The organism is Streptomyces sp. SAS_281, assembly GCF_052542855.1.
Genome location: NZ_JBMNDO010000040.1, coordinates 1 through 55810, shown reverse-complemented (window position 1 = coordinate 55810; position 55810 = coordinate 1). Strand labels below are relative to the sequence as shown.

Sequence of the window (55810 nt, the reverse complement as noted above, 5' to 3'; positions counted from 1 at the left end):
CACGGCGGCCACGACGCGGGCGGCGGAGTGCACCAGCAGCACGGTGACCGCCGTGTTCACCGCCACCACCAGGAGACTCACCAGCCACACCCCACCCACCGAGGCCAGCCGCAGCGCCGGTTCCACCTGCCACTGGCTCGCCCCCACCAGCCCCCAGGGGCCGCCGAGCGCCTCCCAGGACCGCACCAGCTCGATCATCAGCCAGCCGCACGGCACCACGACCACCGCCGCGACCGCCGCCCGCCCGCTCACCGGACCCCGCAGCAGCCGGTGCGCCAGCAGCCCCCACGGCGCCCACAGCAGACCGAGCAGCGCCGCGAGGATCACGATGAACACGTGCAGGCTGGGCATCAGCCAGTGGTGCACGGCGACCATGTACCCCGTGCCGCCCAGCCACGCGTCGCGCGCCGCCCCGCGCCCCGTCCCGGCGGAGCGGACCAGCAACAGCAACGGGACCAGGCAGACATAGGCGAACCACCACAGCGAGGGTGCGGGGAAGGCGAGCGCCGGCAGCGCACCGGCCACCAGCGCGGCGGCCGCGCGCCCCGGGGTCCGGTCGAGCACGCGCGCACCCCGTTCGCGCCACCCGGTCCGCGCACCCATGCCGCACCTCCTCGCCCCGCCCGCCGGCAGGTCCGTCCGCCATCCGGTCCCGGTCTTCTGCCCAGTGTGCGGCAGCGGACGCGGCCCGGCCGTCAGCAGGGGACGACGGCCACCGGGCCCATCGCGTGCGTGAGGGTCGTGTGCGCCACCGGCGACAGCCCGAGGCCCAGCGACTCACCGCCGCGCCGCCGTCCGACGACGGTCAGCGACGCCGTCGCGGACGCGGTGACCAGCGTGCGTGTCGCGGAGCCGTTGACCGGCTCCTTCATGACCTCGACCTGCGGGTACGCTGCCCGCCGGCCGGCCGTCAGTTCCGCCAGTGACCGCTCGGCCGCGTCCGCCGCCGCGTCCCGGTCGAAGACCGGCCCGCCGGACAGCATGGACGAGAACATCGTCCAGCCGTGCACGATCCGCAGCCGCGCGCCCGGGTGCGCCGCCGCCGTCCCGAAGGCGAAGTCCAGCACTCCCTCGCTGCTCTCGTCGGCTGCCACCCCGGCGACGATGTCCGGGAAGACCTCGCCCCCGCCCTCGCCGGCCGGCTCCTCGTCGTCCCGGCCGCCGTGCACGATCACCACGGGGCACTTGGCCATGGACGCCGTCGCCAGGCTGTTGGACCCGAGCATCAGGGACCGGAACCCGCCGAGACCCCGCGAACCGAGCACCAGCAGCGAGGCGTCCCGGCTCAGCGAGACCAGCGCCGCCGACGGGAAGTCGAGCGGTGCGAGTGTCGTGGGCCGCAGCCCCGGAGCGACCTGGGCCACCCGGTGCACGGCCGAGGCCAGCAGCTCGCCCGCCTCCCGCTCCTGCGCCTCCTGGCCGGTGCGCCGGGCCAGCTGCCTGACGTGCACGATGAGCAGCGGCAGCCCGCGTACCACCGCCTCACGGGCCGCCCAGTCCAGCGCGTCCAAGCTGTGCGAGGAGCCGTCGACCGCCGCGATCACGGGAAGCTCGGTGCCGCTCATGGGTTCCTCTCCGCCGTCCGGACCTGTCTCGTACGCTACGGCGGCGCGGGCGCCCGTGCCGAGGCGGAGGCGGCCGTCCGGGCCCCGGCACGGCATGACCCCGCACGTTGTTTGTCCCTATCGGCCGGTCCGGCTGCGCCTATGCTCGCGGTATGGAGCAGAGCGAAGTGGTGAAGCGCGTGGTCGGCATCCTCACCGAGGCGGGGGAGATGCGCCGGCTGCTGGAGGAGAACCCGGACCGCGACGACGCCGAGACCGACTCGACCGTGGTGACCGCCCTACTCAACGAGACCATGCCCCGGATCGCCATCCCCGAGGACGCCACCGTCGAGGACGTCGTGGTGGTCGTCGGACGCGAGGTCGGCGGTGCGGTGGAACAGCTCGTCGGGGCCTTCACCCTGGCGTTCGCCATGCTGGCCCAGGTCCACGACTCCGGGCAGACGGACGTCACCTCGGCGGACGTGCTCCAGGACCTCGCCCTGCGCGCCGAGCAGTTCGGCGCCGAGGGCCCCGGCGACACGGAGATCTGAACACGGCGCCGCCCCCGGCGCGGCCGGGGGCGGCGGACGTACGGCGGACGTCAGCCCGCGGACTCACCCGCGTGCGGGCTCAGCGCGTCGGTACCGACGAGGAAGAAGATCACCACGCCCAGGACGATCCGGTAGATCACGAACGGCATGAAGCTCTTCGTCGTGATGAACTTCATGAACCAGGCGATGACCGCGTACCCCACTCCGAACGCGATGACCGTCGCGAAGATCGTCGGGCCCCAGGAGACGTGTCCCTCGCCCGCGTCCTTCAGCTCGAAGACGCCCGAGGCGAGGACCGCCGGGACCGCCAGCAGGAACGAGTAGCGCGCCGCAGCCTCCCGGGTGTAGCCCATCAGGAGACCGCCGCTGATCGTGGCGCCGGACCGCGAGACGCCGGGGACGAGGGCCAGCGCCTGGCAGCAGCCGTAGATGAGCCCGTCCTTGACGCCCAGTTCGCGCAGGGTCTTGCGCTGCTTGCCGGCCCGGTGCCTGCCGCCCTTCTCGTCGCGGGCGGCCATCCGGTCCGCGACGCCGAGGACGACGCCCATCACGATCAGGGTGGTCGCGATCAGCCGCAGATCGCGGAAGGGGCCCTCGATCTGGTCCTGGAACGCCAGGCCCAGCACGCCGATCGGGATGGAGCCGACGATGACCAGCCAGCCCATCTTGGCGTCGTGGTCGCCGCGCATCGAACGGTCCGTCAGCGACCGGAACCACGCCGAGACGATCCGGGCGATGTCCTTGCGGAAGTAGATGAGGACCGCGGCCTCCGTGCCGATCTGGGTGATCGCGGTGAAGGCCGCGCCCGGGTCCTGCCAGTCGGCGAACGCCGCGGTGAGCCGCAGGTGCGCGCTGGAGGAGATCGGCAGGAACTCGGTCAGTCCCTGGACGAGGCCGAGGACGAACGATTCGAACCAGCTCATGGGGCTTGGGCCATCCCGGGATACTCGTGCACCGGCCGCCGGCGTCGGGCGCCCGGCGGGTGCGGTTTGCGGTCATGCGAGGACAGGGCCCGGCCGGGCCCTGTCTCGTCTGTCGGTCGCGGGCAGCGTATCGCCCCCGGGTGAACACCCGGCGACAACCCCCGCGCGCCCCGCCCCGTCGCCCTCAGCCGCCCAGGCGGTGGCGGCGGCGCCAGGCGACCACGGCCGCTCCGGCCCCCGTCAGCACGATGAAGCCCATCGCCGCCAGGAACGCGGGCGAGGTGGGCGACGACGCCTCGCTCCCCGCCACCACGTACGCGGCGGTGTTCGGGATCGAGCCCAGGCCCGTCGCCACCAGGAACGGCGGGTAGCCCATGCGCGAGACGGCGGCGCAGTAGTTGGCCGCGGCGAACGGCACCCCGGGGAAGAGCCGCAGCGCCAGCATCGAGCGGAAGCCGTGCCGGCTCAGCTGTCCGTCCGCCGCCCGCAGCCAGCGCCCCCGCACCAGGGTGCGCAGCGCGTCCTGCCCCAGGACCCGGCCGAGCATGAAGGAGACCCCCGCGCCCAGGACCGTGCCGCCGATCGCCGCCCCGAGGCCCGCCTGGACCCCGAACAGGGCACCCGCCGCGAGGTTCAGCAGCGGACGCGGCACGAACGCCACCGTGCAGACGCCGTACGCGAGTCCGAAGAGCACCGCCGCCGTGGAACCGCCGCTCAGCTCCCCGAGTCTCCCGGAGGTCAGCAGCTGCTGCGGTTCGAGCAGCAGCATGGCCGTCGCGGCGGCCGCCAGGACGGCGACGAGCAGCGAGAGCCGGGACCACGGCGACAGCAGCACCCGCGTGCAGCGCACGGCGAGGCCAGGGGCGGGGCGGGTGTCGGGGACGACGTCGAGCATTCGGGGAGAGTAACCGACAAAGGTGTGTGATCGCCGTAATGCACCCTCGCCGGCCGCCCGGCGACCCGCGCCCAATCCCCGTACGGCCCGCCGTAATTCGCTCGACGGGCGGGCGGCCCGTCGGAGATGATCGGCGCATGTCCCGGTACGCCTTCCCCGCAGCGCCGTCCGCAGTCGCGGACGCGCCGAAGGCTGCCGTGCGCACCCTCGCAGCAGTTGTCGCCGCAGCGGTCACCGCTGCCGCAGCGCCCCTCGGCGGCGCCCGAAGCTGACCCTCCCCCGACCGTCCGGCGGACCCCGAGAGGGGAGGGTCGGCCGGGCCCCGGGGTCCTCACGTCACGCTTCGCATCCCAAGGAATGAACCCATGTCCAAGACGGCATACGTGCGCACCAAGCCGCACCTCAACATCGGCACCATGGGCCACGTCGACCACGGCAAGACGACCCTGACCGCCGCCATCACCAAGGTCCTCAGCGACCGCGGCACCGGCACCTTCGTCCCCTTCGACCGCATCGACCGCGCGCCCGAGGAGGCGCAGCGCGGCATCACCATCAACATCGCGCACGTCGAGTACGAGACCGGCACCCGGCACTACGCGCACGTCGACATGCCCGGCCACGCCGACTACATCAAGAACATGGTCACCGGGGCCGCCCAGCTCGACGGGGCGATCCTCGTCGTCTCCGCGGTCGACGGGATCATGCCGCAGACCGCCGAGCACGTCCTGCTCGCCCGCCAGGTGGGCGTCGACCACATCGTGGTGGCGCTCAACAAGGCGGACGCCGGTGACCCCGAGCTCACCGACCTGGTCGAGCTGGAGGTCCGCGAGCTGCTGTCCGCGCACGGCTACGGCGGCGACACGGTGCCCGTCGTGCGGGTGTCGGGGTTGCGGGCGCTGGAGGGCGACCCGCGCTGGACGGGGGCCGTGGAGGCGCTGCTCGACGCCGTCGACACCTACGTACCGATGCCGGTGCGCTACACCGACGCGCCGTTCCTGCTGCCGGTGGAGAACGTCCTGACCATCACCGGCCGGGGCACGGTCGTCACCGGTGCCGTGGAGCGCGGTACGGTCCGCGTCGGCGACCGGGTGTCGGTGCTCGGCCCGGACATCGAGACGGTCGTCACCGGTCTGGAGACCTTCGGGAAGCCGATGGAGTCCGCCGAGGCCGGCGACAACGTCGCGCTGCTGCTGCGCGGCGTCGAGCGCGACCGGGTGCGCCGCGGCCACGTCGTCGCGGCGCCGGGCAGCGTCACCCCGAGCCGGCGCTTCACCGCGCGGGTGTACGTCCTGTCGGGGCGCGAGGGCGGCCGCACCACCCCGGTCACCACCGGGTACCGGCCGCAGTTCTACATCCGCACGGCCGACGTGGTCGGCGACGTGGACCTCGGCGAGGCGGCGGTCGCGCGGCCCGGGGACACGGTCACCATGACCGTCGAGCTGGGCCGGGACGTCCCGTTGGAGGCGGGCCTCGGCTTCGCCGTCCGCGAGGGCGGCCGCACGGTCGGCGCGGGCACCGTCACGGAGCTGCTCTGAGCGGCACGAGGAGCGTGGGGCCGCCGCCCCGGACACCGGGGGCGGCGGCCCCACCGCACAATGGGGGAGTGAACGAGTCGATACCCGTCGTCCGGGACGTGGACCACGGCACCGCGCGCCTTCTCCCCGACGTGGACCGGGAGCGGGCCTGGCTGCTCACGGTCGACGGCGCCCCGCAGTCCTACGTCGACCTCGACGCACCCGAGCACCTGGAGTTCGAGTACGCCCGCCGGCTCGGCCACGTCGTGGACTGCGCGGCGGACCCGGGCGAGCCGCTGGACGTCCTGCACCTGGGCGGCGGCGGCCTCACCCTGCCCCGGTACGTCGCGGCGACCCGCCCCGGTTCCCGGCAGGACGTGGTGGACGCGGACCGAGGGCTGCTCGGTCTCGTCGCCGAGCACCTGCCGCTGCCACCGGGCTGCGGCATCACCGTGCACGCGGCGGACGCCCGCTCCCGCCTGGAGGGGACCGCCCCCGGCTCGGTGGACCTGCTGATCGCGGACGTCTTCGGCGGCTCCCGGGTCCCCGCCCACCTCACCTCGGTCCCGTACGCCGAAGCGGCGGCGCGGGTGCTGCGGCCGGACGGGATCTACGCCGCGAACCTGGCCGACGGGCCGCCGTTCGGCTTCCTGCGGTCGCAGCTGGCCACCTTCGGGGCGGTCTTCGGCGAGCTGGCGCTGATCGCGGAGCCGGGCGTGCTGCGCGGCCGCCGCTTCGGCAACGCGGTCCTCGTCGCCTCCCGCTTCCCGTTCGACACGGCGGCCCTGGCCCGCCGGTGCGCGGCGGACGCGTTCGCGGCGCGGGTGGAGCACGGGGAGTCGCTGGCCGCGTTCGTCAACGGGGCCCGGCCGGTCGGGGACGAGGACGCGGTGGCGTCACCCGAGCCGCCCGACGGCGCCTTCAGCGTCGGCTGAGGTGGGCGGCACGAGCGGGGCGGCGGCCACCTCGACCGACTCGGTCCGGCGGGTCAGGTTGCGTACGTCCGGAACGAACAGCACCAGCCCCGTGACGAGCACGACCAGGCCCGCGCACCCCCACAGCGCCTGACTGCGTCCGACCAGGGACTCGACCGGTCCGGCGAGGGCGGTGGCGACCGGCACCATGGCCACCGAGCCGAACCAGTCGTACGCCGAGACGCGCGACAGCTTCTCCTCCGGGATCTCCTGGTGCATGGCCGTCATCCAGGAGACGCCGAACACCTCGATCGCCGTACCGCTGACGAACATCACCAGGCAGAGCCAGGTGGCCGACAGCGGCACCGCGAGCCCGGCCGACGGGAGGGCCAGCGGGAAGACGCAGAGGGTTCCGGCCAGCAGCAGCCGGCGGGGTTTCCACCGCATCATCAGCAGCGCCCCGGCCAGGTTGCCGACGCCGAACGCGGCGAGCGCGAACCCCCAGGGCCGGGCGCCGCCCAGCTCGTCGCGGGCGACCAGCGGCCCGTAGACCGCCTCGGCGGCTCCGACGGCGGCGACCACCACGGAGAACTGGGCGACGATGGACCAGAGCCACGGGCGGCCCGTGAACTCCTTCCAGCCGTCCCGCAGGTCCGCGAGCAGCCCGCCCCCGGGCTCGCGTGCCGGGATGTGGCTGACGTCGAGGAAGGCGCGCAGGCCTCCCGCGACCGCGAAGGCGGCGGCGTCCACGGCGAGCACCCAGCCGGGGTCCATCGCCGCGATCATGGCGCCGCCGAGTGCCGCGCCGCCGATCGCGGCGCCCTGGGTGGACATTCGGAAGAGCGCGAAGGCGCGGCTCGCCTGCTCGCCGCTGACGCTCGACATCAGCATGCCCTCGGCGGCCGGGCTGAAGAACGCCTGCCCGGTGCCGCAGAGCGCGGTGAGCAGCATCATCTGCCACAGCTTCGGGTCGCCGGACAGGACGAGCAGGGCGAAGAGGCCCTGTGAGACGCAGTTGAGGGTGTTGGCCGCGACCATCACCCGGTGGCGCGGCATCCGGTCGGCCATCGCCCCGCCGATGAGCAGGAACAGCACCAGCGGCACGGTCCTGGCGGCGGCGACGAGACCGACGTCACCCCCGTCGCCGCCCGTCTGGAGAACCGCGAACGCCGCCGCGATCAGCGCGCCGTGGGTACCCAGGGCGGTGATGATCGAGGCGGCGGTCAGCAGCCGGTAGTTGCGGCCCGCCGGGACGGGTCGGGCGGAGCGGGGGGCGGGGGCGGCTGCGTCGGTCACCCAGGGACTATCGCGGCCGCCGCCCCGTTGCGCAAATGAGTTCCCGGACCGGGGTCAGGAAGCGTCCTCGGAGTCGACCACCGGCACGAGGCGCACGGTGCTGAGGATCTTCTCGATCGTCGCGTTCGGCAGTTCGTCGTCCACGTCCGCGGCGGCGTACAGCACCCACGAGGAGAACGCGCCCTTGCTGTTCTTGAAGGTGAAGGCGTACGTCTTGCCGTCGCTGCTGCACTTCGAGCGCTTGGTGACGTTGGGCGCGGTCGCGGTGACCAGGCTCCCGGTCAGCCCCGACTTGGTGGTGTACTGCTTGGCCTTGCTGATCTTGATGCTCTTCTTCGGCATGTGCTGCGCGAACGCGGCCCAGGCCCAGGTGCCCGCCTCGTTACGGGCGTTCACGTCGGCGTCCGTGGCGCCCTCCGCACCCCGGGTGCCGGCGCCGGCCAGGCTGTACTTGTCCTCCGTGCCGTCCTTGTCGGCGTCGTCCGTGCACCACTTCTCCTTGAGGTCCGCCGGCCCGGTGAAGCCGATGAGCGGCAGGCCGTCGTTCTTCTTCTCGTCCTCGAAGAAGGACAGCACGCCGGGCGGGGACACCTCCCAGTCGCCCGGAACGTCGAACTGGGTGCCCCACTTGGGGTTCGTCACGACCTTCCAGCCCGCGATCTGCGGCTTGGCGTCCTCGCCGCCGCGCGGGTTGGCCTCGGGCGAGGACGCGGACCCGGACGGCTTGGCGGGCGCGGACGACTTCTTGCCGTCGGCGACGTTCTTGCCGTCCTTGTCGTCGTCCTTGTTCAGCACGATGACGCCGGTGACCGCGGCGGCCACCACGACCGCGGTCGCCGCGACGATGGCGATGACCGTGGTCTTCTTCTTGTCGTTGCCCGGCTGCGGGTCACCGGGAGGACCGGGCACCGCGTACTGCGGAACCGTCGGCTGCTGGTACGGGTTGGGCTGGCCGTACCCCCCCTGCCCGCCCTGCTGCGGGTAGCCGTAACCGGGCTGCTGGCCCGACGGCTGGCCCTGCTGCTGATATCCCGGTTGCTGATAGGGATTCGGCTGCTGGTACCCCGGCTGCTGGTACGGGTTCTGGTTCTGGTCCTGCGGGTTCTGCTCGCCCCCGGGCGGCTGCTGTCCTGGCCACATGGCGAGTAACGATAGAGGGGCCCCGCCCGGCGTGCCACGTCCGCCCCCGTGTGCGAACGGTGAAGGAGCGGCGGCGGCCCGGCAGGCGAGTGTCCGCAGAGGCATGGCCAAAGATGTCTACCCATGAGTAACATCCCGTCCATGAGCGCTGAACAGATGACCGCGGGCGAGATGCTCGCCGCGACGGTTCCGATGGTCCGGACCCTCGACCTCGAATTCCTGGAGACCACCGCCGAACGCGCGGTGGTCCGCATGCCGGACCGGGCCGACTACCACAACCACGTCGGCGGACCGCATGCCGGAGCGATGTTCACGCTGGCCGAGTCGGCGAGCGGCGCCATCGTCATCGCCGCCTTCGGCGACCAGCTCTCCCGGGCCGTGCCGCTCGCGGTCAGCGCCGAGATCGCCTACAAGAAGCTGGCCATGGGCGAGGTCACCGCGACCGCCGTCCTCGGTCGCCCCGCCGCCGAGGTCGTCGCCGAACTCGACGCGGGCGAGCGTCCCGAATTCCCGGTGACCGTGGAGATCCGGCGCGGGGACGGCGCCGTGACCGGTGAGATGACCGTCGTCTGGACGCTGCGCCCGAACGCCTGACCCCGGCACGCGCGCGTACGGAAGGGCCGCCCGGCACCGGCGGCCCTTCTCGCTGTCCGCCTCCGTGAAGCTGAGGGTAGGCTTCCCGCGGTGCGCCGATGAGTGTCCGGCGGGCGACAGGACATCACACGTAAGGAAACGGCGTTGCACATCCAGGAGTGGCTGGAGACCGTCCCCGCGATCAGCGTCTACATCCTGGTGGGCGCCGTCATCGGGCTGGAGAGCCTGGGCATTCCGCTGCCCGGCGAGATCGTTCTGATCAGCGCCGCTCTGCTGGCCGCGAGCCACGACGGCATCAACCCCTGGATCCTGGGCGCCTGCGCCACGGCCGGCGCCGTGATCGGGGACTCGATCGGCTACGCCATCGGCCGCAAGGGCGGACGGCCGCTGCTGGCCTGGCTCGGCGGGAAGTTCCCCAAGCACTTCGGTGAGAGTCAGATCGGCCTGGCCGAGCGCTCCTTCCAGAAGTGGGGCATGTGGGCCGTGTTCTTCGGCCGCTTCGTCGCCCTGCTGCGCATCTTCGCCGGTCCGCTGGCCGGTGTGCTGCACATGCCGTACTGGAAGTTCCTCATCGCCAACGTGCTCGGCGGGATCGCCTGGGCCGGCGGCACCACGGCCGTCATCTACTCGGTGGGCGTGGTCGCCGAGGCATGGCTCAAGCGGTTCTCCTACCTGGGCCTGGCCATCGCGGTCCTGATCGGCCTCGCCTCCATGCTGGTCCTCAAGAACCGCGCCAAGAAGGCCGCCGCCGCGCACTCCGCCGCGGCCGCGGAGCCGGAACCGGGGACCGTGCCGGTCGCGGACTGAGCCGGCGGCCCCTCAGTCCTCGCAGGCTTCGCGGTGGGCCTTGGCCAGCTCCACGTAACCCACCGCGTTGAAGCGGACGCCTTCCAGCTCCTCCTCGGTCAGCGGTCGCTTCACCTTCGCCGGGACGCCCGCGACCAGCGAACCCGGCGGTACGCGCATGCCCTGCGGTACGAGGGCCTGCGCCGCGACCAGTGAACCCGCGCCGATGTGCGCGCCGTTGAGGACGGTGGCCCCCATGCCGATGAGGACGTCGTCCTCGACGGTGCAGCCGTGCAGGACGGCGTTGTGCCCGACCGAGACCCGCTCGCCGACCGTCACCGCGAAGCCGGGGTCGACGTGGACGCTGCAGTTGTCCTGGATGTTGGAGTCCGCGCCGATCACGATGGGCCCGCAGTCCGCGCGCAGCACCGCCTGGTACCAGAGGCTGGAGCCCGCCGCCATGGTGATGTCGCCGATCGCCACCGACGTCGGCGCGGTGAACGCCTCCGCGTCGATGACCGGCTCCTTGCCGCCGATGCCCATGATCATCGCCTGCTCCGCCATCGCCCGTTCCTCCGTGTTCCGGCGCCGTCGGCCGCCGGGGAAACCGTATGCGACGCGTGGCCGCGCGCCCCTGTTGGGGTGAAGATCACAGGCCGGTCCCGCCGCCCCTCCGGTGGGCTCGGCTTACGGTGAGCGCGTGCCGAAGAACCGGAATCCGCTCGCTCCCCTGACCGCCTGGCGGCGGCGCGCCCTGTCGGGGGCCGTCCACCGCTGCTGGCGCTGGGCGCGCGAGGCGGGGGCGGTGACCGCCGAACACCCCGGCGGGCTGCGGTTCGCCCGCATCGGCGAGGGCACGCGGCTGGCGTTCCCGCAGGGCACGGTCTTCGGGGAGCCGTGGATCCGGCTCGGCGACCACTGCATCATCGGCGAACAGGTCACGCTGACCGCGGGCCTGATGCCCGACCTGGACCTCGGGCCCGACCCGATCCTCACCCTGGGCGACGGTGTCGTGCTGGGGCGGGGCAGCCATGTCGTCGCCGACACGACGGTGACCATAGGCGCGGACACGTACTGCGGTCCGTACGTCTACATCACCTCGACCAACCACAGCTACGACGACCCGCACCAGCCGGTCGGCAAGCAGTGGCCCCGGATGGAGCCCGTCTCCATCGGCCCGGGCTGCTGGATCGGCACCGGCGCGGTGATCCTGCCCGGCGCCCGCCTCGGCCGCAACGTCGTCGTGGCCGCCGGGGCGGTGGTCCGCGGCGAGGTGCCCGACCGGGCGGTGGTGGCCGGAGCGCCCGCCCGTGTCGTCCGCAGCTGGGACCAGAAGAAGGGCTGGCAGCCGCCCCTGCGGACACCGGCCCCGGTTCCGATCCCCGAGGGCGTCACCCCGGAACAACTGCTGGCCGTGGCCCAGCTCGACGAGGGCTGACCGCCCGGCTACCCCGTCGCGAGCAGCACCGTGCCCACCAGGGCGAGCCCCGCGCCCGCCGCCTGCACACCCCGCAGCCGCTCCTTCAGGAATCCGCGCGCGGCCAGGGCCGTCACCACCGGGTAGAGCGAGGCCAGCACGGCGGCGACGGTGACCGGTCCGTGCTGGGCGGCCATCGAGTACGTGCCGTTGGCCGCGACGTCCGCGAGGCCGACGAAGGCAAGCGCCGGCAGTGCGGCCCGGACCGCCGACGCGCCGCCGTCCTCGGGCAGCGCCCGGCCGCCCCGCCGCACCGAGACGTACAGCGCCCCGCCGCCCACCACCACGTTGGTGACACGCTGGACGAGCAGGGCGAGGAACAGCCCGGTCACCGTGGTCGACGCCTCGGCGATCAGTGACATCACGGCCCCGAAGCCGAAGGCCGCCACCAGCGTCAGCAGGATCGCCCGCCGTTGCACCGGAGCGCCGCGCAACTGCGGGCCGCCCGCCATCACGATGCCCGCGACGGCGACCGCGACGCCGGCGCCCTGGAGGAGATCCGGACGCTCCCCGGCGATCAGCCCGATGCCCACCGGTACGGCGACTCCGAGCGAGCCGAGTGGGGAGACCACGCCCATCGGGCCGAGCGCGAGCGCCTGGTAGAAGCAGAGCATCGCCACCGGCCCGACGACCCCCGCCGCGACCGCGTACCAGAGCCGGGGCCCGGCCTCGCCCCAGCCGCTCGTGGCGGTCACGATCAGGCCCAGGACGGCCGCCGCCATGACCTGTGAGACCACGATCACGGTCAGCGCGGGCGTACGCCGGCTGAGCAGGCCGCCCCCGAAGTCGGCCAGCCCCCACAGGAGGCTGGTGGCCAGGGCGAACATCGCGGTCATGAGGGCCTCGCAGTACAGTGCGGCGGACGGTCGGGTGCACCGCACCGTAGTACAGGACACTGGACCATGTCATACAGGATATTGGACGGAATGTGACTGACCTCGATCAGCTGACCCAGTCCCTCGCCCGTAATCTCAAGCGCTGGCGCGGTGAACGCGGCTTCACGCTGGACCAGTTGGCGGCCCGCGCCGGAGTCAGCCGCGGCATGATCATCCAGATCGAGCAGGCCCGCACCAACCCGAGCGTCGGCACCACGGTCAAGCTGGCCGACGCGCTCGGCGTGAGCATCACCACGCTGCTCGACTACGAACAGGGCTCCCCGGTCCGCCTGGTCCCCGCCGACCAGGCCGTGCGCCTCTGGTCCACCGAGGCGGGCAGCGCCACCACGCTCCTGGTGGGAACGGAGGCCCGGGGCCCCCTCGAACTCTGGTCCTGGCGGCTGATGCCCGGCGACGGCAGCCGTTCCGACCCGCACCCCGAGGGCACGGTCGAACTGCTCCACGTCACCGCCGGCACCCTCACGCTCATCGTCGCCGACACCGCGTACGCGGTGGACGCCGGCACCTCCGCCACCTTCGAGGCGCACCACCCGCACGCCTACCGCAACGAAGGCACCGAACCGGTCGAACTCACCATGGCCGTCAGCATCCCGCCCGCCAGATGAGACACCCCGCACCGCCGCGAGCGGCGCTGTTAGCGTGACGCGCATGCGCGCACCCATCGGCTCCTTCGAGAACGCAGGCCCCGCCGTCGACCGTCAGGGCCTCCTCACCGCCCCGGTGGCCGAGGCGGTGCGCACGGGCTGGGGCGGCATCACCCCCGACCAGGTCCTGCACGTGGACACCGACCCGGAGATCGCCGACACCGTGGCCTTCGTCGCCCACCACGGGGCGGACCTGCTCGACCACTCGGCGAACTGCGTCGTCCTCTCCGGCAAACGCGGCGCCGACGTGACCCTCGCCGCCTGCCTCGTGCTGTCGCACTCCCGCGTCGATGTCAACGGCGTCGCCCGCAAGCACCTCGGCCTGCGCAAGGCGCGCTTCGCCTCGATGGACACGGCCGTCGGTGAGACCGGCATGGAGTACGGCGGCATCACGCCCATCGGACTCCCCGCCGCCTGGCCGCTGCTGATCGACCCCGCCGTCGTGGACGAGGAGTGGGTCCTGATCGGCAGCGGCTCGCGCCGGGGCAAGCTGATCGTGACCGGCAAGGCGCTGGGCGCCCTGCCGGGCGCGGTGGTCCTCGAAGGACTGGGCGTCCGCGTCCCGGACGCTTCCTGACGGCTGCCCCGCAATTCCCGGCGGGCGCCAGGAATTGCGGGGCAGCCCTTATGCTCCGAGCCTCGGGATCTCGATGGCGGGGCAGCGGTCCATCACCATGTCCAGGCCGGCCGCCCGGGTGCGCTCGTACGCGTCCTCGTCCACCACGCCGAGCTGGAACCAGACGGCCCGGGCGCCCTTGGCGACCGCCTCGTCGGCCACCGCGCCCGCCAGGTCGCTGTTGACGAAGACGTCGACCACGTCCACCGGGAACGGGATGTCCGCCAGTGAGGCGTACCCCTGCTCGCCGTGCACCCGTTCGGCCTTCGGGTGCACCGGGACCACGCGCTTGCCGAAGCGCTGCAGCACCTCGGCGACCCCGTAGGCCGCGCGCGAGCGGTTGTCGGACAGCCCCACCACGGCCCAGGTGTCGCCGGTGTCTTCCAGGATCCTGCGGATCGTCTCCGTGTCTGCGTACATGCACCCGACAACCGGTGGCCCGCCCCGGCCATTCCCGCAGGTGCGCATAGGGTGGCGGGATGCAGGAGGAGTACCGGACCGTCGCCCGCGCGGGCGTGCACGAGAGCGAGATCAACCGGTCCCGCTTCATCTGCGCGCTCGCCCCCGCGGCCACCGAGGAGGAGGCGCAGGAGTTCATCGCCCGCGTCCGCAGGGAGCACCCGACCGCCACCCACAACTGCTACGCGTACGTGATCGGCGCCGACGCCTCCGTACAGAAGGCGAGCGACGACGGCGAGCCCGGGGGCACCGCGGGCGTCCCGATGCTCCAGATGCTCACGCGCCGCGAGGTGTGTTACGCCGTCGCCGTCGTCACCCGCTACTACGGCGGGGTGAAGCTGGGTGCCGGCGGGCTGATCAGGGCGTACGGGGGAGTGGTCGGCGAAGCCCTCGACGCACTCGGTACCCGCACCCGGCGCCGCTTCCGGCTCGCCACGGTCGCCGTCGGCCACCAGCGGGCGGGCCGGCTGGAGAACGAACTGCGGGCCACCGGAAGGACGGTGCGCGAAGTCCGGTACGCGGCCGACGTGACCATCGAGATCGCGCTGCCGGACGCCGACGTCGAGGCGTTCCGCCGCTGGCTCGCCGACGCGACGGCGGGCGAGGCGCGGATGGAGCTGGGCGGCGAGGCGTACGACGACGCGTGACGGGAGGGTCCTGCCGCGCGTCGGCGCCGGGCTGGACTTCCCGGTTGCGGCCGTGGCTCCCCGGCGGGATGGGAGACTGTGGGGCGTGAGGGCACAGGGGCGGAGGAAGCGCATGCGGACCGGAGCCGGGTCGTGAGGATTCTGCACACATCGGACTGGCACCTCGGCCGGTCGTTCCACCGGGTCCCCCTGCTCGACGCCCAGGCCGCCTACCTCGACCACCTGGTCGCCACCGTCGCCGAGCACGCGGTCGACGTCGTCGTCGTCGCGGGTGACGTGTACGACAGGGCGGTGCCCCCGCTCAGCGCGGTGGAGCTCTTCGACTCCGCGCTGCACCGGCTCGCCGCCGCCGGGGTGCCCACGGTGATGATCTCCGGCAACCACGACTCGGCCCGCCGCCTGGGCGTCGGCGCCGGGCTCATCGGCCGGGCCGGCATCCACCTGCGCACCGACCCCGCGCACTGCGGCACGCCCGTCGTCGTTCCCGACGCGCACGGCGACGTGGCGTTCTACGGGCTGCCGTACCTGGAGCCCGCCCTGGTCAAGGACGTCTTCAAGGCCGAGCGGGCCGGGCATGAGGCCGTGCTGACCGCCGCCATGGACCGCGTCCGCGCCGACCTCGCCGCCCGCCCGGCCCCCACCCGGTCCGTCGTCCTCGCCCACGCCTTTGTCGCCGGCGGCGAGCCCAGCGACAGCGAGCGGGACATCACCGTCGGCGGCGTCGCCGCGGTCCCGGCCGGGGTCTTCGACGGCGCCGACTACGTGGCGCTCGGCCATCTCCACGGCTGCCAGGCCGTCACCGACCGCGTCCGGTACTCCGGCTCCCCGCTCGCCTACTCGTTCTCGGAGGCCGCCCACCGCAAGACCATGTGGCTCATCGACCTGGACGCCTCGGGGGCGGTCACCGGCGAACGGATCGACTGCCCGGTGCCCCGCCGCCTCGCCCGGCTGCGCGGCCGGCTGGACGACCTCCTCGACGACCCGGCACTCGACCGGCACGAGGACGCCTGGGTGGAGGCCACCCTCACCGACCCGGTCCGCCCCGCCGACCCCATGGCCCGGCTCACCGAGCGCTTCCCGCACACCCTCGCCCTCGTCTTCGAACCGGACCGCGCCCCCGACGACCCGGACCTCTCCTACGCCCGCCGCCTGCGCGGCCGCGACGACCAGGCCATCGCGGAGGACTTCGTGGCCCACGTCCGAGGCGGCTGGGGGACCGACGAACAGGAGCGGGCGGTACTGCGCGGCGCCTTCGACCATGTCCGGGTGGACGACGGCGTACGCGAGGTGAACCGGTGAGGCTCCACACCCTCCGCGTCACCGCGTTCGGTCCCTTCGGCGCCACCCAGGAGATCGACTTCGACGCGCTCTCCGCCGCCGGGCTCTTCCTGCTCCACGGACCGACCGGAGCCGGCAAGACCTCCGTCCTGGACGCCGTCTGCTACGCCCTGTACGGGGCGGTCCCGGGTGCCCGGCAGAGCCCCGGCACGTCGCTGCGCAGCGACCACGCGCCCGCGGACGTGCCCACCGAGGTCCTGCTCGACCTCACCGTCGGCGGGCGCCGCCTGGAGATCACCCGGCGCCCGGCCCAGCCCCGCCCCAAGAAGCGCGGCGGCGGCCACACCACGGAGAAGGCGCAGAGCTGGCTGCGCGAGTACGACCCCGAGGACGGCTGGCAGGCGCTCAGCCGGTCGCACCAGGAGATCGGCGAGGAGATCACCCAGCTCGTCGGCATGAGCCGCGAGCAGTTCTGCCAGGTGGTCCTGCTGCCCCAGGGCGACTTCGCCCGCTTCCTGCGCGCCGACGCGGAGGCGCGCGGCCGGCTCCTGGGCCGGCTCTTCGACACCCGGCGCTTCGCGGCCGTCGAGGAACGCCTCGCCGAGCTGCGCCGGGCGGCCGAGGCCCAGGTCAAGACCGGTGACGAGCGGATCCTCGCGCTCGCCCAGCGCATCGCCCAGGCCGCCGGGCCCGCCGCCCTCGAGTGCCCGCTGCCGGACGTCCGGCCCGGCGACCCCGGCCTCGCGGACGCGGTCCTCGGCTGGGCCGCGACCGCCCGCGCCGGCGCGGGTGAACGCCGCGACATCGCCGCGTTGGTCGTGGCGGCGGCGGAGCGCCGGCACGCCGCCGCCCGCATCGCCCTGGACGCCGAACGGGAACGCGCCGCGCTCCAGCAGCGGTACGCCGAGACCCGGCGGCGTGCCGACGCCGTCGAGGCCGGCCGCGCCGCCCACGAGGACGCGCGGGACCGCCTCGCGCGCGCCCGCAAGGCGGACCTCGTCGCCCCCGCGCTTGAGCTGCGCGAGGCGGCGGAGCGGGCGTACCGGCGGGCGCGCGAGGACCGGGACCGCGCCCGGGCCCGGCTGCCCGAGACCCTGGCCGACGCGGGCGCCGAACAGCTGGCGGCCCTGGAGCACCGGCTCCGCGAGGAATTGGGCGGCCTGGAATCGGCCCGGCGCGCCGAACAGCGGGCCGCCGAGATCGCCGACGAGCGCGCCGCCCTGGACCGGCAGGCCCGGGCCGACGAGGAACTGGTCCGCGACGCGGAGGGCTGGCTCGCCGGCTGGGAGACCACCCGGCAGGACCTCCAGGCCCGCCTGGACACGGCCCTCGAAGCCGCCACCCGCACCGAACTCCTGGCCCGTCGCCTCGACCCGGCCCGCCGCCGCCTGGAAGCGGCGCGCCGCCGCGACGCGCTGGCCGGCGAGGCGGCCACGGGCGCGCGGGCACTGACCGAGGCCCGTGAACACGCCGCCGCCGCCCACGAGTTCTGGCTCGACCTGCGGGAGCGCCGCCTGCGCGACATCGCGGCCGAACTCGCCGCTCAGCTGGCCGACGACACGCCCTGCGCGGTCTGCGGCGCGACGGCCCACCCGTCCCCGGCCCGCCCCGGCGACGGGCACGTGGACCGCGCGGCGGAGGAAGCCGCCGAACGCGCCCACCGCGACGCGGAACGGGCCCGCGCCACGGCGGAACAGTCCCTGGCGCTGGTACGCGAACGCCACGCGACGGCCCGCGCGGAGGCGGCCGGCGCCGCCGTGGCGGCCGATGACGGGGGGACGGCCGGTGACGGGGGGACGGCCGCCGCCACCGATGCCGCCGCTCCGGCCGGTGGCGCGGCCGCCTTCGACACCGGCGCCTCCGTACGGGCCGCCGACGCGGCTTCGGCCTCCGGTAAGGGCACCGGTGCGGGCCCCGGCACCGGCACCGGCGCCGGCATCGGGCCGGGCGACGCCGAATGGACCGGGGTCGCGCCGGCCCACGGTGACCCCACCGTCGCCGAACTCGCCGGCCTCGTGGACGGGCTCGCCGCCGAGCATGCCGAGGCGTACCGGCTGGCCGCCGGGGCGCACGCCGCGCGGGAGGCGCTGGCCGGGGCCGAGCGGGAGCAGCGCCGGCGGACCGAGGAACGGCAGCGGGTCGGGCAGCGGGGTGCCGCGCGGACCTCGCGGCGGGAGTCGCTGGACCGGGAGCAGGCGGGCATCGACGCGGTGCTGGACCGGGCGCGCGGGGGGTACCCGAGCGTCGCCGAGCACGCCGCCGTGGTGCAGCGGCGGGTCGCCCTGCTCGCCGGGGCGGGCGGGGCGGTGCGCGAGGAGGAGAGCGCGGCGGCACGGTTGAAGGAGGCCGACGACCGGCTCGCGGACGCCGCCTTCCGGGCCGGGTTCGACACGCCGGAGGCCGCCGCCGCGACCCTGCTGGACGACGCGGCGCAGCGTACGCTCCAGCACCGCGTCGACGCCTGGCAGGCCGAGGCCGCGGCGGTCGCCGACCGGCTCGCCGAGGCCGACGCGCGGGACGCCGCGAACCTCCCGCCCGCCGCCCCGGAAGCGGCCCGCGAGCGCTTCGACCGGGCCGAGCGCGCGCTGCGCGAAGCCGCGGCCGGCCTGGACGCGGCGGGGGAACGCCGGACCGAGCTCGCCAGGCTCTCCCGCCGTGTGGCGGACGAGGTGCGCGCGCTGGGCCCCGTGCGCGAGGAGTACGAACGCGTCGCCGGGCTCGCCGGGCTCACCGCCGGCACCTCGGCGGACAACGCGCGCAAGATGCGGCTGGAGTCGTACGTGCTCGCGGCCCGGCTCGAACAGGTCGCGGCGGCGGCCACCGCCCGGCTGCGGCGGATGTCCTCGGGCCGCTACCAGCTCGTCCACTCGGACGCCCGCACCGGCGGCCGCAGGGCCGGGCTGGGCCTGCACGTCATCGACGCCTGGACCGGCCGGGAGCGCGACACCGCCACGCTCTCCGGCGGCGAGACGTTCTTCGCCTCGCTCGCCCTGGCGCTCGGTCTCGCCGACGTCGTGACCGACGAGGCCGGAGGCGTACGGCTCGACACCCTCTTCATCGACGAGGGGTTCGGCAGCCTCGACGACCAGACGCTGGACGAGGTGCTGGACGTGCTCGACTCGCTGCGCGAACGGGACCGCAGTGTCGGCATCGTCAGCCATGTCGCGGATCTGCGCCGCCGCATCCCCGCACAGCTGGAGGTGGTGAAGGAGCGGCACGGGTCGGCCGTCCGGCTGCGGACGGCGGACGGCGGACGGACTCAGCGGCTGATCGGCCGTCCCGGCAGCGGCGAGGAGTAGACGACGCTCGTGGTGACGGAGCCGAGCGCGCCGATCTTCCCGGAGACGGTCTCCAGATGGCTCATCGAGCGAGCCGTCACCTTGAGCACGAAGCAGTCGTCGCCGGTGACGTGATGGGCCTCCAGGATCTCCGGCGTGGTCTCCAACAGGTCGTGGAACGGCTTGTAGTTGCCGTTCGGATACCGCAGCCGTACGAAGGCGAGGATCGGCAGCCCGAGCCGTTCCGGATCGACCACGGCCGCGTAACCGCTGATGATCCCGGCCTCCTCAAGACGGCGGACCCGCTCGGTCACGGCGCTCGGGGACATGGCCACCGCCCGCGCCAGCTCCGCGAACGAGGCACGGCCCTCGCGTTGCAGCACATCGAGAATGCGCCAGTCGGTGGCATCCGGGGAATAGTCGCTCATAGAGACAGGGAACCGTGGAATCCCCGGCGAATCAAGGTCACTGCCGGGGATCCCGCCTTCCGGGCCGGGGCCGCCGATCATAGATTTTCCCTATGACTCCCCAGCCCGGCGCCCTCGCCGCCCACCCCGTCCTGAGCGTCCCGCCCGCCGAACCGGCCGACGCCGTCGCCTACTTCGGAGCCTCGCTCGCCTTCCACGCGGACGTCTCGGACGTCGCGGCGGCCCTGGCCGCCGGAGGGGAGGACCCCGGCTTCGTCCTGCTCGACTCGCGGTCCACCGAGTCCTGGGACCAGGGGCACATCCCGGGCGCCCTGCACCTGCCGACGGCGCTGATCGCCGAGCAGGCGCCCCGGCTCCTCGACCCGGCCGTACCGGTGGTCACGTACTGCTGGGGCCCCGGCTGCAACGGCGCCACCCGCGCCGCCCTCGCCCTGGCGCGGCTCGGCTACCGGGTCAAGGAGATGCTCGGCGGCTTCGAGTACTGGGCGCGCGAGGGATTCCCGTACGAGACCTGGGAAGGCGGAGACAAGCGCGCGGCCGACCCGCTCACCGCACCGGTCGGCGCGGACGACTGCGGCTGCTGACCACGGCCGGCCCCGGAGCCCCGGGGCCGGCCGTGCGCGGTCAGAGCTTCGACAGCTCGTCCACCAGGTCGTCCAGGCCCAGCGGCCCCTGGGACAGGGCCGCCATGTGCCACGCCTTGAGGTCGAAGGCGTCTCCGCGCGCCGCCCGCGCGTTCTCCCGGCCCAGCAGCCAGGCGCGCTCGCCCAGCTTGTAGCCGATGGCCTGGCCCGGCATCGAGAGGTAGCGGGTCAGCTCGCTCTCCACGAAGTCGGCGGGGCGGCCGCTGTGGTTGCCGAAGAACTCCTGCGCGAGCTCCGGCGTCCACCGCTCACCCGGGTGGAACGGCGATTCGGCCGGGATCTCCAGACCCAGGTGCATGCCGATGTCCACGATCACCCGGCAGGCGCGCATCATCTGCGCGTCCAGATAACCGAGCCGGCGCTCCGCGTCGGGCAGGAAGCCCAGCTCGTCCATCAGCCGCTCCGCGTACAGCGCCCAGCCCTCCGCGTTGGCGCTGACGATGCCGATCGACGCCTGGTAGCGCGACAGGCTCTCCGCCACGTGCGCCCACTGGGCGAGCTGGAGGTGGTGGCCGGGAACGCCCTCGTGGTACCAGGTGGACACCAGGTCGTACACGGGGAAGCGGGTCTCGCCCATGGTCGGCAGCCAGGTGCGGCCGGGCCGCGAGAAGTCCTCGGAGGGGCCCGTGTAGTACGGGGCGGCGGCGCCGCCGGGCGGGGCGATCCGCGACTCCACCCGGCGGACCCGCTCGGCCAGCTCGAAGTGAGTCCCGTCCAGCGCGTCGATCGCCTCGTCCATCAGGCCCTGGAGCCACTCCTGGACCTCGTCCACGCCCTCGATGTGCTTGCCGTGCACGTCGAGATGGGCCAGCGCCTCCCAGGGGCCGGCGCCCGGCAGCACCTTCCCGGCCTCGGTCTTCATCTCGGCGAGCAGCCGGTGGTATTCGGACCAGCCGTACGCGTACGCCTCGTCCAGGTCCAGGTCGGTGCCGTTGAAGTAGCGCGACCAGCGGGCGTACCGCTCCCGCCCCACAGTGTCGGGCTCGCCCTCGATCTCGGGGGCGTACACCTCGCGCATCCACCTCCGCAGCTCGTCCAGCGCGCCGGTGGCCTGCGCGGCGGCCGCGTCCAGGTCCGCGCGCAGGCTGTCCGGGCCACCGGCCGCGAAGTCCTGGAAGAAGCCGTTCGTGCCGTCCCCGACCCACTCGTCGAGCTGTCCGACGAACGTGGCGGTGGCGCGCGGACCGCCGTACAGCTTGCGCTCCAGACCGAGCGCCAGGGACTCCTGGTAGCCGCCGAGCGCCGCCGGGACGGCCCGCAGCCGCTCCACGACGGCCGCCCAGTCCTCGTCCGTCTCGGTCGGCGTCACCGTGAACACCTCGCGGATCGAGTGCGCCGGGGAGTGCAGGTTGGAGACGGCCCGCAGCGCCTCGTCCGCCTCGTGGACGGCGAGTTCGGCTGTCAGCCGCTCCCGCAGCAGCCGGCCGCAGCGGCGCTCGGCGTCCTCGGCGGCTCCGGACAGCTGCTCCGCGCGGTCCAGCCGGGCGAGCGTGTCCCGGGCCAGCGCGGCCAGCTGTTCCTGGCCGGCGGGGGAGAAGTCGGGAAGGCGGCGCGAGCTTGCCGCGACACCGAGGTAGGTGCCGGAGATCGGGTCGAGTTCGATGAAGGCGTCGACATAGGCGTCGGCGATCTGGCGCGGCAGTGCGCTGCTGGAAGAGTCTGACATGTGGACATCCTCGTACGGGGAGGGCCCCCGCGTCACCATCAATCGGCAGGACGGACCTGACCGGGGACCGGTCCGGCCACCCCCGCCACCGGCGGGAGCAGCGGTCCGCACTCCCACTGCTGGAAGATCAACCGCGTCTCCACCCGGGCCACTTCGCGCCGCGAGGTGAACTCGTCCAGCACGAGCCGCTGCAGATCCGCCGTGTCCGCCACCGCCACATGCACCAGGTAGTCGTCGGGGCCGGTCAGATGGAACAGGGCCCGGGACTCCGGCAGCGACCTGATCCGCTCCACGAACGGCCCGATGAGCTCCCGCCGGTGCGGCCGCACCTGTACGGAGAGCAGTGCCTCCAGACCCCGTCCCAGCCTGGCCGGATCCAGCCGCAGCTGGTGCCCGAGGATGACACCGGTGCGCCGCAGCCGCGCCACCCGGTCCAGACACGTCGAGGGGGCCACGCCGACCTCGGCCGCCAGCTCCCGGTACGTGGTCCGGGCGTCGTTCTGCAACAGCCGCAGAATGTGCAGATCCACCGTGTCGAGAGCGACGGAATCAGTCATTCGGCGAACGTAGCACGGGCTTTGGGCTGTGCCTTCCGGTGAGCGTTCAGAGTGCGCGCATGGACAACCAATCCGTGCTGCCGCCCTCGACCACCCCGTCCCGGGCGCTCGCCACCGAAGCCGTGCACGCCGGACGCGACGACCTCGCGGCCCTCGGCCTGCACGCCGCACCGATCGACCTGTCGACCACCTACCCCTCGTACGACTCCCGCGCGGAGGCCGAGCGGATCGACGCCTTCGCCACCACCGGAGCCCGCCCGGACGGCCCGCCGGTCTACGCGCGGCTGGACAACCCCACCACCGCCCGCTTCGAAACGGCGCTGGCCCGGCTGGAGGGCACCGCGAGCGCGGTGGCGTTCGCCAGCGGCATGGCCGCGCTGACCGCCGTCCTGCTGGCCCGCGCCGGCGTGGGACTGCGCCATGTGGTGGCCGTCCGGCCGCTGTACGGCTGCAGCGACCACCTGCTCGGCGCCGGGCTGCTGGGCACCGAGGTGACGTGGACGGACCCGGCGGGCATCGCCGAGGCGATCCGGCCCGACACGGGCCTGGTGATCGTGGAGACCCCGGCCAACCCGACCCTGGCCGAGGTGGACATCCGGGCCGTCGCCCACTCCTGCGGTTCGGTGCCGCTGCTGGTCGACAACACCTTCGCCACGCCCGTCCTCCAGCGCCCCGTCGAGCTCGGTGCCCGCATCGTGCTGCACAGCGCGACGAAGTACCTGGGCGGACACGGCGACGTGATGGGCGGAGTCGTCGCGTGCGACGAGGAGTTCGCCGGCGTGCTGCGCCAGGTGCGCTTCGCCACCGGCGGGGTGCTGCACCCGATGGCCGGCTATCTGCTGCTGCGCGGCCTGTCCACCCTGCCGGTCCGGGTCCGGGCCGCCTCCGCGAGCGCCGCCGAGCTCGCCCGCCGGCTCTCCGCCGACCCCCGCGTGGCCCGGGTGCACTACCCGGAGATCGGCGGCGCGATGGTCTCGTTCGAGGTGTACGGGGACCCGCACCGGGTGATCGCGGGGGTGCGGCTGATCACCCCCGCCGTCAGCCTCGGCAGCGTCGACACCCTCATCCAGCACCCGGCCTCCATCAGCCACCGCATCGTGGACGAGACGGACCGGCAGTCCGCCGGCGTCGGTGACCGGCTGCTGCGCATGTCGGTGGGCCTGGAGGACGTCGAGGACCTGTGGGCCGACCTGTGCCAGGCGCTGGGCGGCGCGGAGCCCCTGCGGGGCGGGGTCAGCGCTCGGCCTGCTCGTACGGCGACTGCGGCAGCGAACGTGCCCGGGGCGCCGCAAGGCGTGCGGTGATCACGAGGGTGCCTTCCTCGATCTGGTAGTCGAGCGGCAGCGAGAGCGCGCGCATGGCGGCGACCATGCCGGTGTTCGACGCCTGGGTGACGGCGTAGACGTTCTCGCAGCCGGCCTCGACCGCCAGCGCCACGAGGCGGGCGAGCAGCTCGGACCCGATGCCGCGCCGCTGCCACTCGTCCTCCACCAGGAGGGCCACCTCGGTCTCGTCACCGTCCCACAGCAGATGGCCGAGGGCGACCAGCCGCCCGGAGGCCGTCTGCACGGCCAGGGTGCGGCCGAAGCGCGGGCTCAGCAGGTGGTCCAGATAGCGGTCGGCGTCCCGGACCGGGCCGTGGTACCGCAGCCGCAGGGTCCCCTCGGAGCACCGCCCGTGCATCTCCACGGCCGCGTCGAGGTCGCCGCGGTCCGCCCGGCGCACGGTGATCTCGTCGCCCTCGGGCAGCCTGAGCACCTGCTCGCCGCGCGGGACCCTGGGGCCGAGCCGGGCGTCGAGTTCCACCAGCGCCCGGGCCCGGGCGAACTCCGTGGGTGTGAACGGCAGATAGGGCCGCTCCACGGTGATGGCACCGCCCGACGGGTCGCGCAGCCGCATCACCGTCTCCTCCAGCACCCCTTCGACCGGGGCGGTCTCGCCGGTGGCGCGCCCGGTGACCGACACGGCGGGCAGCGAGTGGATCGTGCACCGGCCGAGCAGTTGCCGCAGAGCCAAGGGGAGTTCGGCGGCGTCGAGGGCGGTGCGGGTGGCGAGGCCGAGCACCCGCGTCGGGGCGTCCACCAGGTCGTGGGCGTCGGCCCGCTCCGTCCAGGTGGAGCTGCCCCCGGCGTCGGCGACCGCGCGGGACAGCTCCCGGGCCGGCAGGGACGCGGGCACCCGCAGCAGGAACTCGTCGACCGTGCCCCGCGCCAGCGGGTGCGTCTGGAGCGTGAGGATGTCGATGCCGTGCCGGGCCAGCACCGTGCACAGCGCGGCCAGGCTGCCCGGAACGTCCCGCACCGTGGTCCGCATCCGCCACAGCACGGTCTCTCCGGGGGCGGCGGGCGAGGGGGCGTCGGCGACCGGGGCCACGCCCGCCTCCGTGCCCGTGGCGTCGGGCGGCGGGGCGTGGCTGTGGCGCCGGGCCCACCAGGTGTGGAACGCGGCCGTCGCGGTCAGCGCCACGGCCGAGGCCACGAGCAGGTAAGGGCCGTCCGGCTGGTGCCCGATCAGGTTGGCGATCGCGTCGGCGACCGCCACCGCCGTGAACAGCGCGGCGAGTTCGATCACGTCCCGCCGCCAGTGGTGGGGGCGGTGGGCACTCTTCGCGGATGTCACATCAGTCATGAATCCACTGTGACCGCGCCGTGTTGCCTGATCACGAACGCCTTGTGACCGATGGGTTAAAGGGCGACCGGGCTCCCTGTCGTCGGTTTCGAAGGCGTCGGCCGTGTGTGGCGAAGGGCGGCCCGGAGAGCGGGCGCGCCGCACGGGGCTCAGCCCGTCCCCGCCCGGCAGGCGGCCTCCAGGCGTATCGCCTGCCGCACCAGCTGCGTCGTCCCGCCCCGCGCGGCCGTCTCCGCGAGCCCCGGCACCGGCCCGGTCGTCGGCGGCCCGCTGAACTCCGCGCACTCCGCCGCCACGGCGAGCAGGTCGCCCAGCCCCCGGGGCGCCCGTTCCCGGGCCAGCAACGCCGGCAGTACCGGCACCAGGACGGACAGGACCGTCCCGTACGCCCCCGTGCCCGCCGCCGTCCGGGCCGCGTCGGCCAGCCGGTTCGGCTTGACCGACTCCCGTTCGACCAGTGCCGCCAACTCGCCCCCGAGCAGCCCCGCGTCGAGCCGGCCCCGCGCGGCCAGCACCAGCAGGGCGTCCACCGCCGCGAGCCGGTCCTCCGCGTGCCGGGCGCCCAGCCCGTAGGCCAGGGCGAGATGGATCGCACCGGCGGCCGGCCCACCGGTCTCGGCGAGCGCGGGCAGCAGCCAGGTGCCGCCCCGCTCCTCCTGTACGCACGCCGCGACGGAGGGCAGCAGCCAGGCCGCCAGCGTCTCCCCGTCCTCGGGGAGGGTGGCGGCCCACTGCGGGGACTCCGCCATCCAGCAGTAGCAGTCCTGGTTGCGCGGCGAGTGCGCGCTCCCGAGCCAGTGGAAGGCGCTCGGGAACTTCTCCCGGACGAGCCGGTTCTCCCTGGTGGCGAGCAGCATGCGCCGCGCCTTGACCACCGTCTGCCGCACCCAGTCGTGGGCGACGGTGACGTCCGTCTCCACAGGACGGGCCACCACGGCGGCCACCGGTTCGTCCGCCCGGAGCCATGCCGCCAGCCGGTCGCCCTGCCCCGTCCCCAGGGCGGACGCCTGGCGTGCGGCCTCCTCCGCGTCCGTGCGCCGGACCCGGAGGAGCGCCTGCGCGAAGTCGACCGGCCCGGCGTGGACGCCCAGCGCCTGGTACCCGCGCAGCCGCTCGACCAGTTCCGCCGCGTCGATGGTCCCCGTGTGCCAGGTGGGGGTGGCCAGCAGATACGGCAGCCTGCCCGACCGCACCTCGGCGGCCGCCTCCCAGAGGCGGGCGTACAGGATGCCGTTGAGCGCGTCGTGGCAGCACGAGCCCGTCCCGGTCCTGCGGGCCTGCGCGTCGTGCACCGCTTGCCGCGAGACCCGGCCGAGGAGGGATGCCGCGACGATGTGCAGGCCGTCGTGGTCGCGGGACAGCCGCCGCTCGGCCTCCCCCTCGGGGGCGGTGGCCCACCACATGCCGGCGAGGGCGGGCTCCAGGGCCGCGACCAGTTCCTCCCTCCCGCTGTGGGCGTACCGGACAAGGCCGTCCAGGGCCCGTTCGAACGCGGTGACGTCCTCCTGGTCCGGGCGGAGCAGGACCGCTGTCACTTCCTCGGTCAGCTCGGCCACCGAGCCGGGCGGCGGGCCGACGGGACGCGGGTCGGGGGGCGGCGGCAGGATCTCCTCGTACACGGCCTCCGGCTCGTCCTCCAGCAGATCCCCGAACACGGCGCGCGCCGCCTCACGGTGCACCGGGCCCAGCAACGAGGCCATTCGGGCCGTCTCCTCCCGCACCTCCGGCGTCGCGGCGGGCAGGGCGCGGGCGGCCAGCTTGAGCGCGCGCTCCTGCGTGTCGGTGTCCGGATGCCCGAAGGCGTCCGCGATCACCGGCAGCAGCTCGTCGGCCGCCGAAGGATCCCGGCGCAGCACCTTCCCCAGGTGGACCAACTGGGCGCGCACCAGCTTCTTCTCCGTACGGAAGAGCACCGCGCCGGACACCTCGGCCAGTTGCCGGACCGACAGAGCGCCCTGCGCGTCGAGCCGGGCCAGCACCTCCTGGGCGTGGCCGGCCACCGGGGAAGGTCCGTCGGCGGCCATCGCCATCCAGTCGGCGGTCCGCGCCGCCTCCTCGTCGGAGGTGGGCCCGAGTCCCCGCACCACCAGCAGGCAGAAGCGGAGATCGGTGGGCTTCCCGCCCCGCAGCAGCCGCGCGACGCAGCGGTCCAGCAGGGCGGCGCGGTCGAGCAGGCCGTCCGCCACCAGGGCGGTCAGCGCGGCCGGCCAGTACCCGGCGGGGGAGCGGCTGTCGACCCACGCCACGACCGGCGGCAGCTCCGGCATCGTCACGAGGTGCGGAATCAGGACGTCGAGATGGGCGTCCGCCCGCAGCACGTCGGCCAACGGCCTCTCCGGCCGCCGCGAGCCGCTGACCCGCTCCGCCCACACCCGGACCATGCCGTCCGAGACGGGCAGCGGACAGCCCGCCCGCCGGGCCAGCTCCTCGACGAGCCGGTACTCCGTATCCGACTCCACGGCGCGTGCTGCCAGCCGGCGGGCGAGATCGGCGAGCCACTCCGGCTCCCGGTCGCCCAGCACCTCCAGGACCCACGGGTACGGCGAGTGCACCCAGTCCCGCATGTCCCTGGCGCCGAGCCACGTCGCGCAGCCCGCCGCCCCGGTGTGGCAGCCCGCACCGGCCACCACGATCGCCTTGCGGACCCGGGTGCGCTCGCCCCAGGGCCAGTCCCGGGCCTCCTTGCGCAGGGCCTTCAGCTCCTCCAGCGCACCCTTGCGTCCGCCCCGGTCGAGCCCGGCCAGCAGGGGCCGGATGTCGTCCATACGGCCCTCGCGGACCGCGTCCAGCAGCGTCTTCACCGGGCACCTCCGGCGACCGCCGCGCCACGGCGGACCATCCGGACCGCCAGGGCGTGCTTGCACGGGCCGCGTCGGCCCCGGTGGTCCGCCCACCACTGGCAGGTACAGCTCAGCGCCCCCGACCGCTCACGGACCTGGTAGCGCCGATCGCCCGAGCGCACCGCCGCCACCTCGCCGTCCAGGACCACCGCCCCCTCCCGGGCCAGCCGCCGCGCCGCGACCAGCCGGGGGTTGTGGCGCTCGGCCCGGTCCGCGTCGTACGGCAGCTCGCGGTGGAAGTACGCGGCGTCCGCGAGGTCGTAGCCCACCCGGCCCGCCGTGCCCAGCCGGACCAGCGCGGCCCGCACCCGCTCCACCGGAAGGCCCGACTGCTCCGCCAGCCGGTCCGGCTCGATCCGGGGCTCCCACGCCAGCAGCACCGAGACCAGCTCCGCGTCGGCCGCGGCGTCGTCCGTGGCCAGCGCCTCCAGGACCCCGCCCTCGCCGGAGAAGCCGCGCGAGGTGTCGGGCGACAGCGTCAGCGTGAGCCGCATCCCGGGCAGCACGACCTCCCAGGCACTCGCGGCGGCCGCGCCGTCGGCCGGAGGCCCGTACACGCGGAGCGCCGACGCGTACCGCAGGACCCGTTGCAGGGCGGTCAGCCGCTGCGGTCCGGGAAGGCAGACGGCCCCGGGCACCGCCCGGGTCGTGGGCCGGAGTGTCCGCCCGGCCGGGACCACCCAGCGCGCGCCGCGCGCGGCAGCCCCCGAGGACGCGGGCAGCGACCTCAGGAACCGTACGGCGTCCGCCGCCGGGAGTTCCGCCCGCAGGTCGAAGGCGGCGGAGGCCACCTGCGCCTCCGCGAATCCCCGCAGCCACCGGTCCGGCAACGGAACCTTCTTCTCCACGATCGCACCCTCCGTCGTGGTCACCGCCATCTCCTGCGGGCCCACCCGCAGGTGCAGCGGCTCGTCACCGCCCATCCGGGAAAGCGACTCCCGCAGCGGATCGTTCACGTCCACATTGGTGGTGCCGTGGCCCGTCTCCACGCCCTCCAGGCCCTCGCTCAGCACATCGAGCCGCGCGTACACCCCGCAGCATCCGGAGAACGACTCGAAGCGCAGCCGGTCGCCGTTGCCCGTCACCACCGGGTCCAGGGACGACAGCAGTGTCCGCTGGTAGTAGCGCGTGGCGGCGACGTCCGCCACGGCGAGCAGCCCCCGCGCCGCTATGTGCGGCGAGGCCAGGAACCCCGAGAAGAACCGGGGGTGCGCCTCGGCGCCGTGGGGCGTGGAGCCGCCGGCCGTCTCCAGGCCGAGGGACCGTCCGGCCCGCGAGGAGGCCAGGACGGAGGGACGTGAATAGGCCAGGGCCTGCACGGTTCGGGTCATGGAAAAACCGTAGGACCCGGCACTGACAATCGGTCATCACCGCAGGTCGGCGACGCTATTGAGCAAGGCCGGACAGCGCGCGCACCCCGCGCACGATGTCGGCAGGCGTGAGATGGGCGTAACCGAGTACGAGGCGCACGCAGCCGTCGGCCGGCCGCTCCGTCCCGTATTCGCGCAGCAGGCGCACGGCGACCCCGGCACCTGCCGCGCGATCCGCGAACTCCTCCTCCGGGCCCCATCGTTCCGGGAGTCGCGCGATGGCGTGCAGCCCCGCCGCGACACCGCTCACCTCCGTGCCCGGGATGTGCTCGGCCAGGGCTCGCGCAAGGACGTCACGCCGCTCCCGGTAGGCCCGCTGACAGCGCCTCAGCTGACGGTCGTAACCCCCGCCGCTCACGAAGTCGGCGAGCACCGCCTGTTCGAGGGACGGGTTGCCGAGGTCCATCATCCGCTTCCGTTCCACGAGCTCGGCGGTCATCGATGCGGGCGCGATCAGCCAGCCCAGACGCAGCCCGGGGGCCAGCGACTTGCTGACCGAACCGGTGTACGCGACGCGTTCCGGATCGAGGCCCTGGAGGGCGCCGACAGGGGCGCGGTCGTACCGGAAGTCACCGTCGTAGTCGTCCTCGACCAACAGCCCGTCCGTCTCCCGCGCCCACTCCAGCAGGCGGCTGCGACGGGTCGCGGAGTACGCCACTCCGGTCGGGAACTGGTGGGCCGGCGTCGTCACCACGGCCCGCACCCCGGAACGTCTCAGCGGCTCCAGGGCCAGGCCGTCGTCGTCCAGCGGGATCATGGAGGTGGCCACCCCGGCGGAGGCGAAGAGCGCCGTGTGCTCGGGACTCCCCGGGTCCTCCACACCGACCGTGCGCACCCCGCGCCCGTGCAGGACGAACCCGAGCAGCGTCGTCGCCTGCGCGACCCCGGAACACACCAGCAGCCGTTCCGGATCGGCGACCACCCCGCGCCGCCGCGTCAGCAGCGCGGCCAGGGCGACACGCAGCTCCGGCAGGCCGCGCGGATCCGGGTAGCCGAGCGCCCCGTGCGGCAGCCGGCCGAGCACCGAGCGGTGGGCGGCGGCCCAGGCGCTGCGCGGGAACAGGGAGAGATCGGGCGTCCCGGGCCGGAAGTCGACCCGTACTCCACGGGGGCGCGCCGCCAGGTCCCGGGCACCGCCCGCCGCCGCCCTCGCCGACCCGCTCACCCATGTCCCCGCACCGCGCCCGCTGCGCAGGTAGCTCTCCGCCGTCAGCTGCTCGTACGCCTCGGTCACCAGACCGCGCGAGACCCCCAGATCGGCGGCCAGCTCACGGCTGGACGGCAGCCGCGTCCCCGGCGCCAGACGACCGGAACGGACCGCCTCGCGCAGCGCCGACTGGAGCGCCCGCCCGCGGCCGCGCGCCGGAGCCGACGCCACCGGAAGCAGCAACTCCCAGGCCGTGGAGACGGATGCGCGGCCTTCACCACTGCCGCCGGAGGGCGAATTGGTCCCCGAAGCTGTCATGGAAGTGGACCTTAAACCGAACCACCGCGCTCCCTAGCGTCGGTCCCATGAACACGACCTCTCTGCGCGGTGCTTCGCTCGCCGCCTTCGCCTGCGTCCTCGTCGGCGCCTCCTTCACCGCCAACAGCGTCCTCGGCCACTACCCCTACGCGGGCGGCCAGGCACTCCGCTACGGCCTCGCGGCGCTCCTCCTGCTGCCCCTGATCCGCCGTCCCGGCGAACCGCGCCCCGCCGCCACGCTGCGCCTGCTCACCGGACGGCAGTGGGCGCGGCTCGCGCTGCTCGCCGCCGTCGGAATGGTCGGCTTCAACCTCGCCGTCCTGGCGGCCGAACGCTCCGCCGAACCAGCGGTTCCGGGCGTCTTCGTCGGCTGCGCCCCGATCCTCGTCGCCGTCCTCGTCCCCCTGCTGGAAGGGCGCAGGCCCGCCCGGCCCGTGCTGTACGCGGCGGCGCTGGTCGCCGCCGGCGCGTTCACGGTCCAGGGGTGGGGGCGCACCGACCTGAGCGGCATCCTGTGCTCGGTCGGCGCACTGGCCGGCGAGGTGGGCTTCGCCGTGATCGCGGTGCCCGTCCTGCGCCCGCTGGGACCGAAGCTGCTGTCCGCGACGGTGTGCGCCCTCGCCGCGGCCGAGTCGACGCTCCTGGGCCTGGTGCTGGACGGCGGCGGCTTCCTCCGCGTGCCGACCGGGGCCGAGGCGCTGGCGCTGATCTGGCAGGCGGCCGTCGTGACGGTCATCGGCTTCGTCTGCTGGTACATGGGCATGCAGCGCATCGGCGCCGAGCGGGCCACCCTCTTCTCCGGTCTCATCCCGGTCTCCGCCGCGCTCACCGCCCCGCTCGTGGGCACCGGTTCGTACGGTCTCGCCCAGGCCGCCGGGTCCTGCCTCGTCGGCCTCGGGGTGGCGATCGGCTCGGGAGTGCTGGGGCGCCGCGGCGGGACCGCCCCGCAGGTGGGAGACCCCGCTCCGGAGGCGGACGCCGGGCCGCGGGCGGTGCGCCGCTCCGCGAACGTCCTGTGAACGCTGTGCGGCGGACCGCCGATTCACAGGGTCTCCGGCGCAGGATTGGTCTTGACCAAGGGGTTGCGCCGTCCTATGGTCTCAACGTTAAGACAGGAACCTTTAATAAATAACGTCGCGGAATAAGCCGCTGGGCGATTGCGGAGGACAGGGTGGGGACCACGCAGCTGGAAACGGTGCAGGAGCCGAAGTACTGGCACCTCAAGACCGTGCTCAGTGAGGCACTCGACTCGGACTTTGCGGTGGGGGAGATCCTTCCCAACGAGCGTGAGCTCGCCGCCCGGTTCGGCGTCGCCCGGGCCACGCTCCGGCAGGCCCTGGAGCAGCTCGAACTCGAAGGCAGGCTGCACCGCCGCCGCGGCGTCGGGACCACGGTCGCCCCGCCCCGTGTCGGCGTGGCCGTCTCCACCGCCCGCAACGACTGGACCGACGGCGGGGCCGACACGGCCTGGCAGCCGGTGGACTGCGAGAGCGCTCCCGCCCCGGCCGCCGTCGCCGCCACGCTGAACGCCGGCGCCGAGGAGCCCGTCCACGTCGTGCGCCGCATCCGCACGAGCCACGGCCAGGTGGTCGCCGCCGAACTGCTCTACGTGCCGTCCTCCTCCGTGCCCGAGCTGTCCGGGATAGACGCCCCGTCCGGCGCGGCCCGCGCCCGCAACGTCGTCCGCGAACTGCACCGCCTCGGCCTCGACGGCCAGGACCGGTCCGTCGAGCTGGGCTCCGCCCGCGCCGACGACGCCAAGGAGCTGGACCGGCTCCCCGGCGCCCCCGTCCTCGTGGTCACCACCCGCTACCTCGCCGCGGGCGGCACGGCGGCGGTCTCGGTCGCGACGTACCGGGCCGACACCTGCCGGCTCACCTTCGGCGACTCGGGCGCCCTGGAGATCAGCCACCCCGCCCAGGAGGCGCGCCAGGCTTCCTGAGCCCGGACGCGCTCAGCGCCCGTCCACGCCCCACGGCCCGTCGCACTCAGCGGCGGGCCGTCACCGTTCCCTCGACGGCGAACAGCTGCTCCTCCACATGGTCGAGCGCGAGCCGCAGCGCGCCGGTCGCCACCGCCGCCTCGCCGAGGAGCGACAGGCACACCCGGGGCGGGCGCAGGCAGTAGCGGGCCAGCTCGCTCCGCAGCGGGTCCAGCACCCCGTCCAGGCCGGCGGCCCAGCCCCCGACCACCACCAGCTCGGGGTCGAGCGCCAGCACCAGCGCCGCCACGTCGTGCACCAGGCGCTGGATGAACCGCTCCACCGCGGCCTGCGCCTGCTCGTCCCCGTGCCGCGCCTTGGCGAACACCGCGGCCACCGCGTGCTCGTCCAGCGGGTCCAGCGGAGTGTCCGTCGTGGACAGCAGGTGCTCCGGCGTGACGTCCCGGCCCAGCAGGTGCAGTGCGCCGATCTCCCCGGCCGCGCCGCCGAACCCGCGGTGCAGCCGCCCGCCGATCAGGGAACCCGCGCCCGGGCTCAGCCCCGCCAGCACGAAGACGATGTCGTCCGACTCGGTGGCCGCGCCCTTCCAGTGCTCGGCGACGGCGGCGGCGTTGGCGTCGTTCTCCACGAGGACCGGGCAGCGGAAGGAGCGTCTCAGCCGTTCGCCCAGGGGCAGGCCCGTCCAGTCCGGCAGCGCGGTGCCCAGCCGCACGGTCCCGTCGGCCTCCACGATGCCCGGGCTGCCCACGCCGACCGCGCGCAGGCTGCTGCGGGCCACGCCGGTGCGGCGCAGCACGTCGGCGACCACGGCCCGTACCCGGTCGAGCCGGTCGTCGGCACCGGCGGTCTCCGACACCTCACGGGAGCCGGCGCCGATGATCCGCCCGTCCAGCCCCGACAGCAGCGCGGAGACGCGGTGCGGGCCGATCTCGATGCCCAGCAGGTGGCCGGCCTCGGCGCGGAAGCGGAAGCGGCGGGCCGGACGGCCCTGACGGCGGGTTTCGGCCCCCTCCGGAGCGCACTCCACGACCAGGCCCGCCTCGAAGAGCCCTTCCACGACGCCCTCGACCGTAGGACGGGACAGGCCCGTGATCCGGGTCAGGTCCGTGAGGGTCGGGGAGGACGCGCCCCGGAGGGCATGCAGTACCACCGCGGAATTGATCCGCCGCAGCAGCGAGGGGTCCCCGCCGGTCAGCCGGCCCACGGTGTGTCCTCCCAGCTAGTGCGCATGTCAGGCGGATGGTACTCGCTGCTCAGGGGGGAGGCGACCGAGGGATGCGAAGCCGTTAGGAAGGGGTTCGGCACTCCGGGTGCGGCTGTCGTGTGCCCGGGTGCGCCGGCCGGTGCCATCTTCTGCCGGACGCCGCCCAGTTGCTGCCCGGCGGGTGCCAACTGCGGGCACGGCAGCCGGAACGAGGTGGCCGAAATCATCTCAAAGCAGGGGGCGGAGCCCCGATTGTCAGTGGCGGAAGGTTTACTGACGGCATGACCACCGCACATCACCTCCGCCTCATCGACGGGATGCGCGCCCGGGCGTTCCCCGCGGAACGCGTCCGGTCGGGTTCGGGAGTCAGCGGTCCTGGTTACCACATGGCGTCCCTGTACGTGGACGACGTCTGGGAGGACGACGAGGCGGAACGGCTGGAGCGCCGCGCCCAGTGCCTCGCGGACCACGAGGCGCTGGTCACCCTGCTCGGCAGCCGCTGGGGCGAGCCGCAGTCGGTCAGTCTGTTCAGCGCCCAGGAGCGGATGCTCGCCGGCGAGGAGATCCCCCAGCCGTGGGCGGACACCGCCGCGGGCTGCGAGTATCTGCGCCTCTGGTACATCGAGGAGCGCTGGATAGCGCTGGCGCTCTACCTGGAGGAGGGCGGCTCCGGCTGCGAACTGAGCGTGGTCGTGACGGAGACCGACCCGCCGTGAGCGCTGCCGGCCTCCACGGCCGCGCGCAGCCGGGCGTACTCCTCGGCCATCGCGGCGGTTGTCCAGTGCGCGTTGAGGCCGCTGGGGTTGGGCAGCGCCCAGACCCGGGCCCCGCCGACCGTCCGCTCCTGCGGCCCGATCCGGGCCCGGCGCTCGCCGAACGCCGTGCGGTACGCCGTGATCCCCACGACGGCCAGCCAGCGCGGGCGCAGCCGCTCGACCTTGGCGGTCAGGATCCGCCCGCCGTCCCGGAACTCCTCGGCGGACAGCTCGTCGGCCCGGGCGGTGGCCCTGGCGACGACGTTGGTGATGCCGAGCCCGTGGTCCAGCAGTTCGGCCTGCTCGGCGGGGGCCAGTCGGCGCGGGGTGAAGCCCGACAGGTGGAGAACCGGCCAGAAGCGGTTGCCGGGGAAGGCGAAGTGATGCCCCGTCGCCGCCGTCGTCAGGCTCGGGTTGATCCCGCAGAACAGGACACGCAGGCCCCCCGCGACCACGTCGGGAACGACGCGGTCGCGGGCGGCCTGGAGCTCTTCGGGCGTCATCTGCGGGGGCGGTCCGGCCGGGGCGCCGTCAGAGGATGGAGCCGGGCGCGTAGCCGGCGGCCTCGGGGTGCTGTTTGGTGATCTCCTCGATGCGCGCGACGAGCGCGCCGACCTGGTCGCCGGCCGCTCCGGTGAAGGAGAGCTTGTCGGCCATCAGCTCGTCCAGCTGGGCGCGGTCCAGCGGGATGCGTTCGTCGGCCGCGAGCTTGTCCAGCAGCTCGTTGCGCTCGGTGCCCTGCTCGCGCATGGCGAGGGCGGAGGCGACGGCGTTCTCCTTGATGGCCTCGTGCGCGACCTCGCGGCCGACCCCGGCGCGTACCGCGCCCATCAGGACCTTGGTGGTGGCCAGGAACGGCAGGTAGCGGTCCAGCTCGCGGGCCACGACGGCCGGGAACGCGCCGAACTCGTCCAGCACCGTCAGGAACGTCTCGACCAGCCCGTCGAACGCGAAGAACGCGTCCGGCAGGGCGACCCGGCGGACCACGGAGCAGGAGACGTCGCCCTCGTTCCACTGGTCGCCCGCCAGCTCGCCGGTCATCGACGCGTAACCGCGCAGGATGACCATCAGGCCGTTGACGCGCTCGCAGGAGCGGGTGTTCATCTTGTGCGGCATCGCGGACGAGCCGACCTGGCCCGGCTTGAAGCCCTCGGTGACCAGCTCGTGGCCGGCCATCAGCCGGATGGTCTTCGCCACCGACGAGGGCGCCGCAGCCAGCTGGACCAGCGCGGTCACCACGTCGTAGTCCAGCGACCGGGGGTAGACCTGGCCGACCGAGGTGAAGGCGTGCGCGAAGCCGAGGTGCCCGGCGATGCGCTCCTCGAGTTCGGCGAGCTTCCCGGCGTCGCCGCCCAGCAGGTCCAGCATGTCCTGCGCGGTGCCGACCGGGCCCTTGATGCCGCGCAGCGGGTAGCGGCCGAGCAGGTCGTCGAGGCGGCCGTACGCCACCAGCAGTTCGTCGGCCGCGGTCGCGAAGCGCTTGCCGAGGGTGGTGGCCTGCGCGGCCACGTTGTGGGAGCGCCCGGCGACGACCAGCTCGCGGTACTCGGCCGCCAGCTTGCCCAGGCGGGCCAGGACGGCCACGGTGCGGTCGCGCATCAGCTCCAGGGAGAGCCGGATCTGCAGCTGCTCGACGTTCTCGGTGAGGTCGCGCGAGGTCATGCCCTTGTGGACGTGCTCGTGGCCGGCGAGGGCGTTGAACTCCTCGATCCGGGCCTTCACGTCGTGCCGGGTGACCTTCTCGCGCTCGGCGATGGAGGCCAGGTCGACCTGGTCGAGGACACGCTCGTAATCGGCGAGGGCGGCGTCGGGCACCTCGATCCCGAGGTCCTTCTGGGCGCGCAGCACCGCCAGCCACAGCCGGCGTTCCAGCTTCACCTTCTGCTCGGGGGACCAGAGGACGGCCAGCTCCGTGGAGGCGTAGCGGCCGGCCAGGACATTGGGGATGCGAGGCTTCGCAGACACAGCAGTCACGTGTACGGATTCTACTGGCGGTTTGTGCAGCTCAGCGCCGAGGTCCGGTTTGTGCGTTACTACGAACCGGACGCGTCGCGTCCCTCCCGCTCACCGGCCTCCACCTGCCGCCACGTCGCCACCGGAGCCGTCCAGCCCTGCTCCTCCGGGGTCACCCAGAAGGCCCGTCCCAGGTCGGCGTCGAACTGCGCCCCGGCCCGTCCGTCGCCCGAGGAGCGCCCTGTGAGCCGCCGCCCGATCCAGGGCAGCAGGTGCTGCCGGGCGAAGCGCACGTCCTCCACCCGCCGGGCGGCCCAGCGCGCCGGGGCCGAGGCGGGCAGCGGGGCCCGCCAGTCGCTCTCCGGAGGCAGCCCCAGCGCCTGCCAGACCGCCTCGGCCACCCGGCGGTGCCCCTCGGCGGTCAGATGCAGCCGGTCGACGTCCCAGAGGCGCGGATCGCCCAGCGCCGGGGCGCCGTACAGGTCGACCACCGCCGCGTCGTGCCGTGCGGCCAGCTCGTCCACCAGCGCGAAGAGCTCCTCCATGCGCGGCCGGAACCGTTCCATCACGGGGCCGTTGCGGCCGGGGCTGCGCATCAGCACCAGCTTCCCGCAGGACGGCGCCAGACGCTCCACCGCCTCCTCCAGGCGTCCGCGCACCATGCCCATGTCGCACTTGGGGCGCAGGGTGTCGTTGAGGCCGCCGACCAGCGTCACCACGTCCGCCCGCATGGCGGCCGCCACCTCCACCTGCTCGTCCACGATCTGGCCGATGAGCTTCCCGCGCACCGCGAGATTGGCGTACCGGAAACCCGGGGTGCGGGCGGCGAGCCGGGAGGCGAGCACATCGGCCCAGCCCCGGTACGAACCGTCGGGCAGCAGGTCCGACATGCCCTCGGTGAACGAGTCGCCGACCGCGACCAGACTGGTGTATGAGGCATTGATTTCCATGGCGATGCGATCGTATCGCGGTGCCGTACGGCCCCGACGGGCGAAGGGCGGCTCCGGACCGGGGCCCGGAACCGCCCCTGGCTCAGCGGCTCTGCGGCCGCCCCACCAGCTCCCGGAGCACGTCCTCCATCGTCACCATGCCCGCGAGCCTGCCGTCCTCGTCCAGGACCGCCGCCAGGTGCGTACGGCTGCGCCGCAGCGCCGTCAGCGCGTCGTCCAGCGGCGTCGCTGCCCGGACCCGGGCGATCGGCCGCATCGAGGAGACCGGGAACGGCATGTCGCGAGGGGTGACGTCCAGGGCGTCCTTCACATGGAGGTAGCCGAGGATGCGCTGTTCCGCGTCCATCACCGGGAAGCGCGAGAACCCGGTCTCGTACGACAAACGCTCCAGCTCCTCCGGTGTCGCCCCGACCCGGATGTACATCACCCGGTCGACCGGCAGGACCACGTCCCGAACCGGCCGGCGGCCCAGCTCCAGCGCGTGGTGCAGGCGCTCGGCCGCCCGGTCGTCCACCAGCCCGGCGTCACCCGCGTCCTTCACCAGGCGGGCCAGCTCGTCGTCCGAGAACGTCGCCTCCACCTCGTCCTTCGTCTCCACCCGCAACAGCTTCAGCAGGGCGTTGGCGAAGGCGTTGATCGCGAAGATCACCGGGCGCAGCGCCCGGGCCAGCGCCACCAGCGGCGGACCGAGCAGCAGCGCGGAGCGCACCGGTTCGGCCAGCGCGATGTTCTTGGGCACCATCTCGCCCAGCAGCATGTGCAGATAGGTCGCCACCGACAGGGCGATCACGAACGAGGCCGGGTGGACCAGGCCGTGCGGCACACCCACCGCGTCGAAGACGGGTTCCAGCAGATGCGCGATCGCCGGTTCGGCGACGATGCCCAGCACCAGGGTGCACAGCGTGATGCCCAGCTGCGCCGCAGCGAGCAGCGCCGAGACGTGTTCGAGGCCCCAGATGACGCTGCGGGCCCGGCGGTTCCCCTGCTCGGCCTGCGGCTCGATCTGGCTGCGGCGCACCGAGATGAGAGCGAACTCCGCGCCGACGAAGAAGGCGTTCACGACCAGCGTCAGCAGACCGATGAAGAGCTGTACGGCGGTCATCGCTCGTCCTCCGACGGCTGGTGGGAACCGGTCAGCGGCGCGTGCAGCAGCGCCCGGGCGGCGCGGCGCCCGGAGGCGTCCACCACGTCCAGCCGCCAGCCGGCCAGGTCGATCGAGTCGCCCACGGCCGGGATCCGGCCGATCTCCGTGGCGATCAGGCCCGCCAGCGTCTCGTACGGGCCGTCCGGCACTCGCAGCCCGATCGTCTCCAGCTGGTCCGTGCGGGCGGCGCCGTCCGCCGACCACAGGACGCGCCCGTCGGCGTCCTCACCGGCCGGGGCGAGGTCCGGCGTCTCGTGCGGGTCGTGTTCGTCGCGTACCTCGCCGACGACCTCCTCCACGATGTCCTCCAGCGTCACGACGCCCGCCGTGCCGCCGTACTCGTCGATCACGACCGCCATGGCCAGCTTGCCGGACAGCCGGTCGAGCAGCCGGTCCACGGTCAGCGTCTCGGGGACGAGCACCGGCTCGCGCAGCATCTCGGACACCCGCTTGCGGGGCCGCTGTTCGGCCGGGACCGCCAGCACGTCCTTGATGTGGGCGACGCCCACGACGGTGTCGAGACTGCCCCGGTAGACGGGGAAGCGGGAGAGGCCGGTGGCCCGGGTCGCGTTGGCGACGTCCTCGGCGGTGGCGCTGACCTCCAGGGCGGTGACCTGCACGCGGGGGGTCATCACGTTCTCGGCGGTGAGCTCCGGCAGGTTGAGGGTGCGGACGAACAGCTCGGCGGTGTCCGCCTCCAGCGCGCCCTCCTTGGCGGAGTGCCTGGCCAGCGCCACCAGCTCCTGCGGGCTGCGGGCGGAGGCCAGCTCCTCGGCGGGTTCGAGCCCGAACCGGCGCACGATCCGGTTGGCGGTGTTGTTGAGGTGGCTGATGAAGGGCCGGAAGACGGCCGTGAAGGCCCGCTGCGGGGTGGCGACCGTCTTCGCCACCGCGAGCGGCGAGGAGATGGCCCAGTTCTTCGGGACCAGCTCACCGACGACCATCAGGAACACCGTGGACAGGGCCGTGCCGATCACGAGCGCCACGGACGAGGCCACGCCGGGCGCCAGGCCGACGGCCTCCACCGGGCCCCGGATCAGCTTGGCGATGGACGGCTCGGAAAGCATGCCGACCACCAGGTTGGTGACCGTGATGCCGAGCTGCGCCCCGGACAGCTGGAAGGTCAGGCCGCGGACCGCCTTCATGGCGCTCGCGGCGCCGCGCTCGCCCTGCTCGACGGCCTGCTCCAGCTGACCGCGCTCCACCGTGGTCAGGGAGAACTCCGCGGCGACGAAGGCGCCGCAGGCGAGCGAGAGCAGTACCGCAACGAGCAGCAGAAGCACTTCGGTCATCGGTTCACCTCCGTCCCATGATCGGGCAGGGACCGGCGGACCGCGCGATGTCGGCGGCTTCTGGGACTGGGAGGCTCGCCCATGGGCGGACGCTCACACCTTTCGTCGGGAGGGGCAGGACTGCCTCCCCATAGTAAAGGATCGGCAAAGTGGGGGGTGCGGCCCGTCACCTTCCCCCTGTGCCCGGCCCGAGCGGCTTCACCCACCGCCGCCAGTGGTTCTCGCGGCGGTAGCCGGCCGCCTTCCAGGCGTGGTGCGCCCGCTCGTTCTCCTCCAGGACCATGGCGTCCACCCGCCGCCCGCCCAGCTCGACGAAGCGCCGCTCCGCCGCGTCGAGCAGTGCGGTCGCGATGCCTTGCCGACGGTGGTCCGGATGGACGGCCAGCCGGTACGCCGAGCACCGCCAGCCGTCGAAGCCCGCGATGACGCTCCCCACGAGCACGCCCTCCCGCTCCGCGAGCAGCAGCGCCCCCGGGTCGCGGTCGATGAGCCGGGCCACCCCGTCGTGGTCGTCGCTGATGCTGGTGCCTTCCGCCGCCGTTCGCCAGAAACGCAGCACGTCAGCGATGTCCGAAGGGGCGGCTGGGCGTATCGGGAGATTGCTCATGGGGCGAGCCAACCAGAGGACCGCTGCTCCGGGCGAGCGCTTTCCCCGCCGGTACGGGGACGGCTCAGTGGAGTCGTGCGGGCAGCGACTCGACGCCGTACACGATCGACAGCTTGCGGAAGGCCAGGTCCTGCGGGGGGACGGCCAGCCGCATCGCGGGGAAGCGCCGGACCAGGGCGGGGAAGGCGGAGCGCAGTTCCATCCGCGCGAGCTCCGCGCCGATGCAGCGGTGGATGCCGTAACCGAAGGCGAGGTGCCCGGCCGGAGTGATCCGGTCCACGTCGAACCGCCCGTCGTCCGTGACGTACGCCGGGTCGCGGTTGGCGCCGCTCAGCGAGCAGATCACCATGTCGCCACGCGGGATCACCACCCCCGCGACCTCGATGTCCTCGCGGGCGAACCGGGGAAAGGCCATCTGCACGGCCGACAGATAGCGCAGCACCTCCTCCACGAAGGGCGCCGTGACAGCGTCGTCCGCGCGCAGCCGGTCCGCCACCTCCGGGTTCCGCAGCAGCACCAGGGCGCCGAGCGCGATCGTGCTGGCGGTCGTCTCGAAGCCCCCGGTGAGCACCCCGTCCGCCAGGCCCGCCAGTTCCTCGTCGTCCACGCTGTCCCCGTGCTCCCGCACGATCATCCCGAGCAGGCCGTCGCCCGGCGCGCGCCGCTGGTCCCGCACGACACCCCGGAAGTAGTCGAGTGAGGCCGACATGGCACCGAAGGGCGCGGTGGGCCCCGCGAACAGGTCGAAGCGGTCCATGGCCAGCTTCTGGAAGTCGTCGCGGTCCTCGTAGGGCACCCCGAGCAGTTCGCAGATGGTCAGCGACGGCACGGGCAGCGCGAACGCGTGCACCAGATCGACCGGTCCCGGCGCGGCCGCCATCGCGTCCAGGCGCTCCGCGACGATGGCATCGATCCTGGGTGTCAGCCGGCGCAGCCGGCGCATCGTGAACTCCGGCGTCAGGATGCGGCGCAGCCGCGTGTGCACCGGAGGATCGCTGAACCCCAGGCCGCCGGGGCTGTGCTCGGCGGCTATGCCCGCGTTGCCCGCCAGGTGGGCGAAGTCCGTGCTGAAGCCCTCGGCGGAGCCGAGCACGGCCTTCGACTCCTCGTAGCCGGTGACCACCCAGGCGTCCATCCCGAAGGGCAGCGCCACCTTGCACACCGGTGCGCCCGCCCGGGTCTCGGCGAGCCGCCGGACCGGGTCGAGGCCGTCCCTGCGCAGCGGCATCAGCAGCTGTTCCGGGAGCAGCCTCATCGTGGTGGACCCGAGCCCGTGCTTCTGGATCCTGGCCAGGTAGCCGCGCCCGAGCCGGGCCGTGATGCGGGAACGGAACGTCGTCGTACTCAATGTCACTCCATGAGTCGTCGCGAGAAATGGTCGGCTGGCGCGCCTGTGGCCGCCAGGACGTGGCCGACCGCGGTGACTTCGGCTACCTGAGCCCTGAGCAGGAATTATGACCAGCTGTTCGACCGATGGGGGGCCGGGGTGCGGAATACGTCCGGGATGCGACGGTGAACGGCCGCGCGGGCACCTCCCGGCCGCCCGCGCACTCGGCCCGTCCGGGCCGGGATGTCCGCCCGGACGGGCCGGGTGCCGCCACGCGGACCGGCCGTCCTGGGGGAGCAGCCCGCGTTCATCCGCGCGCAGACCGGGTGACGCACCGCGTCCGGCGCTCAGCCCAGTGGCCGGTCGCCGCCCAGCGGTGCGGCCAGCCAGCTCGCCGCCCGCGCCCGGAAGTCGGCCGGGGCCAGCGATCCGGCGCCCTCCGGGACGACGCCCAGCAGCGGAGCCCCGGCGGCCACGGGGAGGTCCGCCACATTGCAGCGCGCCGCGAGATCGGGCGCGGCCGGCATGCTGCCGATGACCACCCCCAGGCAGTCGAGCCGCCGGGCCCGCAGCGCCTCCGCCGTCAGGGCCGTGGAGTTCAGCGTGCCCAGACCGGCCGGGGCGACCACCAGGACCGGGGCCGCGAGCAGCCGGGCCGCGTCCGCCAGGGTCGCGCCCTCGTCGTCGAACCGTACGAGCAGCCCGCCGGCCCCCTCGACCAGGACCAGATCGTGGTCGGCGGCCAGCTTCTCGGCGGCCTCGGCGACCTCGTACGGCCGCACCGCGGCCATCCCGGCCCGGCGGGCGGCCGTCGCGGGCGCCAAGGGCTCGGGGAAGCGGGCCAGTTCGACCGCCGTGACGTGGGCGCCCGCCAGCCGCGCCACCTCCGCCGCGTCGCCCGGCTCGCCCGGCTCCAGGCCGGTCTGGGCCGGTTTGAGGACGGCGACGCGGCGGTGCGCGGCCGCCGCCGCCACGGCCGCCGTCACGATCGTCTTGCCGATCTCCGTGCCGGTGCCGGTCACCACCAGAACGCTCATGCCTCAGCCCTCCCGCGCCGCAGCGCACACCGCGCGGCAGATCCGTGCCACATCGTCGTCACCCGTCACGTACGGCGGCATGGTGTAGACGAGGTCCCGGAACGGCCGCAGCCACACCCCTTCGCCCACTGCCGCCGCGGTCGCCGCGGCCATGTCCACCTCGTGGTCCAGCTGGACGACCCCGATGGCGCCGAGCACCCGCACCTCACGGACCCCGGGCAACTCCCGCGCCACGGCCAGGCCCTCGTGCAGCCCGGCCTCGATCCGCTTGACCTCCTGCTGCCAGTCCTGGCCGAGCAGCAGGTCGATGGAGGCGCAGGCCACCGACGCGGCCAGCGGGTTGCCCATGAACGTGGGCCCGTGGGCGAGCACCGGCACCTCGCCGCGCGAGATGCCTTCGGCCACCTCACTCGTGCACAGCGTCGCCGCCATCGTCAGATAGCCGCCGGTCAGCGCCTTCCCCACGCACATCACGTCGGGGGACACCCCCGCGTGCTCGGCGGCGAACAGCTTTCCCGTACGGCCGAACCCCGTCGCGATCTCGTCGAACACGAGCAGTACGCCGTACGCGTCGCACGCCTCGCGCAGCACGCGCAGATAGCCGGGGGAGTGGAAGCGCATCCCGCCCGCCCCCTGGACCACCGGCTCCACGATGACGGCCGCCAGCTCGTCCGCGTGCCGCTCGATCAGTTCGCGCACATGTTCCGCGTACGCGGGGTCGGGCTCGGAGTCGTAACCGGCGGGCGGTTCGGCGGCGAAGACCTGGCGGGGCAGGGCGCCGGACCACAGTTCGTGCATCCCGCCCTCGGGGTCGCACACCGACATCGGCTGCCAGGTGTCCCCGTGGTAGCCGCCGCGCCAGGTCAGCAGCCGCTTCTTGGCCGGCCGCCCGGCCGACCGCCAGTACTGGAGGCACATCTTCACGGCGACCTCGACCGACACGGAGCCCGAGTCGGCGAGGAAGACGTGGCGCAGCGGCTCCGGCGTGATCTCCACCAGCCGGGCCGCCAGCCGGACGGCGGGCTCGTGCGTGAGCCCGCCGAACATCACATGGCTCATCCGGTCCAGCTGGCCGCGCGCCGCCTCGTTCAGCACGGGGTGGTTGTAGCCGTGCACGGCCGACCACCACGAGGACATCCCGTCGACCAACTCGGTGTGCCCGTGCACCGGTTCGGCGAGCCGCAGCCGGACCCCGGACGCGGACTCCACGACCAGCGGCTCCTGCCGGCCCGGCATGGGGCCGTACGGATGCCAGACGTGCGCCCGGTCCAGCTCCCGGAGCGCGGCGGGGGAGAGCGGCTCAGGCATTGGGAGCGAGGTCCGTGCCCGCGCCACGGCGGCGGACCGCCACCAGGTCCGTCCGGGCACCGGGGGCCTCCGGCACCTCGGCGGCGGATACGGCCTCCGCCTCCGCGCCTTCCCCGCAGGGTCCGCAACCGGCGCCCGCGTGCGAACCGCAGCTCTCCGCCTCGGAGGCGCAGCCACCGCTCGCATGCGGACCACAGCCGGCCGCCGCGTCCGCGCGGTGCCGGGGGAGCGTCGTCGTACCCGCCCCCTCCACCTCGAAACCGGCGTCCGCGATCATGTCCAGATCCGCCTGCCCGGCCTGGCCCTCACTGGTCAGGTAGTCACCCAGGAAGATGGAGTTGACCAGGTGCAGGGCGAGCGGCTGCATCGAGCGCAGATGGACCTCGCGCCCGCCCGCGAGCCGCACCTCCACGTCCGGGCAGACGAACCGCACCATCGCCAGGATCCGCAGACAGCGCTGCGGCGTCAGGTTCCACTCCTTGGCGAGCGGCGTCCCCTCGAACGGGATCAGGAAGTTGACCGGCACCGAGTCCGGGTCCAGCTCGCGCAGCGAGAAGACCACATCGACCAGGTCCTCGTCGCTCTCGCCCATCCCCGCGATCAGCCCCGAGCAGGCGGACAGCCCGGCGGCCTGCGCCTGCTGCACCGTGTCCACACGGTCGGCGTAGGTGTGGGTGGTCGTGATCTCCCCGTACGTCCCCTCGGACGTGTTGAGGTTGTGGTTGTACGCGTCGGCGCCCGCCGAACGCAGCCGGCCGGCCTGCCCCTCGGAGAGCAGACCGAGACAGGCGCAGACCTCCACGCCCTCGTTCTGCTCCTTGATGGCCTCGATGGTCTGCGAGACCCGGTCGACGTCCCGGTCCGTCGGGCCCCGGCCGCTGGCCACCAGGCAGACGCGCTTGGCGCCGCCGGCCACCCCGGCCGCCGCCGCCTTCGACGCCTCCTCCGGCTTCAGCCAGGTGTACTTGAGGATCTCGGCCTTGGAGCCGAGCCGCTGCGAACAGTACGAGCAGTCCTCGGGGCAGAGCCCGGACTTCAGGTTGACCAGATAGTTCAGTTTCACCCGCCGCCCGAACCACTGACGGCGCACCTTGCCGGCCGCCGCCACCACGTCGAGCAGTTCGTCGTCCGGGGTCGCCAGTACGGCGAGCGCTTCTTCACGGGTCGGCAGCTCGCGCCGCAGCCCCTTGTCCACCAGCGTGTTCAGGAGGTCCATGGCGATGATCCTGACGCACCGCACCGCCCGGAGCCAAGGAGGAACCGGACAACAGAGCTGACACGGGGTGTGTGCCTTGCCACACCGTGTCTTGGCGTGGGCCCGGTTAGGGTCTGTGAGCTGCCTACAAAAGGGACCGCTCATGCCCGCCACCCCGTTCGACTGGATCGAAGACGAGGCGCGCCGGCGCGCGGAGGCGGGGCTCGTCCGCCGGCTGCGGCCCCGCGCGGCCGAAGCGGAGCTGCTGGACCTCGCGAGCAACGACTATCTCGGCCTCACCCGGCACCCGGAGGTGACCTCCGCCGCGGCGGACGCGGCGCGCCGCTGGGGCGGTGGGGCGACCGGCTCCCGCCTGGTCACCGGATCGACCGCGCTGCACGCCGGGCTCGAACGCGAACTCGCCGCGTTCTGCGGCTTCGAGGCCGCGCTCGTCCTCTCCTCCGGTTACGCCGCCAACCTCGCGGCCCTCACCGCGCTCACCGGGCGCGGCGCCCTGATCGCGTCGGACGCGGGCAACCACGCCTCCATCGTGGACGGCTGCCGGCTCTCCCGGGCCGAGACCGCCGTCGTTCCGCACGCCGACCCGGAGGCCGTCCGCAAGACGCTGCGCGGTCACGGGGGCCGGAAGCTGGCCGTCACCGACTCGGTGTTCTCCGTGGACGGCGACGCGGCGCCGCTGGCCGCGCTGGCCGTCGTCTGCCGGGCGGAGGGCGCCGCGCTCCTGGTGGACGACGCGCACGGACTCGGGGTGCTCGGTGAGGGCGGGCGAGGCGCGCTCGACGCGGCGGGGCTCGCGGGCGACGGGGACGTGGTCGCCACGCTCACCCTGTCCAAGTCCCTGGGCAGCCAGGGCGGAGCGGTCCTCGGACCGGCCCGGGTCATCGACCATCTGGTCAACACGGCCCGGACGTTCATCTTCGACACCGGACTCGCCCCCGCCGCCGCCGGCGCCGCCCTGGGCGGACTGCGGCTGCTGCGCCGCGAACCGGAGCGCGCACTCAGGGCGCGTACGGTCGCCACCGCGCTGTACGAGGGGCTGACGGAGGCCGGTCTGACCGCGGTGCGGCCCGACGCGGCGGTCGTCTCGGTCCGGGCGCCCTCGGCCGACGCCGCCGTGCGCTGGGCCGCCGACTGCCGGACGGCCGGGATGGCGGTGGGCTGTTTCCGGCCGCCGTCCGTCCCCGACGGTGTCTCGCGGCTCCGGCTGACCGCCCGCGCGGACCTGACGGACGAGCAGATCGCGCGGGCGGTGGAGACGGTGCGGCGGACCGCACCGCAGGGCTGAGGCGAGGGCCGCCTCAGCGTTTCAGACCGGAGACGAAGGACGCCCAGGCCGTGGCGGAGAACTCCAGGGGCGTCCCGGCCACATCCTTCGAGTCGCGCACGGCCAGCAGCCGTCCGCTCCCGTACGGCGCGGTCTCCACGCAGTTGTTCATCCCGGTGCTGTAGCTGCTGCGCCGCCAACGTAACGCGTGCCGGGTGAGGTGATCGGACATGACGCTTCCTCCGGGCGGTGGGGGGTCACCGGTCGCCGCGGTCGATCGCGGCGATCAGGTCCAGCGTGTGCTCCGGCGACAGCGCGTGCGTCTGAAGGGTTTCGAAGGCCGAGCTGTACGCCGCAAGGTCTTCTTTCCGTTCCAGATAGAGGCTACTCGTCAAGTGGTCAAGAACGACCACGTCAAGGTCGGAAGCGGTCGGAAAGGAGAAGATGACGAAAGGGCTGGTGAGGCTCACATAGCCGCCCACCGAGAACGGAAGTAACTGGAGTCGCACATGGGGAAGTTGTGCCACCCGGGCGAGATGGCGCAGCTGCTCCCGCATCACTCTTCGGCCACCGACCTCCCGGCGCAGCACCGCCTCGTCCAGGACCGCGCTCAGCCGCAGCGGCGGATCGCTCCGCAGCACCCCCTGCCGGGTCAGCCGCACCTCCACCAGCGAGTCCAGCTGACCGGACGGCAGCCCGTCCAGGGAGGCCCGGGTCACGGCGCGGGCGTAGTCGGCCGTCTGCAGCAGCCCCGGAACCACCGAGGTCTCCAGCGTGCGGGCGGTGCGCGCCTGCGATTCCAGGCTGATGAAGTCGCGGTACTGCGGCGGGATGAGCCCCCGGTACGCATGCCACCAGCCGGCGCCGCCACCGCCCGCCGAACCGGCGAGCGCGCCCAGGACCTCGCGGAGCTTCGGGTCGTCCATCCCGTACGCGTCGAGGAGCCGGTTCACGTCATCCGGCCGCACCCCGCTGACACCTGTCTCGATCCTGCTCACCTTCGACTGGTGCCAGCCGAGCAGCGCCGCCGCCTCCCGGCTCGTGAGACCTGACGTATGGCGCAGGCTCCGCAGCTCCTCTCCCAGCTTGCGGCGCCGTACCGCAGGGCCGTGCTGCATCCGATGGCTCCCTCCCGCTGCCCGACGAGCAGACAGTGTGGCGCCGGAGCGGGCCCGCGTGGGGAGAGTTCACCGGTTTGAGCGACAGATATATGCATATCTTGGTGGATCGCCGCCACGGAGGGCAGCATCGGTGGCAATCTGGCGCGAAGCACAACCGGACCGCTCGCCGGGCCGGTGACGGGTGGGAAAGGGACGGCTCGCCATGGCAGACCATCAGGAAGCACGTGTCACCCTGCCGAGCGAGCCGGTCTCGGTCTCCACGGCCCGGAGGTTCGTCGCCCGGGTGTTGACGGAATGGGGCCTGCCCGAGGACGCGGAGGAGGCCGACACGGTCCGCCTCATCCTCTCGGAGCTGGCCACCAACGCCGTAGTGCACACGTTCGGGCAGTCACCCACTTTCACCGTCGACCTCCGGCTGGAGCGCGACGAGGAGCTGCGCGTCGGCGTGACGGACAGCCATCCCCGCCGGCCCCAGCGGCTGCCCGCCGCCGTACAGCAGGACAACGGCCGGGGCCTGGTCATCATCCGCTCGCTGGCCAAGGAGTACGGCGGCCGGCTGACCGTCACCCCCACCCCCGACGGCGGCAAGACCGTCTGGGTGGCGCTCCCGTGGCAGGTTCCCGTCCAGCCCTGAGGCGTCCGGGTCAGCCGACCCGGCCGTAGTAGACGCTCCTGGTCCAGATCTTCTCCAGGCGGACCACGGCGCCGGTCTTCGGCGAGTGCCAGATCTTCCCGCTGCCGGCGTAGATGCCCACGTGGTAGACGCTGCGCCCGGAATGGAAGAAGACCAGGTCACCTCGTTGGCGCTTGGACGCCGAGATGTGCCTGGTCCTGTTGTACTGCTGCTGGGCGGTCCGGGGGAGCTTCCTGCCCGCCTTCTTGAACGAGTAGAGCGTCAGCCCCGAACAGTCGAAGCTGCTGGGCCCGGTGGCACCCCAGCGGTAGGGCGCCCCCTTCTTCGACGCGGCGATCTTCAGGGCCTTCATCGCGTGGCCGGCCGCCTGCGCCTCGGGCGCGGCTCCCGGCACGCACAGCGTGCCGCCGACGGCGGCGAGAGTCATGACCGAGGCCGTGGTGGCCCGGGCGAGCAGAGACGGGACATGAACCTGCGCACTCATGCGCAACCCTTCGTCAGCCGCCTGTGAAGGATGACCTGTCGGGTTCGGGCTGGCGAAGTTGCCCGGCCGCGCGCGGCGGCTTCACCCCGAGGGACAACCGGAGGTCCGGCGGTCCCGTAGTGCTCGGGTCCTCCACTCCTGCCGATCCACTCCTGTCGACCAGTCATCCGGGCGGCGGCAGGACTCGGCGTCCGCCCGGACCGCCCCGCCGCGGTGGCGGGGGCTTGTCGTCGTAGGGATCTTGACTCACCTCGTGCCGGATTTCCGAGCCGGAACAGCCATCGGTGAAGACCGTCACGGATGGCCCGTTCAGGTGGACCGGAACCCGTACGGCGGTTCCTCCGCCGCCGGCGGCCACGGCCGTACCAGCGGTGTCGCGGAGGAAACCGCCCCACGCGCATCGGGAAAAGGCAAATCGGTCCATCGCTCGTGAGAGGGAACGCCTACGCCGATCGAGCGAGGAATTCCCGCGCACCCCTCGGGCGTGTCGGTGGCGTACGGCGCCTCAGCCCGGCGGAGCCGGCGGCAGGGTGACCCGGGCCGCCCGCCGCTCGCCGTCCAGCGCCCGCAGCGCGCGGGTCAGCGTGCTGCTGTGGATACGTGTCTCGCCGCGCCGGTGCATCAGCGCGAGGGCGTCCCGCAGCTCCGCCGCGTGCGAGGCGAGCGCCTGGGCCGCGCGCAGGGCCGCGTAGGTGTCGTCGCCGTGGGCCGGATTGATCCGCCCCACCTGGTCGAGCACATCGAGATAGCGGTCGACGAACGCGGACTCGGCCCTGGTGAGGGCGGGCAGCGCAGAGAACTCCGGTGGCTGCATCGCCGGTTCACCACCCGGAGCGCGGCGGCGCCGGGACCCGGTTGCGCACGATGTGGTCGACCAGCCCGTACGCCAGGGCGCCCTCCGCATCGAGGACGAGGTCGCGTTCGGTGTCCTCGGTGACCTGCTCGACGGAGCGCCCCGTGTGCCGGGCCAGCATGCCGGTCATCGTCCCGCGCATCCGCTCCAGCTCCCGCGCCTCGATCTCCAGGTCGGACGGCTGCCCCTGGACCGGTTCCGCCAGGGCGGGCTGGCTGACGACCACCTTGGCACCGGGGAGCATGTGCCGCCGGCCCGGGGCTCCCGCGGCGAGCAGCACGGCCGCTCCGGCCCCCGCCCGGCCCAGGCAGAACGTCTCCACCTCGCAGCTGAGGAAGTTCATCGTGTCGTACAGGGTCGTCATCGCGCCGAACGAGCCGCCCGGCGAGTTGATGTACAGCGAGACGGGCCGGTCCGGCGCGTCGTGCTCCAGATACATCAGCTGGGCCACCAGGTCGTTGGCGGCCGTCTCGTCCAGGGCCGTGCCCAGGAAGACCACGCGCTCGGCGAGCAGCTTGGAGTACGGGTCCATGGTCCGGGACCCCTGGGAGGTGTGCTCGGTGAACTCGGGCAGGACGTAACGGGCGACGGGACGGTACACGGCTGTGCCTCTCCTCCGGTCGCGCGGACGCAACGGTGCACCCGCGCACGCTTCTTTAGAAACGTACAGGATGTACAGAAGTCCCTCCCGGGGGAGATCCCGGAGAATTCGGGAAAGTGCGAGGTCAGAGGCCGTTGACTGTTCGCCGTGGGCGGATGTCACGCAACCGTCGGCCGGTCAATGGCCCGGCCGGCAGAACCAGTCACTGCCGCATCGACGTCAATTGCCGTTGCAGGGCCTCGATCCGGTTCATCATGTCCTCGGCCTCCTCGACGTCCTCGTCGTCCACCGCGCCCGTTCCCCGGTTGCACGGGAGGCCGCTCCGATGGGTCAGGTGGCGGAGGAAGTCGGCGTGGTGCTGGTGGAGGACGTCCAGCAGGGAACCGTCGTAGCGTTCGGTCTCCTCGTCGCCGCCCATGGTCCTGCGGATGCCGAAGGTGCTCGGGCGGCCGGCGCCGAGTTCGTCCAGGTGGTAGCAGATGACCCGGCCTTTGAGCGCCGTGTCCACGCCGAGTGGGACGGCGAGCGGGACGAGCCGCGGATCGTAGGCGAAGGCCCGGCGTTCGATCCGGTCCCGGCTGTCCGGTTGCGGTGGAGGCCCGCCTCGGGACAGCGGGACGGCCAGCTGCCAGGGCTGGTTGGTGAAGTCGATGAGCAGCTCCAGCGAATCCGGGTCCTTCTCGGCCAGGAGAAAGAACTCCTCGGGGAAGTCGGTGCCGTAGCACTCGCGGATGACTGCGCGGGGCCCGAGCCCTGTTTCGTACAGCACCCGCGCCAGATACGCCATGGAGGCGTAGTTCCCGCGCGAAGCCTTCACGCGTGCCTGGCTCACGGTGTCGTCCGTCACTGAGGGCCTCCTTGGCTGGGTCTCGGGTCATTCATGATCTGGTTGAGCAGGTCACGCAGTCTGGTCCAGGTTTCCCTGAGATCCTGCGCGGAAAGAGCCTGGAGGATTTCCGTGGTGACGCGGAGCGCCAGGGTGATCGCTTCCTGCGGCTTCTCCTTGCCGGCCATTGCTCTGCTCTCCGCGAGCTCTTTCGCGTCCGCTTCGAGGGCGTTCTGACGTTCCCGCACATCTTTCGCGGTCAACGAAGGATTGTCGGCCAGCGCTTTGACCATCTCTTCAACGTGTACGAATATCGCGTCGTGCAGCCGCTGCTGGTCGGCCGACCGGACGCGCTGCGGGTTTTCCCGCCGGAACTCCAGGGCCAGGTTCACCGCACTGGCGGTCGTCTGCGACTGCATGATCAGGGCGTAGGCCCGGTGCTTGCGACGTTCGTAGTCGTCCTGGCCGGCCTCGGTAAACCTTTCTCCGGCCGCCAGCTCGTGCACATCCTCCGGTGTGATCGTGAGCCCTCGTGACGGGTTCTCCGGCAGCGGACTCGTTACGGTTCTGGCGTCCGGCGCATAGGCCATCGAGAAGTTCTCTCTGCCGTAGGCCTCGGCCATTCGTTTCTTGGCTGTATGACCTTCCGCCGAGCCGATTCCGTACAGTGATCCCTGGGACGTATCGAGTCCGCTCCGGATCGTCGGTTTCTGGAAGATGCCGTCGCCGGTTTCGTTGTCCCACGCCTTGATCAGGGAGTTCGGCTCAGCCGGGTACAACATGCGCGGATGCACCCTGGCGATCGCCTTCCGTATCGCCCGGTCCACCGTGTTCGACAGCATGGTCAGTTGCGCGGTGCGCGAGTCGGCCAGTGCGCCCCAGTCGAAACCGTCGAAGGTGTAGCCGCCGACGGTGAGGTTCGGGTCGCTCGACATCGCGCGGAGGATGCGGTCGTACTCCTCCAGGACTCCTCGTCCGCTGGGCGTGTGCACGCCCCCGTCGGCGTCCTGGCTCACGATGTGCACCTGCTGGTTGACCGCGGACAGGACATCCACGGCCTTCGCGGTGTGCGACGAACCGAGCACCACTTCCCGGAAGACGCCGTACGGGAGCTTGCCGCCCTTGCCCCAGCTGCCCTCATTCGCTGCTATGGCCTGCTGCTTCTCCGCATCGGTCAGTTTGTTGTAGGCCGGGCGGACCGTCTTGTGCAACGACACGGGCCCCTCAGTCGCATGCGTCCAGGTCGGTGTCCACGTGAAGCCCATGACGGCCATCCGCATCCGGCGCGGCCGGCTGATGCTCGCCATAGCGGTACGAACGGTGTCCAGGCCCTCTCTGTTCGCCTGCGGATCCAGCCGTTTGAACGTGTTGACACCGATCACCGCAGCCGTACTCGCGTGCGCCAGATCCGGCGACGAGGCTCCCGCCCACGCTTCGTCGACATACCGGGCAGCGATATCGGGCTGTACCTCTTCCGGCCGTGCCGCCATGTTGACGACATAGCCCTTCATCTTCGCCATGTCGTCCTCGCTGAGGAACGGGAGGCGGAGCGCGTTCAGATTTTCGATCGGGCGGCGAGCCTTGGATATGAGAACCGGCTCCGCCGCCTTGCCGATCTTGTACGGGAATCTCTCGCCGAACAGCGGAACGTCGTCCGTCTTGGCTGTCTCGTTCGGGCTGATGGTCATCTTCGTGCGGATTCTCTTGTCCTGCTTCGCTCCGGAGAACGATTCCGTTGAGATTCCGAAGCGCAGGCCCTTGATGCGGCTGTCCAGACGTTCCTGGTAGCTACGCTCGATGCGCCGACCTTTCTTGATCTTTTCTTCGTAGCCGGCGTGCAGGTCTTCGGTTTCGCTCGTGTCGCCTTTGAGTTCGCCGAAGGCGCTGTTCACCAAGGAGCGATTGAAGGAGGACAGGTCCTGAGCCGCGTATCGGTGCTCGTTGCCTCTGCCCTGCGCGATCCAGCCGTGGCCCGCCGAGGCCGTGGCATGTCTGCCGGACTGTGTGGCGCGCGCCCGCACGTGCCAGGAAGTGCCGCTCTCCGCGATGTCGAGTGTGATGCGCACACCGGTTCGGGCACCTTCCGCACGGTGCATGGATGATTCGAGGTCGGACTTGGAGACGGCCTCGTGTGTGCTGCGTTGTTCCGCCGCCTTCCAGCCGCGCCCAGCCGCTTGTCGGGCATGTCCTCGCAGGCCGCCCGGGGCGTCCTTGTCCTTCTCTTTTCCCTTGCCCCGGTCGCCATTCCGTCCCTTGCCCTTGAGCTTTTCCCAGAGTGCTTTGCCCTTCTTGGCGATGAAGTTGACGATCTTGTCGATCGCCCGGTTCACGGGGCGGGATACCGCGTGGAAGACGGACTTGACCTTTGCGGCGAGGCTGCCTATGCCGAGGAGGGAGGCGAGGAACCCGATGAGGAGGGGAATGCTGGCGGCCAGGGCGGTTTCGACCATTTTGGGGACGCCGGCTTTGCCGCCGTTGGCTATCGCGACCACCGCGTCCAGTACGGAGTTGACGAACTCGACGATCTGGGCGCCCTGGTTCACCACGAAGGTGACGATGTCGATGATTCCCTTGACCGCGCGGACGAATGCGGAGGCGGGGTTCAGGAGGGAGAGGATCCAGGTGATTCCGGCGATGATGACCGTGGGGATCAGGTAGCTCGTCAGCTTTTCCAGGATGGTGGACTTGAGGTCGCCCGCCTCCTCTTGGATCTCCTTGACCGCTCCGGCGGGGCCTTCCCGGGCGATGTTCTGGGCGACCGGGACGGAGGATTCGACCGCTGTCATCGCCTGGTCGGGGACGCCCTTGCGGGTGACGCGGGCGCGGATGTTGGCCCAGGTCAGGCCGAGGAGGGAGCCGATGAGCTGGATGATGCCCTTCATGTCGAACTTCTGGGGGAGTTCGAGGCCCGCCTTCACCGCCGTGCCGAGCAGCCACGACACGACCCCGGTCTTCAGGTGGTCGGCGATGTTCGTCAGGAAGAGGTTCAGGCCCGCGCCGACGGCCGAGACCAGGTTGCCCAGGAAGCCGATGGGGTCCTTGATGATCTTCATGATGGCGCCGGCGGCCTTGGCGAGGATGCCCAGGAGGAGGTTCTTCAGCTCGTTGATCGTCTTGATCGCGCCGACGATCGCGTCCTTGGCCTTGTCGATCAGGCCCTTGTTGGCCTCCTGGAGCTTCTTGATCTCCTCGTCGATCTTGTTGAGCGCGGCTGTGTATTTCTGGGCGAGGTCCTGGACCAGCTGCTGGGACTTCTCGTTGACCGTCGCTTCCAGGTCGTCGAACTTGCCCGCGAAGTCCTTCGCGGCCTCCTCGCCGAACTGCCGCAGGTCGGCGGGGAGTCTGTCGACTTCTGCCTTGAGCTCGCCCCGGCCCTTCGCGATCCGGGCCTTCGCCTTGCCCAGCTCGGTGCCGATGATGTCGGCGACCGACGAGATGACCGTCTGCATCCGGGACACGTAGAGCTTGCGGGCCTCCTGGTAGAGGTTGTTCGCCTCCTCGGGCAGGCCCGCGAACTTGTCCTTCACCCAGCGGGCCTTGCCGGTCCAGCCGGAGTACCGCTTGTCCTTGTACTGCTTCATCCGGCGTTTGTGGTCCGCCGTGAACGCGTCCCGGGCCGCTTTCTCGCCGGAGGTGAACGCGGCGTCGACCCTCTGGTCCAGGCCGGACAGCGTCGCCTCGACGTCCCTCTTCGTGCCGTCGTAGACCCTCTGCAGCTTCGCCGTGACCTCGGCGCGCTTCTTCTCGTCCTTCGACTTGGTCTCGCTCTTGCCGCCGTCCACTTTCTGCCCGGCCTGCGCACGTGTCGCGGTCAGCGTGCTCATGGCGGCGGTGCCCGAGGCCGCGGCGCCCGCCTTCGCGGCGTTCAGCTGTTGGTTCTCGGCCGACCTGCCCTTCGCCGGTGCCTTCGCGGAGTCCGTCTCGGCGGTCTTCTTCGCGGCCAGGGCCTCGTTGAACTCGGGCTCGTTGCCCTTGGCGAGTTGCTCCTCGGTGACCTCCGCGTCCGCCATCGCCTGGTCGTTCTGCGCGGGGCCCTGGGAGAAGTCGGTGACCGACGCCGGCTGCTTCTCGGGGATCGCGGCCGCGGCGGGCGGGGCCCCGGGGTTGCCGGGGGGCTGGTCGGGGGTGAGCGGGGTGACGGGTTTGTCCTTGGCGGCCGCTGTGTCCGGCGGGGCCTTCGTCGCCGTGTCGATGTCCTTGGCCGACGCCTCCTTGCCGTCCGTGACCTTGCCGTCGACCTCG

The 55810-nt window shown here is 73.0% G+C and carries 53 protein-coding genes and 1 riboswitch (1 of these 54 cut by a window edge); of the genes, 19 read left to right on the top strand and 34 right to left on the bottom strand.

What is annotated here, in order from left to right; genetic code table 11:
* Positions 1-603: the 5' end (the start) of an apolipoprotein N-acyltransferase gene (gene lnt, locus ACN6LM_RS17605; RefSeq protein ID WP_445066300.1), read on the bottom strand. 975 nt of this gene lie to the left of the window's left edge; 603 of the gene's 1578 nt are visible here — the first part of the coding sequence; its start codon is at positions 601-603; its stop codon lies beyond the left edge, outside the window.
* A 92-nt stretch (positions 604-695) separates the two neighbouring features.
* A complete protein-coding gene (locus ACN6LM_RS17600) occupies positions 696-1565 on the bottom strand; it encodes a universal stress protein (RefSeq protein WP_445066299.1) in 870 nt (289 codons plus the stop codon).
* A gap of 152 nt (positions 1566-1717) precedes the next feature.
* Here ACN6LM_RS17600 and ACN6LM_RS17595 point away from each other — a divergent pair, with 152 nt between their 5' ends.
* A complete protein-coding gene (locus ACN6LM_RS17595; protein WP_425818566.1) occupies positions 1718-2095 on the top strand; it encodes a hypothetical protein in 378 nt (125 codons plus the stop codon).
* Positions 2096-2145: 50 nt separating this feature from the next.
* Here the strand turns inward: ACN6LM_RS17595 and ACN6LM_RS17590 are convergent, their stop codons facing one another.
* Entirely contained in the window at positions 2146-3018 is an 873-nt protein-coding gene (locus ACN6LM_RS17590) for an undecaprenyl-diphosphate phosphatase (protein WP_445066298.1), read from the bottom strand.
* Between the two features lie 184 nt (positions 3019-3202).
* The gene (locus ACN6LM_RS17585) at positions 3203-3913 is read right to left on the bottom strand and encodes a TVP38/TMEM64 family protein (protein ID WP_445066297.1); all 711 of its coding nucleotides are present in this window, start codon (positions 3911-3913) and stop codon (positions 3203-3205) included.
* A gap of 137 nt (positions 3914-4050) precedes the next feature.
* Here ACN6LM_RS17585 and ACN6LM_RS17580 point away from each other — a divergent pair, with 137 nt between their 5' ends.
* From ACN6LM_RS17580 to ACN6LM_RS17570, 3 genes are all read left to right on the top strand, one after another.
* Positions 4051-4185, top strand: coding sequence for a hypothetical protein (locus tag ACN6LM_RS17580; protein WP_445066296.1), 135 nt, complete (start codon positions 4051-4053; stop codon positions 4183-4185).
* A gap of 93 nt (positions 4186-4278) precedes the next feature.
* Complete coding sequence (tuf, locus tag ACN6LM_RS17575; RefSeq protein WP_445066295.1) at positions 4279-5448, top strand: elongation factor Tu; 1170 nt, start codon at positions 4279-4281, stop codon at positions 5446-5448.
* 68 nt (positions 5449-5516) lie between these two features.
* Entirely contained in the window at positions 5517-6362 is an 846-nt protein-coding gene (locus tag ACN6LM_RS17570; RefSeq protein WP_445066294.1) for a spermidine synthase, read from the top strand.
* Here the strand turns inward: ACN6LM_RS17570 and ACN6LM_RS17565 are convergent.
* Both ACN6LM_RS17565 and ACN6LM_RS17560 read right to left on the bottom strand, forming a co-directional pair.
* Positions 6324-7637 carry an MFS transporter gene (locus tag ACN6LM_RS17565; RefSeq protein WP_445066293.1) on the bottom strand — a complete coding sequence of 438 codons (1314 nt, stop codon included), beginning with the start codon at positions 7635-7637 and terminating at the stop codon, positions 6324-6326. The genes ACN6LM_RS17570 and ACN6LM_RS17565 overlap by 39 nt on opposite strands.
* A gap of 54 nt (positions 7638-7691) precedes the next feature.
* Entirely contained in the window at positions 7692-8777 is a 1086-nt protein-coding gene (locus ACN6LM_RS17560; RefSeq protein ID WP_445066292.1) for a hypothetical protein, read from the bottom strand.
* 156 nt (positions 8778-8933) lie between these two features.
* Between ACN6LM_RS17560 and ACN6LM_RS17555 the strand changes: the two genes are divergently transcribed.
* Positions 8934-9371, top strand: a complete 438-nt coding sequence (locus tag ACN6LM_RS17555; protein ID WP_445066304.1) for a DUF4442 domain-containing protein — start codon at positions 8934-8936, stop codon at positions 9369-9371.
* Positions 9372-9515: 144 nt separating this feature from the next.
* Entirely contained in the window at positions 9516-10178 is a 663-nt protein-coding gene (locus ACN6LM_RS17550; protein WP_445066291.1) for a DedA family protein, read from the top strand.
* 12 nt (positions 10179-10190) lie between these two features.
* On the opposite strand, the gene ACN6LM_RS17545 is transcribed toward ACN6LM_RS17550, so the two are convergent.
* The gene (locus ACN6LM_RS17545; RefSeq protein ID WP_445066290.1) at positions 10191-10721 is read right to left on the bottom strand and encodes a gamma carbonic anhydrase family protein; all 531 of its coding nucleotides are present in this window, start codon (positions 10719-10721) and stop codon (positions 10191-10193) included.
* A 136-nt stretch (positions 10722-10857) separates the two neighbouring features.
* Here ACN6LM_RS17545 and ACN6LM_RS17540 point away from each other — a divergent pair, with 136 nt between their 5' ends.
* A complete protein-coding gene (locus ACN6LM_RS17540) occupies positions 10858-11595 on the top strand; it encodes an acyltransferase (RefSeq protein WP_445066289.1) in 738 nt (245 codons plus the stop codon).
* An 8-nt stretch (positions 11596-11603) separates the two neighbouring features.
* On the opposite strand, the gene ACN6LM_RS17535 is transcribed toward ACN6LM_RS17540, so the two are convergent.
* Complete coding sequence (locus ACN6LM_RS17535; protein WP_445066288.1) at positions 11604-12470, bottom strand: EamA family transporter; 867 nt, start codon at positions 12468-12470, stop codon at positions 11604-11606.
* A gap of 92 nt (positions 12471-12562) precedes the next feature.
* Here ACN6LM_RS17535 and ACN6LM_RS17530 point away from each other — a divergent pair, with 92 nt between their 5' ends.
* Both ACN6LM_RS17530 and ACN6LM_RS17525 read left to right on the top strand, forming a co-directional pair.
* Positions 12563-13135, top strand: a complete 573-nt coding sequence (locus tag ACN6LM_RS17530; RefSeq protein WP_445066287.1) for a helix-turn-helix domain-containing protein — start codon at positions 12563-12565, stop codon at positions 13133-13135.
* Between the two features lie 43 nt (positions 13136-13178).
* Positions 13179-13751 carry a YbaK/EbsC family protein gene (locus tag ACN6LM_RS17525; protein ID WP_445066286.1) on the top strand — a complete coding sequence of 191 codons (573 nt, stop codon included), beginning with the start codon at positions 13179-13181 and terminating at the stop codon, positions 13749-13751.
* Between the two features lie 48 nt (positions 13752-13799).
* On the opposite strand, the gene ACN6LM_RS17520 is transcribed toward ACN6LM_RS17525, so the two are convergent.
* Entirely contained in the window at positions 13800-14210 is a 411-nt protein-coding gene (locus ACN6LM_RS17520) for a CoA-binding protein (protein ID WP_445066285.1), read from the bottom strand.
* 59 nt (positions 14211-14269) lie between these two features.
* Here ACN6LM_RS17520 and ACN6LM_RS17515 point away from each other — a divergent pair, with 59 nt between their 5' ends.
* From ACN6LM_RS17515 to ACN6LM_RS17505, 3 genes are all read left to right on the top strand, one after another.
* Positions 14270-14896, top strand: a complete 627-nt coding sequence (locus ACN6LM_RS17515) for a YigZ family protein (protein ID WP_445066284.1) — start codon at positions 14270-14272, stop codon at positions 14894-14896.
* A gap of 132 nt (positions 14897-15028) precedes the next feature.
* Entirely contained in the window at positions 15029-16195 is a 1167-nt protein-coding gene (locus ACN6LM_RS17510; protein ID WP_445066283.1) for an exonuclease SbcCD subunit D, read from the top strand.
* On the top strand, positions 16192-19473 hold the full coding sequence (locus ACN6LM_RS17505; protein ID WP_445066282.1) for an AAA family ATPase: 3282 nt from the start codon (positions 16192-16194) through the stop codon (positions 19471-19473). Before ACN6LM_RS17510 ends, ACN6LM_RS17505 begins: the two co-directional genes overlap by 4 nt.
* Here ACN6LM_RS17505 and ACN6LM_RS17500 read toward each other — a convergent pair.
* Positions 19434-19880 carry an Lrp/AsnC family transcriptional regulator gene (locus ACN6LM_RS17500; RefSeq protein ID WP_445066281.1) on the bottom strand — a complete coding sequence of 149 codons (447 nt, stop codon included), beginning with the start codon at positions 19878-19880 and terminating at the stop codon, positions 19434-19436. The genes ACN6LM_RS17505 and ACN6LM_RS17500 overlap by 40 nt on opposite strands.
* A gap of 92 nt (positions 19881-19972) precedes the next feature.
* Between ACN6LM_RS17500 and ACN6LM_RS17495 the strand changes: the two genes are divergently transcribed.
* Positions 19973-20464, top strand: a complete 492-nt coding sequence (locus ACN6LM_RS17495; protein ID WP_445066280.1) for a rhodanese-like domain-containing protein — start codon at positions 19973-19975, stop codon at positions 20462-20464.
* Positions 20465-20504: 40 nt separating this feature from the next.
* Here ACN6LM_RS17495 and ACN6LM_RS17490 read toward each other — a convergent pair whose 3' ends face one another.
* Together ACN6LM_RS17490 and ACN6LM_RS17485 are read right to left on the bottom strand one after the other, a co-directional pair.
* Complete coding sequence (locus ACN6LM_RS17490) at positions 20505-22190, bottom strand: DUF885 domain-containing protein (protein WP_445066279.1); 1686 nt, start codon at positions 22188-22190, stop codon at positions 20505-20507.
* A 38-nt stretch (positions 22191-22228) separates the two neighbouring features.
* Positions 22229-22747, bottom strand: a complete 519-nt coding sequence (locus tag ACN6LM_RS17485) for an Lrp/AsnC family transcriptional regulator (protein ID WP_445066278.1) — start codon at positions 22745-22747, stop codon at positions 22229-22231.
* A gap of 59 nt (positions 22748-22806) precedes the next feature.
* Between ACN6LM_RS17485 and ACN6LM_RS17480 the strand changes: the two genes are divergently transcribed.
* Positions 22807-24051 (top strand): trans-sulfuration enzyme family protein, encoded by a 1245-nt coding sequence (locus tag ACN6LM_RS17480; protein ID WP_445066277.1) that lies wholly within the window; start codon positions 22807-22809, stop codon positions 24049-24051.
* On the opposite strand, the gene ACN6LM_RS17475 is transcribed toward ACN6LM_RS17480, so the two are convergent.
* From ACN6LM_RS17475 to pdxR, 4 genes are all read right to left on the bottom strand, one after another.
* Positions 23981-25375 (bottom strand): GNAT family N-acetyltransferase, encoded by a 1395-nt coding sequence (locus ACN6LM_RS17475; protein WP_445066276.1) that lies wholly within the window; start codon positions 25373-25375, stop codon positions 23981-23983. The genes ACN6LM_RS17480 and ACN6LM_RS17475 overlap by 71 nt on opposite strands.
* Before the next feature lie 149 nt (positions 25376-25524).
* Positions 25525-28176, bottom strand: a complete 2652-nt coding sequence (locus tag ACN6LM_RS17470; RefSeq protein ID WP_445066275.1) for a DUF7824 domain-containing protein — start codon at positions 28174-28176, stop codon at positions 25525-25527.
* A complete protein-coding gene (locus ACN6LM_RS17465) occupies positions 28173-29546 on the bottom strand; it encodes an SWIM zinc finger family protein (RefSeq protein ID WP_445066274.1) in 1374 nt (457 codons plus the stop codon). The genes ACN6LM_RS17470 and ACN6LM_RS17465 overlap by 4 nt, the downstream gene beginning before the upstream one ends.
* Positions 29547-29601: 55 nt before the next feature.
* Positions 29602-31050 carry a MocR-like pyridoxine biosynthesis transcription factor PdxR gene (gene pdxR / locus ACN6LM_RS17460; protein ID WP_445066273.1) on the bottom strand — a complete coding sequence of 483 codons (1449 nt, stop codon included), beginning with the start codon at positions 31048-31050 and terminating at the stop codon, positions 29602-29604.
* Positions 31051-31097: 47 nt separating this feature from the next.
* Here pdxR and ACN6LM_RS17455 point away from each other — a divergent pair, with 47 nt between their 5' ends.
* Together ACN6LM_RS17455 and ACN6LM_RS17450 are read left to right on the top strand one after the other, a co-directional pair.
* Complete coding sequence (locus ACN6LM_RS17455; RefSeq protein ID WP_445066272.1) at positions 31098-32069, top strand: DMT family transporter; 972 nt, start codon at positions 31098-31100, stop codon at positions 32067-32069.
* 152 nt (positions 32070-32221) lie between these two features.
* Positions 32222-32992 carry a GntR family transcriptional regulator gene (locus tag ACN6LM_RS17450; RefSeq protein WP_445066271.1) on the top strand — a complete coding sequence of 257 codons (771 nt, stop codon included), beginning with the start codon at positions 32222-32224 and terminating at the stop codon, positions 32990-32992.
* Between the two features lie 46 nt (positions 32993-33038).
* Here the strand turns inward: ACN6LM_RS17450 and ACN6LM_RS17445 are convergent, their stop codons facing one another.
* Positions 33039-34196, bottom strand: a complete 1158-nt coding sequence (locus ACN6LM_RS17445) for an ROK family protein (protein ID WP_164401542.1) — start codon at positions 34194-34196, stop codon at positions 33039-33041.
* 281 nt (positions 34197-34477) lie between these two features.
* Here ACN6LM_RS17445 and ACN6LM_RS17440 point away from each other — a divergent pair, with 281 nt between their 5' ends.
* Positions 34478-34912, top strand: a complete 435-nt coding sequence (locus ACN6LM_RS17440) for a hypothetical protein (protein ID WP_445066270.1) — start codon at positions 34478-34480, stop codon at positions 34910-34912.
* Here ACN6LM_RS17440 and mug read toward each other — a convergent pair.
* The 10 genes from mug to bioB all read right to left on the bottom strand — a co-directional run bounded on the left by mug (position 34846) and on the right by bioB (position 45785).
* Positions 34846-35454: a G/U mismatch-specific DNA glycosylase gene (mug, locus tag ACN6LM_RS17435; RefSeq protein ID WP_445066269.1), complete on the bottom strand. Its 609-nt coding sequence runs from the start codon at positions 35452-35454 to the stop codon at positions 34846-34848. The two genes, ACN6LM_RS17440 and mug, sit on opposite strands and share 67 nt — an antisense overlap.
* Positions 35455-35482: 28 nt before the next feature.
* Positions 35483-36925 carry an adenylosuccinate lyase gene (gene purB / locus ACN6LM_RS17430; RefSeq protein ID WP_445066268.1) on the bottom strand — a complete coding sequence of 481 codons (1443 nt, stop codon included), beginning with the start codon at positions 36923-36925 and terminating at the stop codon, positions 35483-35485.
* A gap of 59 nt (positions 36926-36984) precedes the next feature.
* Positions 36985-37854, bottom strand: a complete 870-nt coding sequence (locus tag ACN6LM_RS17425) for an SGNH/GDSL hydrolase family protein (RefSeq protein WP_445066267.1) — start codon at positions 37852-37854, stop codon at positions 36985-36987.
* Positions 37855-37936: 82 nt separating this feature from the next.
* On the bottom strand, positions 37937-38956 hold the full coding sequence (locus tag ACN6LM_RS17420; protein WP_445066266.1) for a hemolysin family protein: 1020 nt from the start codon (positions 38954-38956) through the stop codon (positions 37937-37939).
* Positions 38953-40290, bottom strand: coding sequence for a hemolysin family protein (locus tag ACN6LM_RS17415; RefSeq protein ID WP_445066265.1), 1338 nt, complete (start codon positions 40288-40290; stop codon positions 38953-38955). Before ACN6LM_RS17415 ends, ACN6LM_RS17420 begins: the two co-directional genes overlap by 4 nt.
* Before the next feature lie 166 nt (positions 40291-40456).
* The gene (locus ACN6LM_RS17410) at positions 40457-40897 is read right to left on the bottom strand and encodes a GNAT family N-acetyltransferase (protein WP_445066264.1); all 441 of its coding nucleotides are present in this window, start codon (positions 40895-40897) and stop codon (positions 40457-40459) included.
* A 64-nt stretch (positions 40898-40961) separates the two neighbouring features.
* Positions 40962-42245, bottom strand: a complete 1284-nt coding sequence (locus ACN6LM_RS17405) for a cytochrome P450 (RefSeq protein WP_445066263.1) — start codon at positions 42243-42245, stop codon at positions 40962-40964.
* Positions 42246-42571: 326 nt separating this feature from the next.
* The gene (gene bioD / locus ACN6LM_RS17400; protein ID WP_445066262.1) at positions 42572-43261 is read right to left on the bottom strand and encodes a dethiobiotin synthase; all 690 of its coding nucleotides are present in this window, start codon (positions 43259-43261) and stop codon (positions 42572-42574) included.
* 3 nt (positions 43262-43264) lie between these two features.
* Entirely contained in the window at positions 43265-44569 is a 1305-nt protein-coding gene (locus tag ACN6LM_RS17395) for an adenosylmethionine--8-amino-7-oxononanoate transaminase (RefSeq protein ID WP_445066261.1), read from the bottom strand.
* Positions 44562-45785: a biotin synthase BioB gene (gene bioB / locus ACN6LM_RS17390; RefSeq protein ID WP_445066260.1), complete on the bottom strand. Its 1224-nt coding sequence runs from the start codon at positions 45783-45785 to the stop codon at positions 44562-44564. The genes ACN6LM_RS17395 and bioB overlap by 8 nt, the downstream gene beginning before the upstream one ends.
* Positions 45786-45927: 142 nt before the next feature.
* Between bioB and ACN6LM_RS17385 the strand changes: the two genes are divergently transcribed.
* The gene (locus ACN6LM_RS17385; RefSeq protein WP_445066259.1) at positions 45928-47070 is read left to right on the top strand and encodes an 8-amino-7-oxononanoate synthase; all 1143 of its coding nucleotides are present in this window, start codon (positions 45928-45930) and stop codon (positions 47068-47070) included.
* A gap of 13 nt (positions 47071-47083) precedes the next feature.
* On the opposite strand, the gene ACN6LM_RS17380 is transcribed toward ACN6LM_RS17385, so the two are convergent.
* Together ACN6LM_RS17380 and ACN6LM_RS17375 are read right to left on the bottom strand one after the other, a co-directional pair.
* The gene (locus tag ACN6LM_RS17380) at positions 47084-47281 is read right to left on the bottom strand and encodes a DUF397 domain-containing protein (RefSeq protein ID WP_445066258.1); all 198 of its coding nucleotides are present in this window, start codon (positions 47279-47281) and stop codon (positions 47084-47086) included.
* A gap of 25 nt (positions 47282-47306) precedes the next feature.
* Positions 47307-48167 carry a helix-turn-helix domain-containing protein gene (locus tag ACN6LM_RS17375; RefSeq protein ID WP_445066257.1) on the bottom strand — a complete coding sequence of 287 codons (861 nt, stop codon included), beginning with the start codon at positions 48165-48167 and terminating at the stop codon, positions 47307-47309.
* 205 nt (positions 48168-48372) lie between these two features.
* Between ACN6LM_RS17375 and ACN6LM_RS17370 the strand changes: the two genes are divergently transcribed.
* Positions 48373-48804, top strand: coding sequence for an ATP-binding protein (locus tag ACN6LM_RS17370; protein ID WP_445066256.1), 432 nt, complete (start codon positions 48373-48375; stop codon positions 48802-48804).
* A gap of 10 nt (positions 48805-48814) precedes the next feature.
* On the opposite strand, the gene ACN6LM_RS17365 is transcribed toward ACN6LM_RS17370, so the two are convergent.
* From ACN6LM_RS17365 to ACN6LM_RS17345, 5 genes are all read right to left on the bottom strand, one after another.
* Positions 48815-49288 (bottom strand): C40 family peptidase, encoded by a 474-nt coding sequence (locus ACN6LM_RS17365; RefSeq protein ID WP_445066255.1) that lies wholly within the window; start codon positions 49286-49288, stop codon positions 48815-48817.
* 3 nt (positions 49289-49291) lie between these two features.
* A riboswitch (cyclic di-AMP (ydaO/yuaA leader) is annotated at positions 49292-49456 on the bottom strand.
* Positions 49457-49793: 337 nt separating this feature from the next.
* On the bottom strand, positions 49794-50102 hold the full coding sequence (locus ACN6LM_RS17360; protein WP_445066254.1) for a hypothetical protein: 309 nt from the start codon (positions 50100-50102) through the stop codon (positions 49794-49796).
* Positions 50103-50109: 7 nt separating this feature from the next.
* Positions 50110-50742 carry an ATP-dependent Clp protease proteolytic subunit gene (locus tag ACN6LM_RS17355; RefSeq protein WP_445066253.1) on the bottom strand — a complete coding sequence of 211 codons (633 nt, stop codon included), beginning with the start codon at positions 50740-50742 and terminating at the stop codon, positions 50110-50112.
* Positions 50743-50944: 202 nt separating this feature from the next.
* A complete protein-coding gene (locus ACN6LM_RS17350) occupies positions 50945-51589 on the bottom strand; it encodes a hypothetical protein (protein WP_445066252.1) in 645 nt (214 codons plus the stop codon).
* On the bottom strand, positions 51586-55810 hold a 4225-nt coding region (locus ACN6LM_RS17345), incomplete at its 5' end, for a phage tail protein (protein ID WP_445066251.1). The genes ACN6LM_RS17345 and ACN6LM_RS17350, both read right to left, overlap by 4 nt.

Coding starts and splice junctions, on each gene's coding strand:
- ACN6LM_RS17600 (WP_445066299.1), bottom strand. CDS start 1,565: ATGAGCGGCACCGAGCTTCCCGTGATCGCGGCGGTCGACGGCTCCTCG.
- ACN6LM_RS17595 (WP_425818566.1), top strand. CDS start 1,718: ATGGAGCAGAGCGAAGTGGTGAAGCGCGTGGTCGGCATCCTCACCGAG.
- ACN6LM_RS17590 (WP_445066298.1), bottom strand. CDS start 3,018: ATGAGCTGGTTCGAATCGTTCGTCCTCGGCCTCGTCCAGGGACTGACC.
- ACN6LM_RS17585 (WP_445066297.1), bottom strand. CDS start 3,913: ATGCTCGACGTCGTCCCCGACACCCGCCCCGCCCCTGGCCTCGCCGTG.
- ACN6LM_RS17580 (WP_445066296.1), top strand. CDS start 4,051: ATGTCCCGGTACGCCTTCCCCGCAGCGCCGTCCGCAGTCGCGGACGCG.
- tuf (WP_445066295.1), top strand. CDS start 4,279: ATGTCCAAGACGGCATACGTGCGCACCAAGCCGCACCTCAACATCGGC.
- ACN6LM_RS17560 (WP_445066292.1), bottom strand. CDS start 8,777: ATGTGGCCAGGACAGCAGCCGCCCGGGGGCGAGCAGAACCCGCAGGAC.
- ACN6LM_RS17555 (WP_445066304.1), top strand. CDS start 8,934: ATGACCGCGGGCGAGATGCTCGCCGCGACGGTTCCGATGGTCCGGACC.
- ACN6LM_RS17545 (WP_445066290.1), bottom strand. CDS start 10,721: ATGGCGGAGCAGGCGATGATCATGGGCATCGGCGGCAAGGAGCCGGTC.
- ACN6LM_RS17535 (WP_445066288.1), bottom strand. CDS start 12,470: ATGACCGCGATGTTCGCCCTGGCCACCAGCCTCCTGTGGGGGCTGGCC.
- ACN6LM_RS17525 (WP_445066286.1), top strand. CDS start 13,179: ATGCGCGCACCCATCGGCTCCTTCGAGAACGCAGGCCCCGCCGTCGAC.
- ACN6LM_RS17520 (WP_445066285.1), bottom strand. CDS start 14,210: ATGTACGCAGACACGGAGACGATCCGCAGGATCCTGGAAGACACCGGC.
- ACN6LM_RS17515 (WP_445066284.1), top strand. CDS start 14,270: ATGCAGGAGGAGTACCGGACCGTCGCCCGCGCGGGCGTGCACGAGAGC.
- ACN6LM_RS17500 (WP_445066281.1), bottom strand. CDS start 19,880: ATGAGCGACTATTCCCCGGATGCCACCGACTGGCGCATTCTCGATGTG.
- ACN6LM_RS17495 (WP_445066280.1), top strand. CDS start 19,973: ATGACTCCCCAGCCCGGCGCCCTCGCCGCCCACCCCGTCCTGAGCGTC.
- ACN6LM_RS17490 (WP_445066279.1), bottom strand. CDS start 22,190: ATGTCAGACTCTTCCAGCAGCGCACTGCCGCGCCAGATCGCCGACGCC.
- ACN6LM_RS17485 (WP_445066278.1), bottom strand. CDS start 22,747: ATGACTGATTCCGTCGCTCTCGACACGGTGGATCTGCACATTCTGCGG.
- ACN6LM_RS17480 (WP_445066277.1), top strand. CDS start 22,807: ATGGACAACCAATCCGTGCTGCCGCCCTCGACCACCCCGTCCCGGGCG.
- ACN6LM_RS17475 (WP_445066276.1), bottom strand. CDS start 25,375: ATGACTGATGTGACATCCGCGAAGAGTGCCCACCGCCCCCACCACTGG.
- ACN6LM_RS17465 (WP_445066274.1), bottom strand. CDS start 29,546: ATGACCCGAACCGTGCAGGCCCTGGCCTATTCACGTCCCTCCGTCCTG.
- pdxR (WP_445066273.1), bottom strand. CDS start 31,050: ATGACAGCTTCGGGGACCAATTCGCCCTCCGGCGGCAGTGGTGAAGGC.
- ACN6LM_RS17455 (WP_445066272.1), top strand. CDS start 31,098: ATGAACACGACCTCTCTGCGCGGTGCTTCGCTCGCCGCCTTCGCCTGC.
- ACN6LM_RS17440 (WP_445066270.1), top strand. CDS start 34,478: ATGACCACCGCACATCACCTCCGCCTCATCGACGGGATGCGCGCCCGG.
- mug (WP_445066269.1), bottom strand. CDS start 35,454: ATGACGCCCGAAGAGCTCCAGGCCGCCCGCGACCGCGTCGTTCCCGAC.
- ACN6LM_RS17425 (WP_445066267.1), bottom strand. CDS start 37,854: ATGGAAATCAATGCCTCATACACCAGTCTGGTCGCGGTCGGCGACTCG.
- ACN6LM_RS17420 (WP_445066266.1), bottom strand. CDS start 38,956: ATGACCGCCGTACAGCTCTTCATCGGTCTGCTGACGCTGGTCGTGAAC.
- ACN6LM_RS17415 (WP_445066265.1), bottom strand. CDS start 40,290: ATGACCGAAGTGCTTCTGCTGCTCGTTGCGGTACTGCTCTCGCTCGCC.
- ACN6LM_RS17410 (WP_445066264.1), bottom strand. CDS start 40,897: ATGAGCAATCTCCCGATACGCCCAGCCGCCCCTTCGGACATCGCTGAC.
- bioD (WP_445066262.1), bottom strand. CDS start 43,261: ATGAGCGTTCTGGTGGTGACCGGCACCGGCACGGAGATCGGCAAGACG.
- ACN6LM_RS17395 (WP_445066261.1), bottom strand. CDS start 44,569: ATGCCTGAGCCGCTCTCCCCCGCCGCGCTCCGGGAGCTGGACCGGGCG.
- bioB (WP_445066260.1), bottom strand. CDS start 45,785: ATGGACCTCCTGAACACGCTGGTGGACAAGGGGCTGCGGCGCGAGCTG.
- ACN6LM_RS17385 (WP_445066259.1), top strand. CDS start 45,928: ATGCCCGCCACCCCGTTCGACTGGATCGAAGACGAGGCGCGCCGGCGC.
- ACN6LM_RS17380 (WP_445066258.1), bottom strand. CDS start 47,281: ATGTCCGATCACCTCACCCGGCACGCGTTACGTTGGCGGCGCAGCAGC.
- ACN6LM_RS17375 (WP_445066257.1), bottom strand. CDS start 48,167: ATGCAGCACGGCCCTGCGGTACGGCGCCGCAAGCTGGGAGAGGAGCTG.
- ACN6LM_RS17370 (WP_445066256.1), top strand. CDS start 48,373: ATGGCAGACCATCAGGAAGCACGTGTCACCCTGCCGAGCGAGCCGGTC.
- ACN6LM_RS17365 (WP_445066255.1), bottom strand. CDS start 49,288: ATGAGTGCGCAGGTTCATGTCCCGTCTCTGCTCGCCCGGGCCACCACG.
- ACN6LM_RS17360 (WP_445066254.1), bottom strand. CDS start 50,102: ATGCAGCCACCGGAGTTCTCTGCGCTGCCCGCCCTCACCAGGGCCGAG.